Source organism: Vreelandella sp. DA03-1M, from assembly GCF_055725665.1.
On the sequence record NZ_CM146798.1, the window covers coordinates 2,402,618 to 2,458,345 of the forward strand.

58 protein-coding genes, 1 tRNA gene and 2 pseudogenes (2 of these 61 only partly in view) are annotated in these 55,728 nt (G+C 53.4%); 40 read left to right on the forward strand and 21 right to left on the reverse strand.

All coding sequences use genetic code 11. From position 1 onward, the window contains the following. Positions 1–299: the final stretch of an ion channel gene (locus tag ACXUPB_RS11180; RefSeq protein WP_472952423.1), read on the forward strand. The gene continues 763 nt to the left of window position 1, outside the view; the window shows 299 of its 1,062 coding nt (coding positions 764–1,062); the start codon falls outside the window, past its left edge; it ends in the stop codon at positions 297–299. Positions 300–337: 38 nt separating this feature from the next. Here ACXUPB_RS11180 and ACXUPB_RS11185 read toward each other — a convergent pair whose 3' ends face one another. From ACXUPB_RS11185 to ACXUPB_RS11200, 4 genes are all read right to left on the reverse strand, one after another. Continuing rightward, the gene (locus ACXUPB_RS11185) at positions 338–949 is read right to left on the reverse strand and encodes a flavodoxin family protein (RefSeq protein ID WP_472952425.1); all 612 of its coding nucleotides are present in this window, start codon (positions 947–949) and stop codon (positions 338–340) included. 84 nt (positions 950–1,033) lie between these two features. After that, complete coding sequence (locus ACXUPB_RS11190) at positions 1,034–1,231, reverse strand: hypothetical protein (protein ID WP_472952426.1); 198 nt, start codon at positions 1,229–1,231, stop codon at positions 1,034–1,036. 337 nt (positions 1,232–1,568) lie between these two features. Continuing rightward, a complete protein-coding gene (locus ACXUPB_RS11195; protein ID WP_472952428.1) occupies positions 1,569–2,702 on the reverse strand; it encodes an endonuclease/exonuclease/phosphatase family protein in 1,134 nt (377 codons plus the stop codon). A gap of 196 nt (positions 2,703–2,898) precedes the next feature. Continuing rightward, a complete protein-coding gene (locus ACXUPB_RS11200) occupies positions 2,899–3,261 on the reverse strand; it encodes a hypothetical protein (RefSeq protein ID WP_472952430.1) in 363 nt (120 codons plus the stop codon). A gap of 100 nt (positions 3,262–3,361) precedes the next feature. On the opposite strand from ACXUPB_RS11200, the gene ACXUPB_RS11205 reads away from it, so the two are divergent. Genes ACXUPB_RS11205 through ACXUPB_RS11225 form a run of 5 tightly spaced genes read left to right on the forward strand, consistent with a single transcriptional unit; the run spans position 3,362 to position 8,719 of the window. Further along, entirely contained in the window at positions 3,362–4,009 is a 648-nt protein-coding gene (locus ACXUPB_RS11205; protein WP_179915090.1) for a peroxiredoxin, read from the forward strand. A 50-nt stretch (positions 4,010–4,059) separates the two neighbouring features. Beyond that, entirely contained in the window at positions 4,060–4,968 is a 909-nt protein-coding gene (locus ACXUPB_RS11210) for an MBL fold metallo-hydrolase (protein WP_179915089.1), read from the forward strand. A 45-nt stretch (positions 4,969–5,013) separates the two neighbouring features. Beyond that, entirely contained in the window at positions 5,014–5,442 is a 429-nt protein-coding gene (locus ACXUPB_RS11215) for a protein tyrosine phosphatase family protein (RefSeq protein WP_035558083.1), read from the forward strand. A gap of 53 nt (positions 5,443–5,495) precedes the next feature. Next, positions 5,496–7,277: a SulP family inorganic anion transporter gene (locus ACXUPB_RS11220; protein ID WP_472952433.1), complete on the forward strand. Its 1,782-nt coding sequence runs from the start codon at positions 5,496–5,498 to the stop codon at positions 7,275–7,277. Beyond that, positions 7,253–8,719 (forward strand): dihydrolipoyl dehydrogenase, encoded by a 1,467-nt coding sequence (locus tag ACXUPB_RS11225; protein ID WP_472952436.1) that lies wholly within the window; start codon positions 7,253–7,255, stop codon positions 8,717–8,719. Before ACXUPB_RS11220 ends, ACXUPB_RS11225 begins: the two co-directional genes overlap by 25 nt. A gap of 105 nt (positions 8,720–8,824) precedes the next feature. Here the strand turns inward: ACXUPB_RS11225 and ACXUPB_RS11230 are convergent, their stop codons facing one another. Next, positions 8,825–9,157 (reverse strand): LysE family translocator, encoded by a 333-nt coding sequence (locus tag ACXUPB_RS11230; protein ID WP_472952437.1) that lies wholly within the window; start codon positions 9,155–9,157, stop codon positions 8,825–8,827. A gap of 75 nt (positions 9,158–9,232) precedes the next feature. Here ACXUPB_RS11230 and ACXUPB_RS11235 point away from each other — a divergent pair, with 75 nt between their 5' ends. Continuing rightward, a complete protein-coding gene (locus ACXUPB_RS11235; protein ID WP_281662031.1) occupies positions 9,233–10,225 on the forward strand; it encodes an IS30 family transposase in 993 nt (330 codons plus the stop codon). On the opposite strand, the gene ACXUPB_RS11240 is transcribed toward ACXUPB_RS11235, so the two are convergent. Next, positions 10,193–10,540, reverse strand: a complete 348-nt coding sequence (locus tag ACXUPB_RS11240; RefSeq protein WP_472952440.1) for a LysE family translocator — start codon at positions 10,538–10,540, stop codon at positions 10,193–10,195. The genes ACXUPB_RS11235 and ACXUPB_RS11240 overlap by 33 nt on opposite strands. Before the next feature lie 142 nt (positions 10,541–10,682). Here ACXUPB_RS11240 and ACXUPB_RS11245 point away from each other — a divergent pair, with 142 nt between their 5' ends. The 11 genes and pseudogenes from ACXUPB_RS11245 (at position 10,683) to ACXUPB_RS11295 (ending at position 21,412) form a co-directional block, all read left to right on the forward strand. Continuing rightward, the gene (locus ACXUPB_RS11245; protein ID WP_472952442.1) at positions 10,683–11,168 is read left to right on the forward strand and encodes an Lrp/AsnC family transcriptional regulator; all 486 of its coding nucleotides are present in this window, start codon (positions 10,683–10,685) and stop codon (positions 11,166–11,168) included. Between the two features lie 452 nt (positions 11,169–11,620). Then, positions 11,621–12,211 (forward strand): rhodanese-like domain-containing protein, encoded by a 591-nt coding sequence (locus tag ACXUPB_RS11250; protein ID WP_472952444.1) that lies wholly within the window; start codon positions 11,621–11,623, stop codon positions 12,209–12,211. A 70-nt stretch (positions 12,212–12,281) separates the two neighbouring features. Further along, a complete protein-coding gene (locus tag ACXUPB_RS11255; protein WP_472952446.1) occupies positions 12,282–12,725 on the forward strand; it encodes a DsrE family protein in 444 nt (147 codons plus the stop codon). Between the two features lie 73 nt (positions 12,726–12,798). After that, positions 12,799–12,987, forward strand: coding sequence for a YgaP family membrane protein (locus tag ACXUPB_RS11260; protein ID WP_472952449.1), 189 nt, complete (start codon positions 12,799–12,801; stop codon positions 12,985–12,987). A 292-nt stretch (positions 12,988–13,279) separates the two neighbouring features. Continuing rightward, entirely contained in the window at positions 13,280–14,056 is a 777-nt protein-coding gene (dsrO, locus tag ACXUPB_RS11265; RefSeq protein WP_472952451.1) for a sulfate reduction electron transfer complex DsrMKJOP subunit DsrO, read from the forward strand. Then, complete coding sequence (gene nrfD / locus ACXUPB_RS11270) at positions 14,040–15,269, forward strand: NrfD/PsrC family molybdoenzyme membrane anchor subunit (protein WP_035558056.1); 1,230 nt, start codon at positions 14,040–14,042, stop codon at positions 15,267–15,269. Before dsrO ends, nrfD begins: the two co-directional genes overlap by 17 nt. Beyond that, positions 15,262–18,357, forward strand: coding sequence for a molybdopterin dinucleotide binding domain-containing protein (locus ACXUPB_RS11275; RefSeq protein WP_472952454.1), 3,096 nt, complete (start codon positions 15,262–15,264; stop codon positions 18,355–18,357). The genes nrfD and ACXUPB_RS11275 overlap by 8 nt, the downstream gene beginning before the upstream one ends. 234 nt (positions 18,358–18,591) lie before the next feature. Beyond that, on the forward strand, positions 18,592–19,974 hold the full coding sequence (locus tag ACXUPB_RS11280; protein ID WP_339935273.1) for an NAD(P)/FAD-dependent oxidoreductase: 1,383 nt from the start codon (positions 18,592–18,594) through the stop codon (positions 19,972–19,974). A gap of 11 nt (positions 19,975–19,985) precedes the next feature. Continuing rightward, on the forward strand, positions 19,986–20,327 hold the full coding sequence (locus tag ACXUPB_RS11285) for a DUF5368 family protein (RefSeq protein WP_035558047.1): 342 nt from the start codon (positions 19,986–19,988) through the stop codon (positions 20,325–20,327). Between the two features lie 85 nt (positions 20,328–20,412). Continuing rightward, positions 20,413–21,029, forward strand: a pseudogene (locus tag ACXUPB_RS11290) (cytochrome d ubiquinol oxidase subunit II); the annotation flags it as partial. A gap of 35 nt (positions 21,030–21,064) precedes the next feature. Beyond that, on the forward strand, positions 21,065–21,412 hold the full coding sequence (locus tag ACXUPB_RS11295) for a carboxymuconolactone decarboxylase family protein (RefSeq protein WP_179915082.1): 348 nt from the start codon (positions 21,065–21,067) through the stop codon (positions 21,410–21,412). A gap of 44 nt (positions 21,413–21,456) precedes the next feature. Here ACXUPB_RS11295 and ACXUPB_RS11300 read toward each other — a convergent pair whose 3' ends face one another. Then, complete coding sequence (locus tag ACXUPB_RS11300) at positions 21,457–21,939, reverse strand: hypothetical protein (protein WP_472952458.1); 483 nt, start codon at positions 21,937–21,939, stop codon at positions 21,457–21,459. Positions 21,940–22,364: 425 nt separating this feature from the next. Between ACXUPB_RS11300 and tnpA the strand changes: the two genes are divergently transcribed. From tnpA to ACXUPB_RS11330, 6 genes are all read left to right on the forward strand, one after another. Beyond that, positions 22,365–22,682: an IS66 family insertion sequence element accessory protein TnpA gene (gene tnpA / locus ACXUPB_RS11305; RefSeq protein ID WP_035565170.1), complete on the forward strand. Its 318-nt coding sequence runs from the start codon at positions 22,365–22,367 to the stop codon at positions 22,680–22,682. Further along, positions 22,682–23,050, forward strand: coding sequence for an IS66 family insertion sequence element accessory protein TnpB (gene tnpB / locus ACXUPB_RS11310; RefSeq protein WP_035565167.1), 369 nt, complete (start codon positions 22,682–22,684; stop codon positions 23,048–23,050). Before tnpA ends, tnpB begins: the two co-directional genes overlap by 1 nt. A 45-nt stretch (positions 23,051–23,095) precedes the next feature. Beyond that, positions 23,096–24,730: an IS66 family transposase gene (gene tnpC / locus ACXUPB_RS11315; protein ID WP_035565164.1), complete on the forward strand. Its 1,635-nt coding sequence runs from the start codon at positions 23,096–23,098 to the stop codon at positions 24,728–24,730. An 18-nt stretch (positions 24,731–24,748) separates the two neighbouring features. Continuing rightward, positions 24,749–25,093: a hypothetical protein gene (locus tag ACXUPB_RS11320; protein WP_472952461.1), complete on the forward strand. Its 345-nt coding sequence runs from the start codon at positions 24,749–24,751 to the stop codon at positions 25,091–25,093. Between the two features lie 367 nt (positions 25,094–25,460). After that, entirely contained in the window at positions 25,461–26,090 is a 630-nt protein-coding gene (locus ACXUPB_RS11325) for a hypothetical protein (protein ID WP_472952462.1), read from the forward strand. 512 nt (positions 26,091–26,602) lie between these two features. After that, on the forward strand, positions 26,603–26,809 hold the full coding sequence (locus ACXUPB_RS11330; protein WP_472952463.1) for a hypothetical protein: 207 nt from the start codon (positions 26,603–26,605) through the stop codon (positions 26,807–26,809). Between the two features lie 39 nt (positions 26,810–26,848). On the opposite strand, the gene ACXUPB_RS11335 is transcribed toward ACXUPB_RS11330, so the two are convergent. Beyond that, positions 26,849–27,136, reverse strand: coding sequence for a hypothetical protein (locus ACXUPB_RS11335; RefSeq protein ID WP_472952465.1), 288 nt, complete (start codon positions 27,134–27,136; stop codon positions 26,849–26,851). A 124-nt stretch (positions 27,137–27,260) separates the two neighbouring features. On the opposite strand from ACXUPB_RS11335, the gene ACXUPB_RS11340 reads away from it, so the two are divergent. The 3 genes from ACXUPB_RS11340 to ACXUPB_RS11350 are packed head-to-tail and all read left to right on the forward strand — an operon-like array spanning position 27,261 to position 28,488. Beyond that, complete coding sequence (locus tag ACXUPB_RS11340; protein ID WP_472952467.1) at positions 27,261–27,473, forward strand: DUF4224 domain-containing protein; 213 nt, start codon at positions 27,261–27,263, stop codon at positions 27,471–27,473. Further along, positions 27,470–28,018, forward strand: coding sequence for a hypothetical protein (locus ACXUPB_RS11345; RefSeq protein ID WP_472952469.1), 549 nt, complete (start codon positions 27,470–27,472; stop codon positions 28,016–28,018). Before ACXUPB_RS11340 ends, ACXUPB_RS11345 begins: the two co-directional genes overlap by 4 nt. A gap of 47 nt (positions 28,019–28,065) precedes the next feature. Next, positions 28,066–28,488, forward strand: a complete 423-nt coding sequence (locus ACXUPB_RS11350) for a tyrosine-type recombinase/integrase (RefSeq protein WP_472952472.1) — start codon at positions 28,066–28,068, stop codon at positions 28,486–28,488. 133 nt (positions 28,489–28,621) lie between these two features. Here ACXUPB_RS11350 and ACXUPB_RS11355 read toward each other — a convergent pair. Further along, a tRNA-Ser gene (locus tag ACXUPB_RS11355) sits at positions 28,622–28,712 on the reverse strand. Positions 28,713–28,760: 48 nt separating this feature from the next. After that, positions 28,761–30,467 carry a potassium/proton antiporter gene (locus ACXUPB_RS11360; RefSeq protein ID WP_035555732.1) on the reverse strand — a complete coding sequence of 569 codons (1,707 nt, stop codon included), beginning with the start codon at positions 30,465–30,467 and terminating at the stop codon, positions 28,761–28,763. A gap of 152 nt (positions 30,468–30,619) precedes the next feature. Between ACXUPB_RS11360 and ACXUPB_RS11365 the strand changes: the two genes are divergently transcribed. Both ACXUPB_RS11365 and ACXUPB_RS11370 read left to right on the forward strand, forming a co-directional pair. Then, positions 30,620–31,765, forward strand: a complete 1,146-nt coding sequence (locus ACXUPB_RS11365) for an ABC transporter substrate-binding protein (protein ID WP_472952474.1) — start codon at positions 30,620–30,622, stop codon at positions 31,763–31,765. A 54-nt stretch (positions 31,766–31,819) separates the two neighbouring features. Next, complete coding sequence (locus ACXUPB_RS11370) at positions 31,820–33,208, forward strand: exonuclease domain-containing protein (RefSeq protein WP_472952476.1); 1,389 nt, start codon at positions 31,820–31,822, stop codon at positions 33,206–33,208. 7 nt (positions 33,209–33,215) lie between these two features. On the opposite strand, the gene ACXUPB_RS11375 is transcribed toward ACXUPB_RS11370, so the two are convergent. The 3 genes from ACXUPB_RS11375 to ACXUPB_RS11385 form a co-directional block, all read right to left on the reverse strand. Beyond that, positions 33,216–34,019 carry an alpha/beta fold hydrolase gene (locus ACXUPB_RS11375; RefSeq protein ID WP_472952478.1) on the reverse strand — a complete coding sequence of 268 codons (804 nt, stop codon included), beginning with the start codon at positions 34,017–34,019 and terminating at the stop codon, positions 33,216–33,218. A 42-nt stretch (positions 34,020–34,061) separates the two neighbouring features. Further along, on the reverse strand, positions 34,062–34,730 hold the full coding sequence (locus tag ACXUPB_RS11380; RefSeq protein ID WP_472952480.1) for a 7-cyano-7-deazaguanine/7-aminomethyl-7-deazaguanine transporter: 669 nt from the start codon (positions 34,728–34,730) through the stop codon (positions 34,062–34,064). Between the two features lie 205 nt (positions 34,731–34,935). Then, positions 34,936–36,885, reverse strand: a complete 1,950-nt coding sequence (locus tag ACXUPB_RS11385) for a propionyl-CoA synthetase (protein ID WP_472956741.1) — start codon at positions 36,883–36,885, stop codon at positions 34,936–34,938. A 268-nt stretch (positions 36,886–37,153) separates the two neighbouring features. Here ACXUPB_RS11385 and ACXUPB_RS11390 point away from each other — a divergent pair, with 268 nt between their 5' ends. Continuing rightward, positions 37,154–37,474, forward strand: coding sequence for an ArsR/SmtB family transcription factor (locus tag ACXUPB_RS11390; RefSeq protein WP_008956925.1), 321 nt, complete (start codon positions 37,154–37,156; stop codon positions 37,472–37,474). Between the two features lie 89 nt (positions 37,475–37,563). On the opposite strand, the gene sohB is transcribed toward ACXUPB_RS11390, so the two are convergent. Further along, entirely contained in the window at positions 37,564–38,607 is a 1,044-nt protein-coding gene (gene sohB, locus ACXUPB_RS11395) for a protease SohB (protein WP_472952482.1), read from the reverse strand. Between the two features lie 185 nt (positions 38,608–38,792). Here sohB and ACXUPB_RS11400 point away from each other — a divergent pair, with 185 nt between their 5' ends. Beyond that, the gene (locus ACXUPB_RS11400; protein WP_035555706.1) at positions 38,793–39,104 is read left to right on the forward strand and encodes an SCP2 sterol-binding domain-containing protein; all 312 of its coding nucleotides are present in this window, start codon (positions 38,793–38,795) and stop codon (positions 39,102–39,104) included. A 24-nt stretch (positions 39,105–39,128) separates the two neighbouring features. On the opposite strand, the gene nudC is transcribed toward ACXUPB_RS11400, so the two are convergent. From nudC to ACXUPB_RS11420, 4 genes are read right to left on the reverse strand one after another with little or no spacing between them, the layout of a single operon-like run. Then, a complete protein-coding gene (nudC, locus tag ACXUPB_RS11405; protein ID WP_035555702.1) occupies positions 39,129–39,908 on the reverse strand; it encodes an NAD(+) diphosphatase in 780 nt (259 codons plus the stop codon). Next, positions 39,901–40,638 carry a DNA polymerase III subunit epsilon gene (gene dnaQ / locus ACXUPB_RS11410; protein ID WP_472952484.1) on the reverse strand — a complete coding sequence of 246 codons (738 nt, stop codon included), beginning with the start codon at positions 40,636–40,638 and terminating at the stop codon, positions 39,901–39,903. Before dnaQ ends, nudC begins: the two co-directional genes overlap by 8 nt. After that, entirely contained in the window at positions 40,638–41,108 is a 471-nt protein-coding gene (rnhA, locus tag ACXUPB_RS11415; protein ID WP_008956920.1) for a ribonuclease HI, read from the reverse strand. The genes dnaQ and rnhA overlap by 1 nt, the downstream gene beginning before the upstream one ends. Next, positions 41,101–41,919: a class I SAM-dependent methyltransferase gene (locus tag ACXUPB_RS11420; RefSeq protein ID WP_179916370.1), complete on the reverse strand. Its 819-nt coding sequence runs from the start codon at positions 41,917–41,919 to the stop codon at positions 41,101–41,103. Before ACXUPB_RS11420 ends, rnhA begins: the two co-directional genes overlap by 8 nt. Positions 41,920–42,073: 154 nt before the next feature. Between ACXUPB_RS11420 and gloB the strand changes: the two genes are divergently transcribed. From gloB to ACXUPB_RS11450, 6 genes are all read left to right on the forward strand, one after another. Further along, positions 42,074–42,841, forward strand: coding sequence for a hydroxyacylglutathione hydrolase (gene gloB, locus ACXUPB_RS11425; protein WP_035555693.1), 768 nt, complete (start codon positions 42,074–42,076; stop codon positions 42,839–42,841). A 30-nt stretch (positions 42,842–42,871) separates the two neighbouring features. After that, the gene (locus tag ACXUPB_RS11430; RefSeq protein ID WP_179916371.1) at positions 42,872–44,119 is read left to right on the forward strand and encodes a transglycosylase SLT domain-containing protein; all 1,248 of its coding nucleotides are present in this window, start codon (positions 42,872–42,874) and stop codon (positions 44,117–44,119) included. A 43-nt stretch (positions 44,120–44,162) separates the two neighbouring features. After that, a complete protein-coding gene (locus tag ACXUPB_RS11435) occupies positions 44,163–46,091 on the forward strand; it encodes an extracellular solute-binding protein (RefSeq protein ID WP_472952487.1) in 1,929 nt (642 codons plus the stop codon). 77 nt (positions 46,092–46,168) lie between these two features. Continuing rightward, positions 46,169–47,242 carry a microcin C ABC transporter permease YejB gene (locus ACXUPB_RS11440; protein ID WP_101146990.1) on the forward strand — a complete coding sequence of 358 codons (1,074 nt, stop codon included), beginning with the start codon at positions 46,169–46,171 and terminating at the stop codon, positions 47,240–47,242. A gap of 2 nt (positions 47,243–47,244) precedes the next feature. Next, a complete protein-coding gene (locus tag ACXUPB_RS11445) occupies positions 47,245–48,321 on the forward strand; it encodes an ABC transporter permease (RefSeq protein WP_472952490.1) in 1,077 nt (358 codons plus the stop codon). Next, on the forward strand, positions 48,314–49,897 hold the full coding sequence (locus tag ACXUPB_RS11450; RefSeq protein ID WP_335597606.1) for an ABC transporter ATP-binding protein: 1,584 nt from the start codon (positions 48,314–48,316) through the stop codon (positions 49,895–49,897). Before ACXUPB_RS11445 ends, ACXUPB_RS11450 begins: the two co-directional genes overlap by 8 nt. Positions 49,898–50,049: 152 nt before the next feature. Here ACXUPB_RS11450 and ACXUPB_RS11455 read toward each other — a convergent pair whose 3' ends face one another. Continuing rightward, positions 50,050–50,754 (reverse strand): pseudouridine synthase, encoded by a 705-nt coding sequence (locus ACXUPB_RS11455; protein ID WP_335597625.1) that lies wholly within the window; start codon positions 50,752–50,754, stop codon positions 50,050–50,052. A gap of 2 nt (positions 50,755–50,756) precedes the next feature. Then, entirely contained in the window at positions 50,757–51,569 is an 813-nt protein-coding gene (locus ACXUPB_RS11460; protein WP_035555676.1) for an amidohydrolase, read from the reverse strand. Between the two features lie 72 nt (positions 51,570–51,641). On the opposite strand from ACXUPB_RS11460, the gene rarD reads away from it, so the two are divergent. Beyond that, positions 51,642–52,550 (forward strand): EamA family transporter RarD, encoded by a 909-nt coding sequence (gene rarD / locus ACXUPB_RS11465; protein WP_035555674.1) that lies wholly within the window; start codon positions 51,642–51,644, stop codon positions 52,548–52,550. Here rarD and ACXUPB_RS11470 read toward each other — a convergent pair. Continuing rightward, positions 52,547–52,745: pseudogene (locus ACXUPB_RS11470) on the reverse strand (methyl-accepting chemotaxis protein); the annotation flags it as partial. The gene rarD and the pseudogene ACXUPB_RS11470 overlap by 4 nt on opposite strands. Before the next feature lie 355 nt (positions 52,746–53,100). Between ACXUPB_RS11470 and ACXUPB_RS11475 the strand changes: the two are divergent. Further along, entirely contained in the window at positions 53,101–54,801 is a 1,701-nt protein-coding gene (locus ACXUPB_RS11475; protein ID WP_472952493.1) for a SulP family inorganic anion transporter, read from the forward strand. Between the two features lie 224 nt (positions 54,802–55,025). Then, positions 55,026–55,728: the 5' portion of a TAXI family TRAP transporter solute-binding subunit gene (locus ACXUPB_RS11480; protein WP_035579457.1), read on the forward strand. The gene runs 458 nt beyond the window's last position; the window shows 703 of its 1,161 coding nt (coding positions 1–703); it begins with the start codon at positions 55,026–55,028; its stop codon lies off the right edge, out of view.

Consider the following 55,728-nt stretch of genomic DNA (forward strand, 5'->3'; position numbering starts at 1 on the left):
ATGCCGGTATTTCGCGAGTGGTTAATGAGCTACTTGCCGTCGATCGCGGCGCTACGCAGTATCAAACGAAGATAAGTAAACCGCCTGCTGGTGCCACTTTTGGCGACCTTTTTATACAGGCGAAAAAGATCTGCAACGCCACCGTTTTAGGGCTCGCTAGCGGCCAGGACGATAGCGAAGGCAACATGCTCAACCCTGCCACGGACCGTCCATTACAAGATGGCGATATCGTCTACTACATGGCCAATACACGGCTTTCGGAACAACAAATGGGAGGCTTGCTCAGCGAGCCCCGCTAGAGCAATTCCCCCTTCGCTCCGCCTAACGCACACAGGTGTCAGTTATCTTGATTAGGGTATGGGGTTTGCTTCAGTAGCGTTGCGAGATGAACACAGTTACGAGCAAGTCCCGCTGTTGCGGTTTGAACGACCTCTGGCGTCTGCTTCAAATCTTTGAAATCGGTTGACTGCATTGCTTCGCCTACCCAGTAGGTAGAAGCATTCGCTGGAATCGTGAAACCGACATCGTTCAAGCCCTGGAACAGTTCGGCGATAATATGATGCGCGCCATCTTCATTCCCCACCGCCACGACGCCCGCAACACAACCGTATGAGACAAGCCGCCCCTGGTCATCTGTCTCATCCAGGAAAGCATCAAGCCGCTCTAGAACGCGCTGGCAAACACTGGAGTGATGCCCTAACCAAACCGGGCTGCCCAAGATGAATATATCGGCGTCTAGGATTCGCTGACGAAGTTGAGGCCAATCATCCCCCTCTCCTTCATCAGAAGTTACGCCAGGTTTGATGTTAAAATCGACTGCGCGGATCTGCTCGCCGGTGACACCGTGACGTTCAAGCTCTGTTAGCGTCTCCGCTATAAGCCGCTCGCAAGAGGACTCGGCGGGTGAAGGGGTAAGGGTGCAGTTAATTGCGAATGCCGTGAGTGTCATGTGCTACCTCCATGTGAATGACATTTCCATAAGTAACTTTATGGGACGCTCTAGCCATGAGAGGGCCGATGAGCTGGGCAACGGTTACTTCTTATTACGCATAAAAGGAAAAATCTTTGCCATCGTATCAGCCAATACTTGATCCAGCGGTTTATGATCCAAGCTGATAGCCGCCCTTGCCGCCGTGTAGGTTCCTTTATACTCTTGGACAATCTCGCTATCCGTCATCGTTTCCGGTAGCTGCTCTTTGGCTCGGATAGCATCAATGACCTCCTTATCCATGTGGCCTCTCCTTTAAACTGGGCATAATATTCAGTCTAGTACACATAGGAACTTGGTGATGGAGTAAAACGGTTAACAAATTTTAGAGTTCAATATCTTTTTTCTTATTATAATTAATGTCAGTTATTACAGAAAGCCTATATCTTCTTAATGAAAAGATCGTGCTTCATGCTGGCTAAAACAAAAACCAATGTCACTGATGCCTGCGCATGCTTCAATCAAGCGAATTTAAATAAACCTATCTGTAAGTAGAGAGTTATCTACACTATGGCTAAATACTAGGGAGCCTATGATTAACACTATGCCAGATCAAGCAGTTAGCTTAACCATAGCTGCCCTACTCTGAAGCACCCGCGTCATGCTCGGCGGCGTCTTCTTCTCCTTCTTCAACCATTTCCTGGGCCTCTTCCTCTTCTTCTTCTGACGCTTCGGGCGTTTCCTGGTCTTTGCGCCCAACGGCAAGTGTCGTAACGATGCCGAAGTGGTCGGAGCCAATCACTTTGACACGTTCAAGCTCAACCAGATGAAGCCCGTCAGAGACGAACAGATGGTCGATTGGATAGCGCCAAAACGGGTACGCCGAATGGTAAGTACTCAGCAACCGTCGGCCACGACGGGGGTCTTTTAGATCGCTCAAATCGGCAAACAGCCGCGTGGTATGCGACCAGCCCACATCGTTAAAATCGCCGGTGACGATCCAGCGATTATCCGGGTCTTCCTGCACATGATTTGCTATCAGCATCAGTTCCGCATCGCGTTCACGGCTATCCCGTCGTGCCTCGTTATCTTCGCTCTTGATATCTTCTTCAAGGCCGGGGGGTACAGGGTGAGCCCCCACAAACCGCACGGCGCCCATGCCTGGCACATCAAGGGTGGCGAAAACCGACGGTCTGCGCTCAGAAACTAAGTGTTCCACCTGCTCCTCCAAAAGCGGATAACGCGACCAAAGCACCAGTCCCTGGCCTTCATCACGCACCTCTCCCACCCGATAATCGTAATAGTCGTCCAGCGGTGCCAGCCCTTCTTCCCACGCGCTATCAACTTCAATCAACAGTAAGAGATCGGGGTCCTCACGACGCACCATCTCTATCAATTCGGGGTAATGATCGTTTTTGAAAGTAATATTGGCGGTCAGCACTTTTAACGCTGTCCGGTCGTCATCGGACCGCATTTCCGCCGACGGAACCTCGGTGGGCCAAACGGGGGTAAAGGGCAAGATGTGGTAAAGGTGCCACCCAGCAATGGCCAGGATAACGGCTACCCAGGCGGCATGCTCTTTTCGTGGGCGCTTGAGCCACGCATGGATAGCTAACAGAAGAAGCGGAAACACCAACGCGGCGGTTAACTGCAAACGAGGGAAATCCCACAGCCTGACCCACCACTCACCACTGGGTAACAAAGGTAGAAGACATACCACCACCATTAAAAGAACCAGCACTCGGCTGGCCCACAAAAGAAGCTTTAAAAACATGAAACCTCTCAAACGCAGCAACGGCGGCCGTTAATGATTGGCCGCTAATCTCGCATAAATGTAGCCTAATGCGTAGTAATTAATAAGAAAAATCGTGAATTCCGCAACCGGGGTGATGATCACTAATCTGAATTGGTTTGGTAAGCTAATCGTCTTAGCGAATCGCTTCAAAACCGAGTTTATGTCAAGCAGGCAGCTATCGACTGCGGAGAGATTGGCCAACCCGCGTCTCAAGTATTGTTTCTCTCAGCATTGTTGGCCATAGCCGTGCACATAGGAAGGCCGCCTTTCGACCTAAGCGATAAGAGAGCACGCTCGCCAGTAGCTCCGCATTGCGGACTGGGCGCGTTAGATCGGTGTAGGCCAAGCGTTGATACATATTGGAATCGCCACCTGAGGCGTGAACGCGGGCTGCAAGGAAGGCCATGTGCAGGGCAATCGCAATGCCATCACCAGCAAACGACGGGATAACCGCTGCTTGATCCCCCAGCGGGAACAGACCTGGCTGCGAGTCACCGGGGGAGCGGAGATAACCATAAGGAACACCGGAAACTGCCAAGGGCTCCCTATCAGCTCCATAATGCCATACTATTATCTATTGATAACAAAATGATCTATCTTTATTCCTGAAAGAAAAATCCACTTCTCAGGAATTCGACATGTCTAATGAAACCTTCCAACCCGTAATGCCACAAATTAATCGTCCAGCACCGGCTTTTACCGCGAAAACCACTCATGGTGAAAAGTCACTCACTGACTATTTAGGTAAATGGCTGGTTTTATTCGCCCACCCGTCGGACTTTACCCCAGTGTGCACCACGGAATTTTCGGCATTTGCGAATTACGCAGAACAGTTCAAAGAGGTCAACACGGAGTTGTTGGGTCTTTCCATCGATAGCATTCACTCGCACATCGCATGGACACGCAGCATTAAAGATAACTTCGGCGTTGAGATTACCTTTCCGATTATTGCTGATCTCAACATGAAAGTGGCAAATGCCTACGGAATGATTCAGCCAGGTGTCAGCGACACCGCTGCGGTTCGCGCTACTTTTGTGATTGACCCAGAGGGTGTGCTGCGTGCCATGTTGTACTACCCGATGACTAACGGTCGCTCGGTGGAAGAAGTGCTTCGCCTGGTTAAGTCCTTACAAACAAGCGATGAGCATGGGGTGGCGACACCGGAAGCCTGGTTGCCCGGCCAGCCGGTCATCGTTCCACCACCCCACACCTCGCAAGATGCGGAAGCTCGTAAATCAGCAGGCTATGAATACACCGACTGGTACTTCTGCAAAAAGGCACTTTAATGCTGGAAGCTCCTTATCCTGATATACCTCACATCTTAGGAGGACTACGTATGAATACTTTTAAGCTTTCAAAGCACACCGGAACAGGCACGCCCGATGTCGCCGGCTTTTTTGACCCACGTACCTTTAGCATCCAGTACGTGGTGAGCGACCCCGCCACCAAGCAGTGTGCGATTATCGACCCCGTATTGGATTTTGACGAAAAGTCCGGCGCGACCGCGACCCATTGCGCCGATGAACTGCTAGCCTATATCGAAAAAGAGGGACTGTCGGTAGTGTGGATTCTCGATACCCACCCCCACGCCGACCACTTCTCTGCGGCACACTATTTAAAAGAAAAGACAGGTGCTCCCACGGCTATTGGGCAGCATGTCACCAAAGTGCAGACGCTGTGGAAGGAGATCTATCACTGGCCAGAAATGCCTACCGATGGCCGCCAGTGGGACACACTGTTTAGTGAAGGCGCCACCTTTAACATCGGTGAACTGAATGCTCGCGTACTGTACTCGCCCGGCCATACGCTGGCCTCGATTACCTATGTGATTGGCGATACGGCCTTCGTGCACGACACTCTATTCCAGCCAGACTTTGGTACCGCACGGGCAGATTTCCCCGGTGGGGATGCCAAGGTATTGTGGCACTCCATTCAGCAGATTCTATCGCTGCCCGCTAACACACGGCTGTTTACCGGCCACGACTATATGCCCGATGACCGCGAGCCCCAGTGGGAAAGTACGGTCGCTGAGCAGCTTGAACATAACCCGCATTTAGTCAACATGAGTGAAACGGATTACATCTCTCTACGCCACAAGCGCGATAGTGAATTGCCCATGCCCAAACTGATTTTGCACGCTCTACAGGTCAACACGCGTGGTGGAAGACTGCCGGAGCCGGAAGCTAATGGTAAGCGCTACTTAAAAATTCCGCTGGATGCCCTGGAAGGCGCCGCTTGGGATTAATAAACCACTAACTTTCAGAACCTCTACGATAGAAGGAGCATGGCCATGCAAACGCAGCCTTTAGAAACCGATGTCGAGATTACCTCGGCGCTCACGGTAGAAGAGCTTGAGCAAGTAAAAGCAAAAGGCTTCAAGACGGTTATTTGTAACTGCAAGCCTGGAGAAAGCGCTGAGTTTCCGGGTGAAGAGGCCTACCGTCGAAAAGCCACAGAGATTGGCCTTCAGTGGGCGCACATTCCGGTTACTCCCGGTGACTACAGCCAAGCGGATATTGCCGCCTTTGCTGAGGCGCTAAAGCAACTTCCCCGGCCTATTTTGGCTTTCTGCCGCACCGGTAAGCGGGCTACCCATCTATGGGCCTACGCTAAGCGTCAAGCGGAGCAGTGCGATCTGGCTGAACTATTTACCGCTGCAAAAGCAGCAGGCTTCGATTTGGAAGAGCATCGGCGAGGGCTCGAAGATCAACCAACCTAACCGTGCGACGACATTAGTCGTGATGACACTATATCAGCAGGCGAGTACGTCACATGAGCATTGAGCGTTGGGTGCCACTGTTCGGCTGGCTACGCAGCTATAACCGGAAGCTGCTCTCTCGGGATGCTCTAGCCGCGATAATTGTGACGCTAATGCTGGTGCCGCAGGCGCTGGCCTACGCTCTTTTGGCGGGGCTACCGCCGGAAATGGGCCTCTATGCCAGCATGCTGCCACTGGTTCTGTATGCCATTTTTGGTACCAGCGCTAGCTTAGCGGTGGGGCCTGTCGCCGTAGCGGCACTAATGACCGCTTCAGCGCTGAGTAATTTTGCTTCCCCTGGTAGCCCGGAATACATTGGGGCAGCGTTGGTGTTGGCGGCGCTTTCAGGTCTGATATTGATCGCCATGGGTGTGCTGCGGCTAGGCTTTTTAGTTAATTTCTTGAGCCATCCGGTAATTTCGGGATTTATAACGGCTTCGGGCATACTCATTGCGATTAGCCAGCTTCGACATATCCTCGGCGTAGAAGCCTCTGGCCATAACATCATTGACCTTATGGGGGCGCTACTGAGCCAATGGCAGCAGGTCAATATAACGACACTGCTGATCGGACTAGGAGTGTGGAGCTTTCTGCTGGTGTGCCGCAAGCGGTTAAATACGTGGCTGACGGCTATCGGTGTTTCTGCCAGCATTGCCGGGCTCATCGTGAAAGCCGCTCCGATCTCAGCGGTGATTGCCACCACATTGCTGGCCTGGGGGCTAAACCTAGAGCAGCGTGGGGTAGCACTAGTTGGTGCGGTACCCAGCGGTCTACCTGCCCTTGCACTGCCCAACCTGGAACAATCGCTGTGGCTTAGCTTATTACCCGCAGCACTGCTGATTAGCCTGGTGGGCTTTGTGGAATCGGTATCGGTGGCGCAAACACTGGCTGCCAAGCGCCGCCAGCGTATAGATCCTAATCAAGAGTTAATTGCACTAGGCATGGCTAATCTGGGCGCTGGTATCAGCGGCGGTTCGCCGGTGTCTGGCGGGTTTTCCCGCTCGGTAGTCAACTTTGAAGCAGGCGCGGCAACACCGCTGGCCGGAGCATTCACGGCGCTGGGCATTATGCTTTCCACACTACTGCTAACCGACCTACTGGCATTCTTACCCACAGCGACCCTGGCAGCTACCATTATTGTGGCGGTCGGCACGCTAATTGACCTACCGGCGGTGAAACGTACTTGGCAATACTCCCGTAGCGATGGCTTGGCCATGGTGGCCACCCTACTGCTCACTCTGCTGCACAGCGTGGAGCTAGGCATTATAAGCGGCGTAGTGCTCTCGCTTGGGCTGCATCTATACCGTACCAGCCAGCCCCACAGCGCGGTGATTGGCCGCGTGCCGGGCACCGAGCACTTTCGTAACGTCAAGCGCCATCAGGTCGAAACCGATGAGAACGTTGCGATGCTGCGCATCGATGAAAGCCTATACTTCGCCAATGCCCGTTATTTGGAAGACACCGTCATGGCCTTGGCCGCCCGCTCACCCTCGCTTAAGCATATTGTGCTGACTTGCCAAGCAGTTAACGCGATTGATGCGTCTGCGCTCGAAAGCTTAGAGGCGATCAACGCGCGACTAAACGATTCAGGCGCCAAGCTGCACCTAGCGGAAGTAAAAGGGCCAGTGATGGATCGGTTACAACACACTGACTTCTGCCGCGAGCTAACCGGACAGGTGTTTTTTACGACTTTTGATGCTTGGCAGGCACTGGCCCATCCCGCCGAAGCCAACTCACCACTCTTGCCAACACAACGAGAGGAGACAACGTCATGCAACAGCGACACGCCAAGATAGCCATTATTGGTGCAGGTAGCGCCGGCCTTAGCGCGTGGCACGCCGCACGCAAGCATACCGATGAGGTAGTACTGATAGAAGCGGGCACCTATGGCACGACCTGCGCCCGCGTGGGTTGCATGCCCTCTAAGCTACTCATCGCCGCTGCCAATGCAGCACACAACGCGCGCAAAGTGGAGATGTTTGGTATCACTGTCAATCAGGTAGTGATCAATGGCGAAGCTGTGATGGCAAGAGTCAAACATGAGCGCGATCGCTTCGTCAGTAATGTAATGAAATCGATGAAAACGATTCCTGAATCCAACCTGCTGCGTGGCCACGCGCGTTTTATTGATCCACATACATTGGTCATAGATGAGCATACCCGGCTCACCGCTGAGGCCATCATCATTGCCACGGGTTCGCGGCCCACATGGCCAAAACTGCTGGAAGGCGCTGGCAATCGGTTAATCATTAATGATGACGTGTTCAACTGGGAAACGTTGCCTGCATCAGTCGCTGTGATCGGCCCTGGCGTTATTGGCATGGAGCTTGGTCAAGCGCTTAGCCGATTAGGTGTGAAAACTCGCACGTTTGGCGTGGGGGGTGCGATTGGGCCTTTTCAATCTGAAAAACTCCGGCAACTGGCGGACGAGACATTCAATCGCGAGCTGTATCTGGATGCTGATGCCAATCTCGACAAGATTGAACAGACCGATAACGCCGTTGCCATTACGTTTTTCGAACGTGACCGGGGGCAAAAACTCACCGAAACATTCGAGTATGTCCTTGCCGCAACAGGGCGTCGGCCCAACGTGGATCAGCTAGCCATCGAGCAGGCCGGACTCAAGCTGAATAAACACGGCGTACCTGAATTTAATCGCTTTACTTTGCAATGCCTAAGTACACAAAACACACCCAGCCATATTTTTATCGCAGGTGATGCAAATCAGTCGGTACCGCTACTGCACGAAGCCATCACAGAAGGCAAAATCGCAGGTCGAAATGCCGCTCATTTGGATGATGTGCAAGTGGGTCAGCGTAACGTCCCCCTGGCGATTGTATTTACCGAACCCCAGATGGCAATTGTGGGTGAGAGTCGCGCTACGTTAGACACTCGTTATGGCGGCTGTGGCTGCATCGCTGAAGGCGGAGTTTCCTTTGCTGATCAAGGCCGTGCACTGGTCATGGGGGAAAATAAAGGTTATTTCGAGCTATATGCGGAGCACGGCAGCGGACAGTTTTTAGGCGCGGAGCTATTCGGACCCCAGGTTGAGCACATAGCCCATTTGCTTGCCTGGGCACTGGAGCAAAAGCTAACCGTCAGCCAGATGCTCGCTATGCCCTTTTACCATCCGGTACTTGAAGAGGGTTTAAGGTCAGGGTTGCGCGATTTACAGGCAAATCTTCAACAAGGGCCTGCCATTACTGAGCACTGTATGGAGTGTGGCCCAGGCGATTAAGGAAATGACTAAAATAACTAACCTCCCTCCCTAATCAGCCTCATTCATCTAGGCGGCCAAGTCCTGCGTCTGCTTGCGGGGCTTTATTACACTAGGATAGCAATTTTAAGCGGCTAACCGCAGCGCAAAGCCAATAAGCAGCGTTCCAAACACCCATCGCTGAAATATTTGCCGTTTGTGCTGGCTGGCAAACCAGCGTTGCATCTGCGCTCCCAGGCAAGCATATAGCACATCATATAGCAGCCCCACCCCCACTAGCACCGCTCCCAGTAAAGTGAACTGAAGTGCGACGGCGCCTTGCTGGGTATGTATAAATTGGGGCAGTAACACCGAACAAAAAAGCAGCGATTTCGGGTTCAGCAAATTAGTTAGAAGCCCTCGACGCCAAGCTAGATAATAGCTGCCTTTGAGCCTGGATTCATAGAATAAGCGCAGCACTTTGGACTACAAGGTAGAGGCAGGTGGGCCAGCGCCGGTACCCTCTCTGCCTTACCTACCAAAGTGAAGCAGAGCATGGGATACCGACAACTGACCCAGATCCAACGATACCAAATTTTTGCCTATCTTGAGACCGGCATTAGCCAGCGAAAGATAGCTAAGGCCATTGGCGTCCACAGCAGTACCATTAGTCGCGAGATAAAGCGCAACGCTCTGACCAGTGGTTATGCGCCTGAACAGGCTCAATCGGCAAGTGATCAGCGCCGACGCACCGCCTGGAAAGTGACGAAACGGCTGCCCAGCCTGATTCGCTGGGTCACTGACCAATTGATGGACGAATGGAGCCCTCAGCAAATCAGTGGCTTCATGGCCAATGCCAACGGGGTCTGCGTAAGCCATCAGTGGATCTATGCGTTAATCTGGGACGACAAGAAGCACGGGGGAATATTATGGAAACGGCTCCGACTGCCACGCCATCGGCGCTATCAGCGCCAATTGGCTAAGCGGGCGGGGTTAGGCAAAATCCCGCACCGAGTAGGCATTGAGCAGCGCCCTGCCAAGGTTGAAGAACGGCGCTATATCGGACATTGGGAAGGTGATACGGTGCTTAAGGGCCACAAAGAATCTGGACTGGTGACCCTGGTCGAAAGACGCAGTGGCTACCTCTTGGCAGCGCGGCTGCCAACAATCACCGCCACTAGAACGGCTCAGGCGATGACGCGGTTATTGGCACCACGCCGAGGGGCAGTGCACACCATCACTTTGGATAATGGGTCGGAATTCGCTGAGCACCGGAAAGTGGCCAAGGCCGTCTCGGCTAAGACCTATTTCTGCGACCCGTACCGCTCATGCCAGCGTGGTACTAATGAAAACACCAATGGTCTGATTAGGCAGTATTTTCCTAAAGGTACTGACTTCCGCAAAGTGACCAATGCCGAGCTACGAAGTGTCGTCAATAAGCTAAACGATAGACCAAGGAAGCGGCTGGGATACCGAACCCCAGCCCAGGTGTTCTTAGGTGAATACTCAGGAGCACTAGAAACCGCAGGTGCTGCACTTATTAGTTGAATTCAGGAGTGATGCTTGGTGATGATTACTATCAGCGCTATGCCGACTACGGATAAGTTGCACACCTACCCAAACCAGGTAAGCTGCGCCCAAGTAACGAACCACATCAAATAGCCACGGGGCGGCGGTAAATAGCGCCGCTAGACCCAACCCTGCTAATGCCACATGCAGCCCTCGGGCGATGCCTAGCCCTAGCGCTGTGGCTAGCCCATGACCACGCCCCTGAGAGCTACTGGTATGCAACACAAGTAACATATCGGGACCAGGAATTAGGTAAACAATGGCTAATGCACTAATAAAAAGACCAATTTCCATCGCTGCTTCCTTAAGACCACAAATAGTGTCTTCGCAAGCGCTATGGTACCTTTAAAGGGGTGAGCGTTTTCTTGCCATTTTGACTTTAAAAATGATATTTATTGGTATTTTGTGTCAATTGTTAATAGGAAAATGCTTACTCATGCCAATTGGTCAGTTAGACGCTATCGACCGCCGCATTCTTGCATTGCTCCAAGGTGATGCCCGTTTAACGAATGTGGAACTCGCGGAGAAAGTAAACTTGTCGCCATCTCCCTGTTTACGCCGAGTGCGACGCTTGGAAGCTAGCGGTATTATTCGTGGTTACCATGCTGAGCTTGATCGGCGAGGTGTCGGACTTGAGCTAACGGTGTTTGTGGGTATCAAGGTTGAACGTCACCATGAAGAGCAGGCTAATGCCTTCCGTGAGGCAGTAGTCAAACTGCCAGAAGTCGTTACTGCGCACTTAGTCTCTGGGGAGTCTGATTTTTTACTGCAGGTAGTGGTGCCTAGCTTGGCGGCTTATGAGGCGTTTCTAACGGGGACACTGCTTCGCCTACCCGGGGTGAGTGATATTCGCAGTAACTTTGCTATCCAGCCGGTGAAAGAGTACGGCACCTTACCATTAGCTAACAACAATAAGCCCTAGTTGTGAAACTTGTTGATAGTGGCGCGCTCGTTTGATGCAATTTAACGCTAAACCTACGAGTACCCATATAAAAAGGTGATTAGCCAAAGCCTGGCTCTTCCCCGCCACCAGTAGCCGCATAAAGCCAGCCTACAGCGGCGCTTGATTTGGGTACTGTGCGCCAGTAACGCCTTAAGATATCCGAGTTGTCATCTTCCATCTTTGTTTTAAGTCTTCTTCTCCTTCTGAATCCACCAAGGCTAACTGTTTCCTCTGGGGCCTAGACAATGGGGCAATGCTTGTCGTTGTCGTTGAGAAAAAAGACTCCCTCATCGTTACGTCATTTCACGACCTCGAAAAATCATATGGGCTTGATATGGATCAAGCTGCGGCCATATGCCTCGTGTTTTTAAGCGAGAAGAGGTCTATTCTCAAACAATAATAATTAAGTTATTACGTTAGAGGAAATAGTTATGAAAAGTTCTTTAATGCCAATGGCTACCGTCATCGGAATCACGATGGCCTTAGGAGCCACACCCTCTATTGCAGACGAAGTAGAGGCCTACCGGGAAACAACGTTAGGTCTCTATGTCACGGCCATTGAGGCTCATGACCTCATGCAAGATAACGATCGTGCTGTACTTATCGACGTACGCGACCCCATTGAGATCAAGTTTACTGGCTTCGCCGAGCCCACCGATATCCATGTGCCCTGGGTGATAGCCGAGCGCGATAATTTCGATGAAGACGCGAAGACTTGGCCAGTAGTCAAAAACGCTAACTTCGAAGAGCAAGTAAGAGCCAAAATAGAAGCGCTGGGCGTAAACAAAGAAGATCCGATCATTGTCATGTGTCGCTCCGGTGCCACCCGCAGTGCCCCCGCTGCCGATGTGATCGCCGAGATGGGATACAACGAAGTCTATTCCATGACCGACGGTTTCGAGGGTGAAAAGCTCAAGGAGGGTAATTCCCAGGGCGTAAGAGCGCAGGATGGCTGGCGCAATTCGGGTCTTCCGTGGAGCTATGACATCAACCCCGATGTGGCATGGCGCCCTGCCCATTAACAGTCCGATATATGGGTCACTGCTTGAGCAGCAGGGCCAAGATATTGATCAAAACCAACGAGGTGACTACATGACTATTACACATAAGCTCAGCAATACGATCTTGACACTGGCAGTTGCTACTGCTGCTATCGGTTTCTCAAGTCTCTCAATGTCTGACAGCCATGGCAGAAACGGAACTGAAGATCAGGCCTTAGTTATCCTTACTAGCGACTCACTGCAGACCCAAGGCATGGCCATGATTCTATCCAACGCCATGCAGCAGCAAGGCACTCACCTGCATATACTGCTTTGTGATGCTGCTGGTGATTTGGCCGTCGGGGGATACACAAGTGCGGAAGCTATCAACACGCCACCGAGCAACCCGGCAGGCCAAGTCAAGCCGGAAGGCATGCTTAATATGCTTTTAGATAATGGCGCCACCGTGGATGTGTGTGCCATTTACCTGCCCAACAGCGAAAACGAAGAAGACGACCTTCTTGAAGGCGTGGGTGTGGCGGCACCTGGCCCATAGCGGAAATGATGCGCGATCCGTCCATTCCTGTTTACAGTTTTTGAGCACCCAAACTTAAATTAAGGAGTCAATTATGAGTCGCAATGTCGGTGGTATCGATAAAATCTTACGCATCCTGGTTGGGATTGCACTGATCGTACTGGCCCTAACAGGCACTATCGGGGTGTGGGGCTGGATCGGCGTATTGCCGCTAGCCACCGGGCTATTTAACTTCTGCCCAGCTTATAAATTAATAGGCTTCAATACCTGCAAAACTAAATAGTGCCTATTAAGCAAACAAGACCATAGAAATTGCGCTTGCCATGTTTATTAACGCAAGCGCTTTTTTATATATGTGCGCTAAAAATCACCCGCGTCGCCATTCAATTGTTTAATGCTAAATGAAACTACGCATACAGAACAAACACTTAGCCATTTAACATTAAGGGAGCATTAAGGGGGTATACCCTAACCCATTGACACGTATCAATTTTTACCTTTAACAAAAGGCGTAACCTAAGCGTATTCCGACCATTCGCCCATGCGAATGCCGTTTAATTCGCCAAGGAGGCGCTATGGACGCAATACGCCGTTCGCTCTTGGGTCAAATGGCACGTTTAAGCGCCGGCGCTGCGCTGATACCGTTTTCAAGCCTTGCCCAAGCTGGCATCAATCAGCAACCTGCCCGCCGTGAAGGCGATCCCACTAAACGCTACGGCATGCTTGTCGATTTACGCCAGTGCATCGGGTGCCAAGCCTGTACGGTGTCGTGTCATATCGAAAACGCTGCACCACTGGGCCAATTCCGCACCACGGTTTCCCAATATGAAGTACAGCACCAGGAAAGCGGCGAGCTAGCCACCTTTATGCTGCCCCGGCTGTGTAACCACTGTGAAAACCCGCCCTGCATCCCGGCTTGCCCCGTAGAAGCCACTTACCAGCAGCAGGATGGCATTGTGGTGGTCGATAGTGACCGCTGCGTGGGATGTGCCTATTGCGTTAACGCCTGCCCCTACGATGCTCGCTTTATTAACCAACGCACGCAAACCGCCGACAAGTGCACCTTCTGCGCCCATCGTCTAGAAGTCGGTCTATTGCCCGCTTGCGTTGAGAGCTGCGTAGGTGGTGCCCGCGTGATTGGGGACATGCGCGATCCTCAAAGCCAAATCAGCCGCATGATTTACGAACATCGCGATGCATTGATGGTGCTACAACCCGAAAAACACACCCTTCCTCAGGTGTTCTACCTAGGCATGGATGAGCGCTTCACCACGCGTCCTACGGCAGAACCCGTTGCGCTGGAAGTACTCGACCCCCACGGTCAGGAGATGGGCTATGAATTCCACCATTGAGCTACTGGCACCGCGCTATGACATCGCCTGGTACCCGTGGGCGGTGCAGTACTTTTTCATGATTGCGGTTTCCTACGCCAGCCTGTGGCTAGCCGCCCCAGCACTGGTATTCGGCAAAAAAGCCTGGCTGCCTACCGCGCGTCTGGCGCTAATCGCTTGCGTTAGCACTACGCTGGTAGCGCCCGTTGCGCTACTCGCGGATTTGCACCAGCCGCTGCGGTTCTGGCACTTCTACGCTTACGCCAATAGCCACTCGTGGATGTCGATTGGCAGCGTTGTTCTGCCGCTTTATTTGGTTAGCGTGCTTGGCCTTGCTTGGCTGGCATGGCGGCCCGCGCTGCAGGCGCAGCGCAGCGCACCAGGACTCAGCGGCATGCTAGCTACCTGGCTTTCACTGGGCAGTGGCATAACGCCACGAGCACTGGTCGCCGTGGTAGGTCTGGCTGCGCTGGGGCTTTCCAGCGGCATTATGCTTTACACCGGTGCGGAGCTTGCAATCGTAAAAGCCCGCCCGCTTTGGAACACCGTATGGCTACCGCCTATGCTGGCGACCACGGGGTTTATCGCCGCCTCCGGGCTGGTATTAGTGCTGAACCGGGTTAGTGGGCTTTGTTCGCAAACCGCTATACGACAGATGCTGTATGTGCTGCTAGTGACCTGTGCACTAGCAGGCTTGGTTGCAATTAGCTGGTTTTTGGATGGCGTGAATGCCCACGTAGGCTCTGTTGCCGCCGCATTGGAATCCGTGCGTCATAGCGACTCGTGGCGCAATACCGCCCTATGGGGAGGGATTACCGGCTTAGCGCTCTTTGCCGCCGTGTTGTTTTTACTGACTCGCCCTACCCTGCGCCAGAAGCACGCGCGCGGTGTCCTAACCTCTAACCAGCCAGCACTGTTTGCCTGGGCATGGTTGTTAGGCCTCGTAGCCATACACATGGGCTGGATGTTCCGCTGGGTGGTGCTGATGGATGTTCAGCATGTGGCCCGCAACAGCGCAGGCTTTCATCACTACGGCATTCCCGCGGGCTCTTCCGGTATTTTAGGCATTGTTGGCACCTTCGGCCTCTGGCTCGCCGCTATTCTACTGATTGAACTGTTTATTCCCTGGCGGCAGGCCCAACAGGGCGGCCTTATAGCAACGCCCACTCACGCTACCCAAGATGCTTCTACTCATTCTCTCACCGCGAAAAAAGGAGCGTCTAGTCATGTCTAAGTCTGCTCAAGACCCGTCACGCCGCCGTTTTCTAAAAGGCGCTGCCGTCGCCGGTGGTGCAGCCACTTTTGCCGTGGGCTATGCCGACCCTTTGGCAAAAATGGCTAAGGGCATTACCGGTAGCGCGGGTGAAAAACCCAGGCACCATATTCATGGCAACTCGCTGACCCCAGAATATCGAGTCGATTTAGACACTGGCGAACTCACCTTAACCCCCGGCCAGCGAGTCGCCTTCACTATTTGCTACGGCTGTACCACACGGTGCGGCGTGAGAGTTAGGGTCGATGACGCCCTTGGCGAAGTACTGCGGGTATCAGGCAATCCCTACCACCCGCTGTCCACCGACGACCATTTACCCATGCGTACACCGGTGGCGGATGCACTGCGCAGTGTTAGCGCCTATGGCGAACAGGGCCAGACAAACCGCTCCACCGCCTGCGCCCGTGGCAACGCCATGATGAGCCAAATTACCAACCCTTTCCGTGTCGACCACTGTTTAAAACGAGTAGGCAAACGTGGTAGCCGTCAATGGCAGAAAATCTCCTTTGAGCAACTCATTGAAGAAATCTGCGAAGGCGGCGACCTGTTTAACGAAGGCCACGTTGATGGACTGCGCGATATTCGCGATCACGACACCCTGATCGACCCTGATAACCCTGAATATGGCCCCAAGGCCAACCAATTAATGGTGATGGAAGCCACTGACTACGGGCGCTCAGATCTACTCAAGCGCTTTACCCTCAATGCCTTTGCTACCCGCAATTATGGTCACCATGGCGCTTACTGCGGGTTGGCTTTCCGTATGGGATCTGGCGCGGTGATGAACAATATCGTCACCAACGCCCACGTTAAGCCGGATATCCAAAACGCACGTTTTATCATGTATATCGGCTGTGCGCCCAGCCAAGCGGGCAACCCGTTTAAGCGCCAAGGCCGTTTGATTGCCCAAGCCCGTGCAGCCGGTACGTTGGAGTACGTAGTGGTCGACCCAGCGCTCAATGCCGCCACCTCCCACGCAGCCGACAACAACCGCTGGGTGCCTATTCGTCCTGGGACAGACAGCGCTTTTGCCATGGCAATCATTCAGTGGCTACTTGACAACCAGGGCTATGCTAGCAACTTCCTAGCCCTGCCCGGCAAAGCCGCCGCCGATGCAGCGGGCGAAACCACCCACTCCAACGCCACTCATTTGGTAATTGACACTTATGAACACCCGCGCAGAGGTTATTTTCTTCGCGCCAGCGACCTGGGCCTAGCGGAAGCGGGTAGCGATGCTGACTCGCCGGTGGTAGTGGCCAATGGCGAACTCGCGCTAAGCGAAGAGGTGATGACCGCCGAGCTCTTTGCCGAACGTCCGGTTGAGCTTGCCGATGGCACCACCGTGACCGTCAAAAGCAGCCTGACGTTGCTAAGCGAATCTGCCCACGAGTACGACCTAGACACCTACGCAGAACATTGTGGCATTCCAAAGGCGACGATTATTGAATTGGCCAGCCGCTATGCCAGCCATGGCAGGAAAGCCGCGGTTAACTGTCACGGCGGCATGATGTCGGGTAACGGTTTCTATGCCGCGTTTAGCGTGCAAATGCTGAACCTACTGGCGGGCAACTACAACATGAAGGGTGGCAGCGCCGTGGGCGGTGGCACTTACAGCGGTACCGGCGAGGGCCCACGCTACGATTTAGCCAACTTTCCTGGTAAGCGCGCGCCGCAGGGGGTATTTCTATCCCGCTCGCGCTTCCCCTACGAAAAGTCTTCCGAGTATCAGCGCAAAGTCGCCGCAGGCGAAAACCCTTACCCGGCTAGAGCGCCGTGGCGCTCGCTGGCGCCGCCGACGCTCACAGAGCACCTACCCTCGGCACTAGATGGCTATCCTTACCCCATCAAAGCGGTGATTGGCTGTATGGCTAACCCGATTTACGGTCAGGCTGGCCTAAAAGGCGTCATTGTCGATAAGCTGAAAGACCCCAAACGGCTGGGACTCTTTGTTGCCGTGGATGGCTTTATCAATGAAACCAACCGCTACGCCGACTACATTGTGCCTGATTCCGTGATGTACGAGGTCTGGGGCTTTACGGGCGCGTGGAAAGGCACCCTAGGCAAGCTGACCACCGCCTGCTGGCCCGTGGTGGAGCCGCGCCAGCAAAAAACCGCTGAGGGCGAACCGGTGTCTATGGACAGCTTTTTTATCGCTGTGGCCAAACGGCTTGGCCTGCCCGGCTTTGGCGACAACGCAATTCCCGATGCCCAGGGCAATCTGCACCCGCTCAATCGCGCAGAGGATTATTATCTGCGGGCCGCGGCCAATATCGCTTTTCAAGAAGAACCATTGCCAGAAGCCGACGATGCTGATGTTGCCCATGGAGGCATTGCCCCACTGGTGCCTAAAATCGCACGAACGCTAAAAACTGATGAACGCGCTCGAGTCGCCTATCTCTATGCCCGGGGTGGACGCTTTGAAGATGCCAGCGAGCACTTCATCGGTGAAAAATTGAAATACCAGTGGAAGCAAACGCTATGTGTTTACAACGAATCAGTCGGCACCAGCATTGATACCACTAATGGCCTGCCCAATAGCGGCGTCCCCTGCCATAAGCTGCCTCAGATGGCGAACAAGCAACCCATGCGCGAGGTGTTTTCGGAGCAAGAGTGGCCGCTGTTGGCGTTCTCGTTCAAATCCAACCTGATGAACTCTTACGCTATCGGCAGTGAGCGGCTGCGTATGATCAAGCCTTACAACCCGATACAGATGCACCGCCAAGACGCAGAGCGCTTTGGTATCCAGCACGGCGATACCATTCGCATAGAAAGCCCTGGCGGAAGCGTAGTCGGGTTGGCGCTAGTCAGTGAAAGCGTAATACCTGGTGCCTTGGGCATTGAGCACGGCTATGGCCACCGGGATTTAGGCGCAACGCCACATATTATCGACGGTGAATCTCAACCGGATATGCCTTGGATGCGCGCGGGTATCAATATCAACGATCTAGGCTTTAAGGACCCCACGAGGAATGTGGATGGCACTTGGCTTGAGCCCATCAGCGGGGCCAGCGTGCGCCAGGGTTTGCCGGTAAGGGTTAGTCGAGTTTAGCTGAGAATCGTTTTTCAGAGCTGATGGATCATTCGGTGGGAATTACTGCAGAGCTTCCTAACGAATGAGTGATGCAGATCATTGATACATTTTCAAACTTTACTTCTGACTTTTTATAAAGGGCATTTCTGTTAAGTAAGACAAAATGTTTATGGCTTTCTTACGCAAAAAGAAAATAATTGAATAAGAATATTCCCAAAAGACATATACTATCCCACGCTGAAGGAGTCTTTCATGCAAAAATCACCGTTATTAACACGAAGAGAGTTATTGAAAGTTGGCTCTGGGCTGAGTGTGGGTAGCTTACTACCGTTCAGCGGGTTATCTGCTAGCACTCTGCGAACACAAGCACATATCGTGATTGTTGGTGGCGGTGCAGCAGGCATGGCAATGGTGAACCGACTCGCCAGACGCCTACGGGGAGGAACTATCACACTCGTGGAACCTCGCGAAACTCACCACTACCAACCGGGCTGGACAATGGTAGCTTCTGGGATATGGGCGGCAGAAAGAACAACGCGCCTTAATGCACAGTTTCTTCCACGAGGAGTCAAATGGTTGCGTGACTACGCAGACAGCATTGATGCTGACAGCAAGCGTATAACTCTCGTCAGTGGCGAAACGCTGGAATACGATTTCTTAATTGTGGCCTCCGGCATTCAGCTCAATTACCACTTGATCGATGGTATGACACCAGCGTTGGTGGGGCAGCACGGGATTGGCAGTGTGTATGCAGGTATCGAGGGAGCATCACGCACTAACCAGGCCATTCAAACGTGGCTCCAGAGCGGTCATGGAAGAGGAATATTTACCGCGGCCCCAACACCCGTAAAGTGCGCCGGGGCACCGCTAAAAATGACATTCACAACACTAAGTCGTTTAGAAGACACCGGGCGACGTGACGCTTTTGATGTGGACTATATGGCTCCCGGCGCTAGTCTTTTCTCTCAACCCTGGGTCGATGAGTTCGTTAAGCAGCGCTTTGATAGCCAAGGCGTTAACCGACGTCACCACTATCGACTCTCCGCCATTGACCCTCAAGCCAAACAGGCTGAATTTGCTTTTGTAGGGCCTGAAAGCGAGTTCACATCCCACCACCAACTTCGAGAAGCTGAATTCAGACGCGATGACCAGCCAACAGTCATCGCAGACTACGACTTTCTTCATGTCGTGCCTCCCATGAGTGCCCATGATTTTGTCAAACAGAGTGCTCTCATCGCACAAGACGGTCCGTTTAGGGGCGAGTGGTTAGATGTTGATATCCACACGCTGCAGCACAACCGTTACCCCGAGGTATTTGGCATTGGCGATGTGATTGGTGCCCCAATTAATAAAACAGCCGCCAGCGTTAAAGCGCAAGCACCGGTAGTCGAAGAGAACCTACTTGCCGTGATGCAAGGGAATGCGCTTCCTGCAAGCCATAGCGGTTATACCTCGTGCCCCATGATTACCGGCATAGGCAAGGCCATGCTGGTAGAGTTTGGTTACGCCGATAACTTCGCATTTATGCCTTCATTCCCTTTTATTGATCCCACTGAAGAGTCCTGGGCCGTATGGGTAATGAAAGACCGCATGCTTCAACCCGCTTACTATGCTGTGCTTGAAGGCAAAGCATAAGGAGAGCTGACATGTCCATTAACGGTATGCTGACCATATTGATGTACGCCTTAGCACCCTTTAGGTGGCTGCTCATAATGGGATTAATCATTATCATCGCCCTGCACCTGCTCACTTATCGACGCGGCTATAAGATCACTCACCACCGTAGCCGTCTCACCAACCTATTAGCCCTATTAATCGGGCTAACAGCCATACTCTGGATTCCTTGGCTCACTCACTCGACGCTTGGCTATGTAGCAACAGTATTTGACTGGATAGCGCTGCTAGGTGCTGCTGCTGCCACGAGTGTTATGGCATTTATCATCTTGCATCCCTTGAGCTATTTGATTAGCTTTCGGGACAAGGAATGACCTTACCAATGACAGCACGTGAAGGATTAGCGTTTGCTAACCCCAGTCAAACGGCTCATATAAGAGTGATGCACCGTCCCTTCGCGCCTCATGTGCACAGGGAGCTGTTGTAGGTGCCTACATCCAGAGGTTTGCCGTTGAAGATTTTCGCTATGTCGGCGGTGCGCTCGACTGGTTAACGCCTTTCACAGTGCTAACAGGGTTAGGGCTGATGGCAGGCTATGCTCTCCCTGGCTCATTATGAAAACAGAGGGGCATGTACAGCAATGGGCCTATGCGATTACACCAAAGTTGTTGTTAGCAGTACTGGTCGTGTTTGCCATGGTGAGCACCTGGACACCACTTGTTAGCCCTGAGGTATATAGTCGCTGGCTGGAACAGTTCCAGCTTATTTGGGTCTTTCCCCTGCTGACCTTAGTGTGCTCAAGCATGGCTTACCGAACGATGAAGCGCCAAGATGAAGGCCTCGCTTTCGTCATGTCTCTTGGCATCTTCCTGTTTACCTACCTTGGGCTAATTGCAAGTAAGTGGCCCGTGATTGTGCCGCCTAACTACACCATTTGGGATGCCTCTTCTGCACCGGAATCCCAGCTGTTTCTGTTGATAGGCTTTCTGTGTGTTATTCCCATTGTGCTGGCCTACACCGCATGGTTCTACTGGGTGTTTCGCGGTAAGGTCAAAGTGGGAGAAGGCTATCACTGATCTGACTACCCTCAGTTCACTTTAAGGAGAGCGCTATGCATAAAGATTGGCAAAAAACGACCCAAGACCTTTCGGCACTAATGCAGGATATCGGCAAAGACATTCCCGATGTTGCCAAAGGCTTTAACCAAATGGCTAAGGGGGCGAATAAAGACGGTGTCCTTTCACACAAATACAAAGAATTGATGGCGTTAGCAATTGGTATTAGCGTGCGTTGCGATGGGTGCATTGCGTTCCACGCAAAAGCTGTTGCGGAGCTTGGAGCAACACGCGAAGAAGTGATGGAGATGCTAGGCGTTTGTATGTATATGGGCGGTGGGCCAGCTTTCACCTATGCTGCCCAAGCCCTTGAGGCGTTCGATAGTTTCGCCAGTCAAGACTAAGCGGCCTTGTCATGCGTCCCCACCATCACACCCTAGCGATGTGACTAGTCTAAAGATTTACCTACAGTCTGCTCCTTATCATCAGTACTGATGGCTGCTGCTTCAGATATCAAGTGCTTTGCAACTCTCTCAACAGCTGCTGCTGACATGCCATTTGCTTGATACTGGCAAAGATACAAAGCACCAATCGACAAGAATGTCGTACGCTCAGTTGACACATTCAGCTCCTTGGCTGTTTGAGATATTACAGAACTAAATCTTGCAATATCAGCTGATGTTAAATTACCAGGGTTTTCCCTCATCTCCTGCAACATGGCTCCAGAAAGGCTCGCGGATGTGTTTGAACTTAAATTATTCATGCTAAGTGCAGCTTGCATACATGCCTTGGTGCTATCACCAGGAACCACAAGTGCAGCAGATAGATCGTTCTTCCAAGCCATCACCCCAGCTCCGGTTTTAGAAAATTCAGAGTGGGTAGAGCAACCAGAAAGCACGAATGCAAGAGGGAGATACAAAGACTTATTCACAGCATCCTCCTTAGAATAAAGATGTTTTTTTCGAAGAAAGGCGAAATTATTCCTACAATTTTGCCTAAAAACTTACCGTCTCATTAAAATTAGTCGACATTCACCTTAAAACCAAATTTCCCTCACAAGAATCATAGCGACGCCGCTAAAGAAGAGATCGCCGCCGAGTTCGCCAAGCTTGTCACGGGCGGCTGGACAGAGAGTGAGTGCCTGCTGGGCACCTTCCAGCCTTAATAAGCAGCACACAACCACGTAGGGCCTTCAGGCCCTTTTTATTTGGAGGCCACATGGCTCAAAAATTACGCGACATTGCTGTTAAGACTGGTGAATACCAGGATCAACGTAAGCGCCCATAAATCGGCACCTACAGCCACGCCCTGAAATTGCCCACACTGATTTCCTCATAAACACCAGGAGGAATCAGCATGACACACGCCGAACGCAAACGTCTCTGGCAGCAGCATATCGAGGACTGGCAGGCGTCGGGTTTGTCCGGCATGGCCTACTGCCAGCAGCAATCACTGACTTATTGCCGCTTTGTTTACTGGCGCAAAAAGCTGGCCGAACCGGAGACAGCGGTTCCGGAGCAACCCGTGTCGTCGCCTGGGTTTGCCAAGGTATCGGCAGTGCCTGGTCCGGAGTCGTCAGAAGGATTAACGGTGTCATTGCCCGGCGGCGTCTCGATCACCGGCCTGCACGCTGGCAATGTGGAGTTGCTCGGTGCCGTGCTGAGGCAACTGTAATGCGCCACCGCTATCTGCGCCCCTCCTGGGACCTGCCGGAGATATACCTGTATCGACAGCCTGTCGATTTCCGCAAGCAGGCCAATGGGCTGGCGCTGATTGTCGAGCAGGAGCTGGGGCACAGCCCGTTCTCCGGCGCGCTTTATGCGTTCACCAACCGGCAGCGCAACAAGATTAAGTGTCTGATGTGGGAAGACAACGGCTTTGTGCTTTACTACAAGTCTCTGGCCGAGGAAAAATTTAAATGGCCGGGCCCGTCGGATGAGCTGATGCCGCTGAACGGCGAGCAGATCAACTGGTTGCTGGACGGCTACGACATCACCCTGCTGCAGGGCCATAAAACCCTGCATTATGAGAGCGTTGGGTAGCACTTTTTAAGTGTGTCAGGGCGTTGTTTTTGCTATCATTTCGCCATGAAAACAATGCCTGATAACACGCCCAAAACACCCGATTTCAGCGGTCTCTCGCCCGCTGAAATGGCGGCGGTTATCAACGATTTGCAGGAACAACTGGCCGCGAAAGAAGCGGCTCTGCAGAGTCAGTTGCAGCAGCATGATGAGGCCCTCCGGCGTCGCGACAATTACATCGCCATTCTCGAAGAGCTGCTGCGTCACAAGAAGATCCAGCAGTTCGCCGCAAGCAGTGAAAAACAGCCCAACCAGATCGTGTTGTTCGATGAAGCCGAGCTGGAAGTGGCGATTGACGAACTACGCGACGAACTCCCTGACGATGTGGAAGAAGCCGATGCGCCGCCTCGCTCCCGCAAGCGCCGCCAACGCGGCTTCTCCGACACGCTTTTGCGTGAGCGTATTGAGCTGACCCTCAGCGACGACGAGAAAGCCGGCGCCAGCAAGACCTTCTTCACCAAAGTGAAAGAAGAGCTGGAGTATATCCCGGCCCAACTGAAAGTCCTGGAGTACTGGCAGGAAAAGGCGGTGTTCGAACAAGACGGCCAAGAGCATGTCATTGCGGCCGCCCGGTCCAAGCACCCACTGGGCAAGTGCATTGCCACACCGTCACTACTGGCTTACCTGATCACCTCCAAGTACGCCGATGGCCTGCCACTGTACCGGCAGGAGCAGATGTTCAAGCGCCTGGGTCATGACCTGAGCCGCACCAGCATGGCCCACTGGATCATCCGCCTGAACGACGTGTTCAAACCGCTGATGACCCTGATACGTGAAACCCAGAACGGCAGTGACTACCTGCAGGCCGATGAAACCCGGATCCAGGTGCTCAAGGAGGATGGCAAAAAAGCCCAATCGGACAAGTGGATGTGGGTGACCCGGGGTGGTCCACCGGGAAAACCCTCGGTGCTGTTCGAGTATGATCCATCACGAGGTGGCAAGGTGCCGGTGCGCCTGCTGGATGACTTCCAGGGCATCCTGCAAGCCGATGGCTATTCCGGCTATGGACAAGTCTGCCGTGAAAACGGCCTGACCCGCATCGGTTGTTGGGACCATGCCCGACGCAAGTTCGTGGAAGCCTCCCGGGCCGCGCCAGCCAAGGGCAAAAAAGGCCAGCCATCGAAAGCCGATGTGGCCCTCAGCCACATCCGCAAACTGTACGCCGTCGAGAAAGCCGCGAACGAACTGAGCGACGCCGAGCGCTATCGCGTGCGCCAGGAAAAAAGCCTGCCGCTGCTGAATGCCTTCAAGGCCTGGCTGGATAAAAACACCAGCAAAGTACTGAAGGGCTCGCTCACCCGCAAGGCGATGGATTACACCCTGAACCAGTGGGATACCCTGGTGGGCTACTGTGAACGTGGCGACCTGAAAATCAGCAACGCGGGTGCCGAGAATGCCATCCGCCCGTTCGCTCTGGGAAGAAAAGCCTGGCTGTTCGCCGATACCTCGCAGGGCGCGAAAGCCAGCGCCACCTGTTACTCGCTGATCGAAACGGCCAAGGCCAACGGACTGGAGCCGTCGGCTTACATCCATCATGTGCTGACGCACATCGCCGATGCAGTTACCCTCGAACAACTCGAAACGCTCTTACCCTGGAATGCAGAGCTGCCAGCTTTAAAAAATGTGGCTCAATACGGTTAGGGCAAGTGGGTCGGTTTAATGGCGCTTACGGATCAACAATCAGGGCAAACAAAAGGTCGCTGGCAGAATGTCGGTGCCTTGATGAAGAACGACGACGGTAGCGAGTTCATTATCCTACACCGTTGGTTTAACCCTGCAGGGCTACCCAATCCAGACAACCGCGACAGCGTGGCTATGTCTTGTTTCAAACCGAACCGGCAGCAAGGTAATGGTCAGGCACCTGCTAATAATGGCGGTTACCAACAACCACACCAGAACCAGCGTCGATCCCAAGGACAGCCACCGCAACAAGGGCAGCAGCTCCCCTACGGCGCGCCTAACCCTGCTCAATATGACGACTTCGACGACGACATTCCTTTTTAAATAACTCAGCGCGCCTAACCGTTTGCACGTCGGTTCGGGAGGCGCGCGATTTATCTGTACCAATAAGCCAGTGCAGCGGAGATATGCCGCCCTCCTTGGCTCTACCCCGCAAATGCTGGCATGGGGTCAGCGCTTGCGTGCCGAGTTGACTGTTAATCAGTAGGCATAGGCAAAGCCGGTTGCCCCACGAGACGGGGCACTTTTCTTCTTGCAGAAAGTCAAAAACTATGGAAACCTATGTTTAGGCGTTCGGTAGGCGCCTGCTCTCCACTAAAGCGAACCTCTATCGTGAACGAACTAAAAAGCAATCTAATATTTCTAGGATTGTGTGAGTGGAGCATCAATTCAATGCTTTGGAGTACTCTAAATGAGTTCAAATACTGTTAGCACAGCAGAGTTTTTTAGCAGAGTTCTTACTTGTAAAGAATTTGCTAGAAACGAAAAAAACGATTTTCCTACTCTCAAATATAGCCAAATTCTAGATGTCGCCGCTGAGCAATTTTTTGGCTACAAAAAATTTCATCTCATCAAAGCTGAATACCGGAAAAAAATTGACGGCGCAGCGCTCGTGTCGGAAAGTGGTACAGCGAAATGCCCAATCTGTGACTTAACTTTTTCTCCTCAAGATCAATCTGATGTTAGTGAGCATCGGAAAATTCACGAGCGATTTGATAAATATTACCTTGCTACTAGCTACGCACCTGCGGGTTACGCGGAGCGTGAGTCATTAAAAGCAAACGCCCATAAACTTCTTAAGAACGAAGATACCGATACTGAAATTGCTCATTGGGAGATAATTTTTAGATCTTGGTTTGACAGATCTTTGAGTAGTGCAATTAGAGGAGGTTTTGGGCTAAAACACCCTGAGTATCAAGAATATTGCTCGATGGTAGTTAGTGACCTTTCGCCAAAACCTGCATGCATTAACCGGCTAATAGAGAAATTTGGCACTCAACCTGGCGTAATACCTGCGGGCCAAACCTTCTGGTCTCCATAGCACTAAGTTAGCGAATATATACTTTTCATAGGCCACCTTTCGAGGTGGCTTTTTTATGGGCGCTCGTTCTGAATCCCTCTTTAAACCGCAGCCAGCGCTACGCTAAGTGATAGGTGACTTTTACAAGGAAAAGATCAAAAGATCTTCGTCACAGGTTGAAAGCATCGGGCAATCATACTCGGAACGAGCCTCTTTTATTCTCTCTCGTGTCCGATCCACATCAAATGATGCCTTTCGCAGCATGCGAAAAAGGCTTCCGGATATGCCAAATGGTCCGCAACTGGAACACCTATAGGAAGTGAAGTCCCCAGTGGCAGGCATAGATTCGGCGTTATCGCTACATATCGGGCATTCCATGGGCTTCTCCTAAAAATGACTTATTAGGCATGTCACCATGGCATGCGGATCATATCAACCGGAAATTAACAGCCGCCCACAACGAGGCTGCTTTTTAGTGCCGAGAAGGAAAGTATGCATACGACCCTCAGCGAGCTAACCGAGGCAGAGGAGCAATGACCTACTACCCCAAAGACATGATGTGCATGGCCTGCCGACACGCCTTTGCCGATTGTGGCCACCTACCCTTCTCTACTATGCCGCCGATGAGCAAGAGCAAGCGCCGCGTCATCGTGAGCTGCACGGAGTTTGAGCATGCTAACCGACCTACCCAACGCAAAGCGGATAGCAGCGCTAGTGAGAAAGCGGCGGCTCATACCTGATACGCCCCACTGACGTTTGTCGACCCGGCTTTTTAAAGACTATTGTCTTGGCTTAGATGCAACCACCGTATGTACTGAGTCGCCACAAGAGTAAATAACCCTTTTTGGAGAAGGCTGACGCTGGATTAAAAGGTGATTATGATATGCGCTGGCATTCTTGTTCAAGAAGGAAGCAATTATCTCATCGCCTGTAAGCTCGGCATACCGTGCTGTTAAACAGCACATCATCTGATCAAGTCTATTAGTTCCTATCGATCCCATTTTGATGGTCTTTGAAAATAACACTTTTGTCCCATCGTAAACCGTTATTTCGTAGTCAATAGCCATCAGCTAATCCCGCTTTAATTTCTATATAGCTTAACCAATATTCCGCCGTTGAGCGGTTTTTTTTACGCCCGCAGGCCCTGCTCGGGCCTCGCGGTCCACCTATGGAGACGTCACCATAGCCCTGTTGTTAACGTCGGAAGAGCTCGAAAACCTGACTGGCCGCAAGCGTTGCAAAGAACAATGCGCGGCGCTTGATGCCATGGGGGTCCGATGGAAAGTAAATGCTAGAGGTGCGCTGATTGTTGGCCGTCGGCATGTTGAACAAGTGCTATGCGGCGAGGCTGCCAACCAAGCACCAGAAACCAAGCGACCTAAATTTGAGGCCTTACAAGCATGAGTCAAGACAACCCAGGCATTCCCCGGGTGTATTGGAAAAGCGGCGCCTGGCGCTATAAGTGCAACGCCCGCCAGAAGGCACTGGTGGGCAAAAGCTGGATACGGCTCGGGGAGACAGCCAAAGAAGCCGAAGCCGCCTATGATCAATGGCACGAGCGGTTATTCCCTAAGGCAGGCATGGGCCGAATCTTTGACCGCTACGAAGCCGAGATCATTCCCGCCAAGCCATCAGAGGCAACGCGGGAATCAAACCTGCAGGAGCTAAAGAAGCTGCGCGCCGTGTTTGCAGAGTACGAGCCCGGCGATATAACGGTGCACGACGTTTATCGTTATATGGATGCCCGCGGCGTGCAGTCCAAGACTCAGGCCAATCATGAGCTGTCCACGCTCAAGCATATCTTTCGTTACGCCCAGCGCTGGGAAATTGTCGAGCACAACCCTGCGGATCCAGTGCCCAAGCTCAAGCTCATGCCTCGCGACCGCTACATTACCCATTCAGAGTTCACGCGCTTTCTGAAATACACATCGCCCTGGGTGAGACGGTAGCCCTATTTAAGTACAAAACGGGATTGCGGCAGAGGGATATCCTTAAATTGCCCCTGGATCGGCTAACACCGGATGGCATTACATTGCGAAGCAGCAAAACAGGGAAGATGGCCATCATTCCCTGGGACGATGAGCTCATTCAGTTGGTGAAAGAGATTAAAGCCGACAACCTGGCTCAAGGGAAGCAAGGCCCTACCCTATTCAGCAACCGGTACGGCAGGCCTTATAACAAGGATTCGTTTCATAGCCGCTGGCAATACGGCATGCGTAAGGCAATTCATGAAGGCAGGATTGAGCGATTCACCGAGCACGACCTGCGAGCGAAGCATGCCACCGATGCTGACGATCAAGGTTTTGATGCCACCACCAACCTGCAGCACAGTGATCGGAGAACCACGCAGTCTTATCTGCGCGCCAAAAAGGTCTTGCGGGTTAGCACACTGGGTGCTGAAGAGTTCATTTCAGATTAGACATTCGTCTATTGTGCACTGGTCTACGCCGAGCAGTATAACGGCAGGTGTTCCCCTCGTTATATTTTCGCCCTTTTTCGACGCCCTGAAATAAAAAAAGGAACCAGCTAAATAGCTGATTCCCTTGAATAAGTGGCGGAGGGACAGGGATTCGAACCCTGGGTAGGTTATTCACCTACGCCGGTTTTCAAGACCGGTGCATTCAACCGCTCTGCCATCCCTCCGGCTTATGGGTGCGTATAATAACAGCTTTCCCTTGGAAGTCAACGCCTTTAGTACAAACGTAACCCGACACGGGTAATCTTGCCGCCTTCCATATCGCTGACTACCCAATGAATACCGTGCCAATCTACATCATCCCCGACGACCGGGTGCCCACCCACGCGTAGGGCAATAAACTCAGCCAGGGTCATGTTTTGCTCACCGGGGCTTAGTGTTAGGCCATAGGCCTGAGCGATATCCTGCATTTGTGCGCTGCCATCCAGGGTAAAGGTGCCGAAGAAGGCACGTTCCTGCTTGAGTTTGGCATCGCCATTGAATAGCCGGTTAAGGGAGTACAGGTCTTCTGAGCGGCCGATAACGCAAATCACGTCCCCAAGTTTTAAGCGCGTGCTGCCCTTGGGGTGAAGCATGGTGTGGTTGCGGAACAGCGCCGAAATCAGCGCCCCGGATGGGAAGCGGAGAAGCCGGATAGGCACGTCCTCCAAATCCTGGTTCTCTACGCCGTAAACAAATAGCTCAAAATCGTTTTCTGGCAAAATGCCCAGCGGGCCGCGTCGGTTAGGCACGGTGCCTACCGGTACTTCCACCTTCAACCACTTGGCCATCAGCGTCAGCGAGCCGCCTTGAATTAGCAGCGACATCAATACCACGGCAAACGCGACGTTAAAGTAGAGTGAAGCGTTTTCAACCCCACCAATCACCGGGAAGATAGCCAGTACGATGGGCACCGCCCCTCTTAAACCGACCCAGGCAATAAAGAAGGTTTCCCGCCAGCGGAATTTAAAGAACGGTTTGATAGTGATCAGCACGGCCAAGGGGCGCGCAACAAAGATAAGCGCCAGCGCCACCAAGCCGGCAGGTAGTGCCACGTCCCACAGTTCACTCGGCGTCACCAGCAGGCCAAGCACCAGGAACAGGCCAATCTGGCTAAGCCATGCGAGGCCATCGTGAACAGGGAGGATAAAGTTGAGATGGCGACCCGGCTGATTACCAATCATCAAACCGGCCAAGTAGATAGCCAGGAAGCCGCTGCCACCCAGCACACTGGTTAGGCCAAACACACTGAAGCCAAGCGCTAATGCCAACATCGCATATAGGCCGGGTGCCAAGTCTAGCCAGCGCAGCAGTTTAGCGCTCAGCCAGCCGCCACCCAGGCCGACAATCAAGCCAATGCCGAACTGGGCAATAAAAAACAGCAGCGTTTCGGTGGGGCCACCAATATCGCCAACTAACAGCTCTACCAGCATCAAGGTTAGGAAAATCGCCATCGGGTCGTTTGTACCCGATTCAATTTCAAGCGTGGCGCCTACCCGCTCGTTAAGATTGACCCCGCGGCCACTGAGCATGGAGAACACCGCGGCGGCATCGGTGGAACCCACGATAGCGCCAACCAGCAGGCCCTGCACGATGGTGAGATCAAAAATCCACATCGCGATCACGCCAACAATAGCGCTGGTGATAAAGACCCCAAAGGTCGCGAGAGAGAGCGCGGGCTTAAAACCTACCCGGAAGGTTTTGAGGCGAGTACGTAGACCACCGTCTAACAAAATCATGGCGAGCGCGAGATGGCCGATTGCAAAAGCCATGGAGTAGTCATCGAACACAACGCCTAGCACGCCTTCTTCACCTGCTAGCATACCTAGCCCAAGGAAGATCAGCAGTAGTGGCACACCCATCATTGACGATAAGCGGCTGGCCAAGATACTGAGCGCCATCAGCGAGCCGCCTACCAAAAAGAACATATAAATTGCGTCCATGACTCTCCGTCTCTACATCAATACAGCGCTATTATTACATGTAACCGTTGAATTTACTGTGTCTTCTCCGCGCGCCCTTGTGGTTAAAGGGCTAGTCAGAAGCTTTCCCGGGCGGCTACACTTCGCCGTTACAACATTTGGAGTTACTGACTATGTTGCGCTGCCTGTCACGCTATTGGCACCCTACCCTGCTGAGCCTCATCTTTACGTTATTATTTTTTAATTCAGCTAGTTACGCAAATGAAGAGAATGAAGTAAGCAGTCATGAAACCGCCCCCCTAACGTTGGATACCGACGTTGAGGTGCCGGATGGCTTATGGCGACCCGTTGAAAGGGAAAGTGAAAGTGATACCGAAGCAGCGCCCACTATGGCACTTTCCCCAGCCCCGCCTCTTGAGCCACCGCCGGTTAAACACCTGACGCTGATGCTGGATTGGTACCTAAGCCCACAGCACGCTGCCTTGGTGATTGCGAAAGAACGAGGTCTGTATATTAACCAAGGGCTTGAGGTAGAGATTCAGTCACCGGCCGACCCTTCCATCGCCATCAAACTGCTAACCGCAGGCGAGGTTGATCTAGCGTTAACGCGCCAGCCGCTGCTTCATCTACAAGCCCATAACGGTGCGCCGATTATCCGGATTGCGACACTGATTGAAACGTCGCTTACGGCGGTCATTGTGACGGGGGAAGAACAAGCGGAAACTGAAAATACCTTGGCAGGGTTACATTACGGTTATACCACTGGCGAAGGCCGCGACCTGAGTATTCCTCGGTTACTACCCCGCTCAGTTCAGCAAACCGATGATTTCGCAGCACCGGTCAACCTACACTTCGACCCAATTCGAGCAATGCGAGAAGGCCAAATCGACGCGGTCTCGGATGGTTTTTATCACTACCTTCCTCAGCAGCTAGCAACGGAAGGGATTAACACCCACATCATTCGTTTCGATGAGCTGGATATTCCCCGTAGTGACGGCTTAGTAGTGCTGGCCAATAGCGATACCCTTGCCCGCCGCGCCGATACGTGGTCTCGCTTTGTGCTTGCCCTTGAGCAGGCGAGTCACTGGATCGTCGACAATCCTGATGCTGCCTGGGAGCTGCTCATTAGTACCCACCCGGTGCTCGATAATGATATTAATGCTGGGGCCTGGGAGGACATCCTGCGACGCATGGCGCTTAACCCAGCAGCACTAGATAGCCGACGGTATGCCGCCTTTGAAACTTTCTTGCAGCAAACGGGCATTACCAGCGAGGTATTGCCGGTATCGCGTTTAGCGGTAGATCCGCACACGTTATAATCACATACCGCTTATCATCCCATACCTATAGCTCTCTCACTACGTTGGCGACGCATGAGCGAAACAGCATTAATCTTTGTCGATGTCGAGACCACCGGCACCCGGGCAACCCGCGACCGAATTACCGAAATCGCTGCCCTGAAAGTCGTTAACGGTGAGCTGGTCGATCGCTGGTCGAGCTTGATATACCCAGAATGCAAAGTGCCCGCGCAAATCACTCAGCTCACAGGGATTCGTGACGATATGCTGAGGGAGGCGCCACGGTTTACCCACATCGCCGAATCACTGCGTGAGTGGCTGGGCGACGGGCAATTGGTTGCTCACAATGCGCGCTTTGACTACAGCTTTTTGCGCAATGAGTTTAAGCGCGCGGGGCAGGATTTTCGCGCCTCGTTGATATGCACGCTGCGTTTATCGCGGCGGATAGCGCCCCAGGAGCGTCAGCACAATCTGAAAGCGCTACTTAACCGCTACGGCATTTCACCTATCCGCCACCACCGAGCTGGTGATGATGTGGATGCCCTGTGGGCACTCTGGCAAACGTGGCAAGTTGAGCACAGTGAAGAAGCATGGCAGAACCTTCTGGGTGATGAGCGCCGCCACCGAACACTGCCCGCCCATTTAGACAGCGCTCAGCTTGAAGGGCTGCCCGCCTGCCCTGGTGTGTATCTCTTTTACGGTCACAATCGGCTGCCCTTGTATGTGGGCAAAAGCGTCAATTTACGCAGCCGCGTACTAGGCCACTTTCAGCGTGATCACCAGGACGATAAAGAGATGCGCCTAGCTCAGCAGGTGCAACATATCGAATGGGAGGAAACCGCTGGCGATTTAGGCGCCCAGTTGCGTGAGGCGCAACTGGTGAAAACGTTAATGCCGATTATGAACCGGCAGCTACGCAAGCAGCGCAAGCTGACCACCTGGCACTGGGAGACAGAAGCCAACCACCCGGAACTGCTTAGCGGAAGTGCCATGAGCCTGCCAATCAGTGGCGCACTGTACGGTTTGTTCCGCAATGCACGAGAGGCTAAGAACACATTAAGAGCTGTTGCTGAAGAGCAAAAGCTCTGCCCGCGAGTACTGGGGCTTGAAAAAGGTAAGGGCCGCTGTTTTGCCAATCAGGTGGGGAAGTGCCTCGGCGCTTGTAATGGCCAGGAGTCGATTGCACAGCACACTCAGCGAACCAAGGCGGCGCTCATGCAGCTACAGGTTAATGTGTGGCCCTGGCCAGGCAGTATTGCCATTGAAGAGCAAGCAGCGGATAGCACAGCGCCTGCTTGGCACGTGGTTCGCCAATGGTGCTACCTGGGCAGTGCGGCAAGCCTTAAAAAGGCCAAAACCCTAGCCGATGCGTCCGCAAGCTTTGATGTAGATAGCTACCGTATATTGAACCGCTTTTTGCGTTCCCCGGAACAACATGGCCTAACGGTCATCCCGCTCGGTTAAGACTGCCCTATTGAGCGTCAATGAACGCCATGACGGCTTGCTGAAACGCTTCTGGCTGGTCAGCATGTAGCCAGTGGCCGGCGTTTTTGAGCGTTACCACGCGGGCACGGGGCAGCACGTCGCGCAATGTAGGTAGCATATCGTCTGCCACATAGTGGGAATCGCCACCGCGCAACACCAGCGCTGGGCCTTCGTAGGGCTGCTCGCCATCCGGCACGCCAATAATGTCACTATAGCCCTGCTTGATATGATCCAACCCAACGCGTAGCGCCATCACGTTGTCCTCATTGCGCATCAGGTTGGTGGCTAAAAACAAGCGTGTCGGCCGGGAATCGACATGTTCGCCCAGCAGGTTATCGGCTTCACGGCGATTTTTGGGCTGCCCTTGCCGCACGTTGTCCAGCGCAGCAAACACATCATCGTGACCGTGCTCGTAAGCCACCGGAGCGATATCGGCCACGATTAATGATGCCACTCGCCCAGGCGCCAAGCGTGCCAAACTGATCGCCACCTTGCCGCCCATGGAGTGGCCAAGCACATGCGCGCGCTCAATCGAGAGCTTATCCATTAGCGCAAGCACATCATCCACCATAGTGGCGTAACGCATTCCCTCGGCATGGGGGGAGCGGCCGTGGTTACGTAGATCAAGCGCAATCACTCGGCGGCTACGCTGCCATACCTTTAAGTGCGAACGCCAGTTATCAGCACTCCCCAACAAGCCATGTATCACGACTAGCGGCGTGGCATCCGCGGCGGCTTTGTCGGCGGGCATATCGATAAAGTGCAAATCAACAGTGGCAACGTTCATCATGCTTGCTCCTAAGCCTTGGCGATTATGGTGGACTTTATACGATTAGGCCGTACGGGTTGCTGTGTCCATTTGACCTGTCCAGACCACCAAGCGGCGCGTAAGCCAGGCCAGCAACAAACCATACAGCGGCAGGAAGAACAGCAGACTAATGGCAAGTTTGATCGTATAGTCCACGGCGGCAATTTCCATCCAATTGGCGGCCATAAACGGGTCTGGACTGTTATAGAACGCTGCCGAGAAGAACGCAAAGGTATCCGCTAGATTACCCAGCACCGTCGAACAAACAGGCGCCACCCACCAGGCCCACTGGCGCAAGCGGTCAAACACCTGAACATCCAGTAATTGTCCAATCACATACGCCAAGAAGCTGGCGAGGGCGATACGGGCGACAAATAGATTCCACTCCGAAAGAGCCTCAATCCCGGCAAAGCTGCCGCGGGGAAATACCACGGATACCACATAGGAGACCAACAGCGCGGGAAGCATAACGCGCAGAATAATCGATCGAGCCGGCCCTTTACCAAACAGGCGAACCGTTAGGTCAGTGGCTAGAAAGATAAACGGGAAGCTAAACGCGCCCCAGGTGGTATGAAAGCCAAACAGCGTAAACGGTAGCTGAACAAGATAGTTACTGGCGGCAATAATGCCAATATGAAAAGCCACCATCACCAGTAGGCAACGGCGGTGCTGAGTCTCACTCAATGCAAACATGCGGGTCGACCTTTTTTTAATAGATAAGAGGGGTTAGGGAACCCTCGGGTAGTAAGCGCATAGCTACATCAACGTTGATAAAGCTGGCGCTGTTCTGGGGAGCGCATTATACGGCTTCTACATGATATTAAAAGCCAAGGGATGGACACTGCCGCCCCTTGGCAATCTAAATGCCCTCATACTTTGCAAATAAAAAGTAGCCGCATCAATCCAGCGGTTTGGCTTTGTCCGCAGATCCTACCGAGCGTTCGCGCATGGCGGCGTGAACATCGGCTAGGCTGGTGGGGTCATCAATGGTCGAGGGAATACCAAACTCTTTGCCGTCGGCAATCGTACGCAGCAGTTTGCGCAGAATTTTACCCGAGCGGGTTTTGGGTAAGCGCTCGACCACTAATACCTGCTTGAAGCAGGCAATAGGGCCAATATGCTCGCGAACCCGCGCAATTAGCTCGGCCTCCAGTGTCGCTTCATCGCCATTAAAACCATCTTTAGGAATCACCAGGCCAATCGGCAGTTGCCCTTTAAGATCGTCATGAATCCCAATTACCGCGCACTCTGCAACTGCAGGATGAGCACCGACCACCTCTTCCATTTCGCCGGTCGAGAGTCTGTGCCCTGCCACGTTAATGACGTCATCGGTGCGGCCCATAATGAACAGATAGCCCTGCTCATCAAAATAACCGCCATCACCGGTTAAATAGTAGCCGGGAAATGCAGCCATATAGGCACTATGAAAGCGCTTCTCGTCGCGCCATACGCCGGTCAAACAACCAGGCGGCATAGGCTGTTTAATCACCACACTGCCCTGCTCCATGGGTTTGGCTTGCTCGCCATCGCGATTGAGCACTTTCACATTGAAGCCAGGAACGGGGAACGTTGCGGATCCTGCCTTGGTGGGCACGGCCTCTATGCCGGGCAAGTTAGCGGCAATGGGCCAGCCGGTTTCAGTTTGCCACCAGTGGTCAATGACCGGCACGTCCAAAAGGTCATCCAGCCAGTGAAACGTGGGTGGATCGAGGCGTTCACCGGCCACGTAAAGATGCTTTAGGCTGCTGATATCGTAGTTCTGTAGCAGTTTGGCATCGGGATCCTCTTTCTTAATCGCGCGAAACGCCGTCGGCGCGGTGAAGAAGCTCTTCACCCGGTACTCCTCGATTAACCGCCAGAAGCTGCCCGCATCGGGGGTTTTTACCGGCTTGCCCTCGTATACCACCGTGGTGCAACCAAGTAGCAAGGGGGCGTAAACAATGTAGGAGTGCCCGACGACCCAGCCCACATCTGAAGCGGTAAAGAACACTTCACCGGGCTCCATGGCGTAGATCGCGTGCATCGAATAAGCCAGCGCCACCGCGTAGCCACCGGTATCGCGCATAACGCCTTTGGGTTTTCCGGTGGTGCCTGAAGTATAGAGGATATACAGCGGGTCGGTTCCCTTCACCGGCACGCACTCAGCAAATGGCGCCTTCGCAACCAGCTCTTCCCAGTCGTAGTCGCCCTCCTCCAATTCAGCTCGGTGCGCTTCCCGCTGATAAACGACACAGGCATCCGGCTTATGGGCGCTTAATTCAACGGCTTGGTCTACCATTGGCTTATAGGGCAATACCTTGCCCAGCTCGATACCGCAGGAAGCGGCAACCACCACTTTAGGCTCGGCGTCTTCAATCCGTGCCGCCAGTTCATGGGGGGCGAAGCCACCAAATACCACCGAGTGTATGGCACCAAGCCGGGCGCAGGCGTACATAGCCACCAGCGCTTCGGGGATCATTGGCATGTAAATCACCACCCGATCCCCCTTCTCCACCCCTAACTGCGTCAACGCCCCCGCAAAGTAAGCCACTTTGTCGCGCATATCCCGGTAGCTAATGGTGAGTTTGGCTTGGGCGGCGGGCGAGTCCCAGAAAATCGCTGCCTGGTCACCGCGGCCATTTTCAACGTGGTAATCAAGTGCGGCGAAGCAAAGGTTCATTTCACCATCGCTAAACCATCGCGCATGCTGCTGCTCATCGTAACTGAGGATGGTTTGAGGCGGCGTATACCAAGGAATTCGTTTGGCCTGCTCGGCCCAGAACGCTTCTGGATGCTCTATCGACTGCTGGAAGGTATGTTGGTAGCGGCTCATGATGTCTCTGTCTTTATTGTAATGAGGATACGAGATGATTGTTGACACTTTATAAAGTAAATCGCCCGCTCACCCTCATACTATGGGCTAAAAAGCGACTAAAGTAGCAGCCTCCTCAGCAGCATTGTCGACAAGAAAGCGACCTCCGGCCTACCATTGATTAATCGTTAAACAGCGACTTGGACAAAACTCGCTAAATTAAAGATCATTAAACAACTTGATCCTCGCGACGCGACGATGCCACTACAACGTATAACAATGCTCATAAAAACGCTGAAGTAACAGTGTAGGCAAGGAGATCATTATGTCTGCTTCTACAAGCGCCGCTACACGCCTGCTTGAACATAACTGTCGCGCTATTGAGGCAGGGACTAACCTGCTAAAAGCGCTGGCCAATGAAAAACGCCTGCAAATACTCTGCCTACTTGCCGAAAAAGAGCTGTCAGTGACGCAGATTAATCAACAACTTGCATTAAGCCAGTCGGCGCTTTCACAACACTTAGCCATTTTGAGACGTGATGAACTCGTCGATACCCGGCGGGAGTCACAAACCATCTATTATTCGCTGAGCAGTGAGAGCGCCAAGGCAGTGATTGCTACCCTGGCACACCACTACGCAGCATAAAGCTCTTTATAGTTTTCAACATCGCTAAAAATCATACAAAATAACCGTAGCTGTTAACCTTAGCTATTAACCATAGCCCAGAACGATGCTCAGCGCCGCTGCCAACCAGCGGCGTCGATCAAGCCAAGCGCTTTGAGGGCTGCTTTTTCAACGCCTTCCGACACTGCCAAACCAAGTTTACGAGTCACTGTTTTAGGGGGCTCAAGCTTGACTGTAAAGACACGCGCCTCGGCCATGCGCTCAACCAGATAAGCTTCGCTGGTGCCCACACTGTCAACAAGCAGCTGGGGCAAGGCCTCGCTACCGTACCAAATCTCACCTGTCGCAATCGTTTCAATGTCCATGCTGGGACGCCGCTCAGCCACATAGCTTTTGAATAAGTGGTGAGTATTCTCTAAATCTTCGAGGAACTTTGCTTTTCCCTCTTCGGTATTTTCACCCAACACGGTCAAGGTACGTTTGTATTTACCGGCGGTTAGGAGCTCCACGTCAATATCGTGGCGTTTTAGCAAGCGATGAATATTGGGCACTTGCGCCACCACCCCAATAGAGCCGATCACAGCGAAGGGGGCTGCCTTGATATGCTGGGCGGTACAGGCCATCAGGTAGCCACCGCTCGCTGCCACCTTATCAATACATACGGTTGTGGTGAGCCCTGCCGTACGCAAGCGGTCTAACTGTGCGGCTGCCAACCCATAAGCGTGTACCAGGCCACCGGCGGATTCGAGCCGAATCACCACCTCGTCATTTTCGGCGGCGACATCAATAATAGCGGATACTTCCTGACCAAAGCGCTCAGTTTGCGATGCCTTCAGGTCACCGTGAAAATCGAGCACCCAAACCCGTGGTTCATGGGTAATATCATGGTTAGCTTTTTGCGCTTTATGGCGTTTTTTATCTTCGTTGCGAAACGTCTTTAGCAGCTTTTTACGGGCACCTGGTAACGTGGCCGTCAACCGCAGACGACGACCGCGACGGCGGCGTTGCTCATTCAGCGGCTCAATGTGAAGTTTTAAGTCGCTCTCTTTGTCTTGTTTCGTTCGCGCCATCAAAAATAAACCAATGCCTATCAGCAACATAACGATGGTGGTTTGCACGACAAACGTACCTACTTCCGCTATCCATTCATTCATCGACGTTCTCCATTGGTCAGCTTGAGTCTTTTAGGATGGGCGCTCTGCCCCGATAAGATGTTGCGGGTTTGACCACGACGCTTGATTGAAACGCGTGTATGAAATAATCTCACTCGCCATCACGATTGTTTCTTTGGGCTATTATCGCTAGCCTGGGTCTGATTTACCTAATTGAGAGAAATGTTATGTCTAACAACACCCTTGAGAAGTTGAAAGCGCGCTTTAATCCTGAAGCGGCAAAGGGCATGAACGAAGTGTTCCAGTTCCACTTCTCAGACGCGGGTAGCTACTACTTAAATATCCAAGATGGCACGCTGGATGTACAAGAGGGTGAACACGATGATCCTTCCGTTAGCTTAAGCCTAACGACTGACACGCTAAAAGGCATCATGAGTGGCGATATCAATGGCATGACGGCATTCATGACCGGCAAGCTAAAAGCAACCGGCAATGTCATGCTGGCCACCAAGCTGACCAGCCTATTCCCTAGCGAGTAATGACATATCGGCACGCGGCGCCGTCTAGCGCCAGCGTGCCAAATGAGTTTCGATTAGTTCGCGTGAAATTGAGTAAGGTGGCGGTAGCGATGGTAGCTGGCGAGGTGAAAACCATGCAGCATCGCTGATCTCTACCCCGTCAATGCGAATACGCCGGGTTGTCGCTTCAGCAAAGTAGCCAAACATCAGCGAATGGGGAAACGGCCAAGCCTGGCTCTGGTGGTAACGCAGTTGGTCAATATGCACGCCCACTTCCTCAAACACCTCCCGGTGAACGGCCTCTTCGGCGGACTCACCCGGCTCAATAAATCCGGCCAAGGTTGAATAACGGCCTGGCGGAAAACGCGGGCTACGCGCCAGCAGCATCGCCTCACCACTAGTCACCAGCGTAATAATGCAGGGCGAAATACGCGGATAATTGCGGTGCCCGCAGGCATCGCAATGCATTGCAAATTCCGCGGTAAGCTTGGTAGCTGGCGCACCACAGCGCCCACAGAAACGGTGATTCTCCAACCAGGCACCCACCTGCAACGCCGTTGAAAGTAGGCTGAACCAGCCGGTAGAAAGCTCGCTCATCCACTGTCGACCATCGATCCAGCTACTTTCCGCTTGGGACTCAACCAACAGTGCGACCGGCTCATCATCCCAATAACACAGCGGCTGCATCTGTTCTGTCCAGGGCTGAAAGGGTTGTAGCGGCGTCAGCTCATCACTACCGCTTAGCGGTGCAGGCGCCAGCATACTGCGCGACAGGCGAATAACCCGCCCGGCCTGTTCATGATGGGGGATTTCTCGCCTAAGCATCGCTTGCCATACCTTCAAACCAATTCAATTGATGCGCTTCACACTTGGCTTTATGGGCCATCTGCTCCTCGTCGGTTGGGCGCACAACGCGCAACTGACCTGGAGTAAGCGTCATACGTTGAATCGACAGACCTTCACTGGAGGTATCCGCCTGCTCCTGTTCTGCTGCGGAGGCCGCGTCTAACGTCAGCGCGGTTTGCCCGCCGGTCATCGCCAAATAAACTTCAGCGAGAATTTCAGAGTCTAATAGCGCGCCGTGCAGTACGCGGTGGCCATTATCGATATCGTAACGTTTGCACAATGCATCCAGGCTATTACGCTGGCCGGGGTGCATGGCTCGGGCCATCGTCAGGGTATCTAATACCGCGCAATGATCGCGCACCGGCCCCAATGCGGGAGCTTTACGCTGCTGATTAAGCATACCCAGTTCGTGGTCGATAAAACCCACATCGAAGGGGGCGTTATGAATCACCAGCTCGGCGCCTTCGATAAAGGCCCAAAACTCGTCGGCTATTTTCGCGAAAACCGGCTCACTGGCGACTCTAGCGTCATCAATCCCGTGAACGGCAACGACTTCTGCGTCGATATGGCGTTCAGGGTTGATATATTGATGGTAGGTGCGGCCAGTAAAACGACGGTTGACCATCTCAATCGCGCCAATTTCTACTAAGCGATGACCATCTTTAGGGTCGATACCCGTGGTTTCAGTATCTAGGATCACCTGGCGCATCATGCTCTCCTCTTGTGATGCTCATCAATGGCTTCATTGGCTAACGCGTCGGCACGCTCATTGCCGGGATGACCGCTATGCCCTTTCACCCAGTGCCATTCTATTGTGTGTCGCTGGGTCTCTTCGTGCAGGGTTTTCCACAACTCAGCATTTTTGACTGGTTGCTTGGCGGCGGTTTTCCAGCCGCGCTTTAACCAGTTATGAATCCACTGGGTTATGCCCTGTCGAACATATTGTGAGTCGGTCCATAGCGCGACTTCACAGGGAGTGTTTAGCGTTCGCAGGGCCATAATCGCAGCCATCAACTCCATACGGTTATTAGTGGTATCTGATTCATAGCCTTTCAAGGTTTTCTCATGCTGGCCGCTCGCCAGCACCACACCCCATCCGCCGGGGCCTGGGTTGCCCCGACAAGCCCCATCGGTATACACCGTTACCCGAGGCAGTTGCCCGGCAGCCTCTTTAGTCAATTTCTTGATCCTTTGATTGATGCGTCTGAGCTTGTGTTGGGAGCTCTTGATAGGATTGATAGTGAGCCGATGAACCTGAGCGGGTAACGCCTAATGAAGCGGGAGACGTAGGCGCTTTTAAACCAAACTTCAGGCGTTGCACTGGCGCTTGGCGTTGACGCCTGCGGGCTTGAATCATATAGCTCTCGCCTAGCGGTAGGTTATGCCTACGCCCCAGCGACTCCCAATATTCACCGCATTTAGCACTCGTCCGTCCACGAAAACAGCAATAGTCTACGCGCTCTACCTCGAAGTCGACAAACGCCAACCAGTCGCGTAGGCGGTTAACAGAGCGCCAAGTGCCATCCCAGGGGAACTGCTGTTGGCGTTTTCGCCATTGGCGGGCAAGGCCTCCGACACCGATCGGATTAAAGCCAAACAGTACCAGTATCCCATTGTCGGCGGTGACCCGCGCGGCTTCCTGAAGCGCGAAATGGGCGTCGGTTAAATACTCCAGCCAGTGATGAATAACCATGACATCTAAGCAGCGATCCGGCAGCGCTAACTGATCCGGCGGGCATATCAAGGTGTTCTCGTTCTCAGCCATTGGCCTTGTGGGTGACCAGCGAATGGAATGAGGAATCGCCGACATGGTCATTAAAGCTGGCCCCATACTCAATTCCAAACTGTGGCCACCCACGCGCGATTCCACCACGGGACCTAAACAGGCACGTTGTGTTTCCCATAGCGAACGCCCGGCCTCTGATTGCCAATACGGTTGGCAATTTATTAAGCGCTTGGCGAGTGTCGTGGCCGTTGTCGAATTTGACATGAACAGCGCTTCCCTCCACAGTAACGGCTTTTCAACGCCTTGGTTACACCGATTTAGCGCCACTTTTTAATTAAGTTAAGAAGCGCAATGTTTTGCGTGTTTACGCATGTTGGTTACTGAATTCTGTATTTTCGCAATTTAAAGGATCTCGCCGATGATGAGCGTGACACCGATCCCAGCTCTAAGCGACAACTATATTTGGCTATTAAGACAAGATAACAGCCAAAGCGTTTGCGTGGTGGATCCAGGTGAAGCGGCCCCTGTGATCGAGTTTCTTGAGCGTGAGTCGTTAACGCTAAAATCCATCCTTATTACGCATCACCACCATGATCATACGGGTGGTTTAGCGGAATTAATTAAACGCTACTCGCCTCACGTTATCGGCCCAGCCAACCCCAACATTGAAGGGATTGACGAGACCGTTGGCGACGGCGATGAAGTCCGCATTATGGGCCGTTTATTCGACGTAATAGCGACACCGGGCCATACGCTGGATCATATCAGCTACTTCACAGCGGGCATCCCTGCTCTTCTTTTTTGCGGTGACACTCTTTTTTGCGCTGGTTGTGGCCGTTTATTTGAAGGCACCCCAGAGCAAATGTTTGCCGCGTTGAACAAATTTGCGGAACTACCTGAAGATACACTGGTCTTTGCAGCCCATGAGTATACGCAAGCGAACCTGACGTTTGCTCGTGCTGCGGACCCTGAAAACGAAGACGTTAAACACGCCTTGCAGGAGTGTGAAAAGGCGCGGGCATTGGATCGCCCCACCTTACCCAGCACGATAGGACGCGAGCTGAAAATTAATCCCTACCTGCGCGTGGGCACAGATAGCGTGCGCCAAGCAGCAGGCACCCAGGGTGTTAATGATACTGATCTCGCTACGTTTACCACTCTGCGCGAGTGGAAGAACCGTTTTTAAGAACGCTATCGAAACCAAACGAATGCAACTATGACCTATCGAACGATTCGCCAGCGCTTGATGCTGAGCGCTGGCAGTACCGTAATTATGGGCCTAATGTTAGCCGCTGCGGCAAGCTCACAAGCCTCTGCTCCAGCCTACGAAACCACCGCAAGTGCGGCAACAGCCTTACCTCAAGGTGTTACCAGCACGTCACCAACCGATACAAAGCCCTACCCTACGCCTTTCCAAACCCATTTTTGGGAGGCGCTAGAGCTTGAACCCCAGAATGCCTGGACGACCCTGCGTAAAAGCTTCCAGTGGCAAGAGAAAACATTGCCAGTAGAAGCTCAAGCTCGAGTGGATGAATGGATTGAGCACTACCGTTCAAGCCCTGAAAACATTGTCACAATCACCGAACGCGCCACTCCCTGGCTTGCCTGGATTACTCAGCAAGTCAGTGAGCGCGGCCTACCTGGTGAAATCGCGTTAATTCCGTTTGTCGAAAGCTCTTTCGACCCAGGTGCACGAAGCCACCGCGGGGCGGCAGGTCTTTGGCAATTTATGCCCCGCACCGGCGACGCATTGGGGTTAGTACGTAATGGTAATTACGATGGCCGTCTGGATGTTCTGACCTCTACCGAGGCCGCGCTGGACTACCTGGAAATGCAGGCCGACCAGTGGTACGAGGGTGACCTCATGCTCTCTCTGGCCGCTTATAACGCAGGCGCTGGCACCGTCAATCGCGCCCAGCGTCAGGTACAGGGCCAAGGGTTAAGTGGTGACTATTGGGACCTATCCCTGCCCTACGAAACCATGCAGTACGTTCCCAAGTTGAAGGCGATCGCCACAATCATTAACGATCCTGAAAAATACGGTGTGAGCTTACCTGAGATTCACATCGACCCTGCCTTCGCAAAAGTTCAGTTGGCCCACGCAGTGAGTCTGTCTGAAGCCTCGCAAATGCTGGATGTCAGCAAAATGGCACTGGCTGAGCTGAATCCGGGTTTACTGAATGGCAGCATCGATCCACGCAGCGCGCAGACACTGCTGGTACCTGAAGAAGTGGATAAACAAGTGCTGGCTCAATTATCACAGGGTAATAGTCAGGCACAGGGCAATAGCCAAGCGCTTGCGCAAAATAACAGCGCAGATACACACCGCGTTGAAAGGGGCGATAGCCTCTCAGCGATTGCGGCCCGCTATAATATTGATCAACAAGACCTGATACGCTGGAATTCGATTGACCGCCCCAGCGCTTTACAACCGGGGCAGTTACTGACACTTTCAGGGCGTTGAATCCGGGTTTACTAGTTGGCTTTGTTCACATGGGATGTCACCAATGCCGCGAGGTCTGTTTTTTGCGAAAGCATTTCTACTTATCAGTGGCTTGCTAATAAATGTATCGATACTCGCGTCAGAAGCAGCGACCACTAGCGATTCTTCCCACAGCACTGTCGGCAACAACGTGGTGGGCGATTTAAATACGGATGCCAACAACGTGGTGCCGGTTGAAACAGTCCACGGGGTATCGCTTTACGATAGCCCAGAGCTACCGGCAGATTTCCCCTACTTCCCCCATGTAAACCCACAAGCCCCCAAAGGCGGCACTATTACCCATACCGCCGTTGGGGGCAGCTTCGATTCAACGAATCCGTTTATTATTCGCGGCACACCGGCCACTGGCGTTTCGCAAATTTATGACACCTTGATGGCCAGCAACCCCAATGAGCCCTTTAGCCTGTATGGTTTATTGGCTGAAGGCGTGCGCCTGGACCCCGACCGGGAATGGATTGAGTTTGACCTTCGCCCTGAAGCACGCTTTCAGGACGGCGAACCCGTCACCGCCTACGATGTGGTGTTCTCACTTAACCTGCTCAGAGAAGAAGGCAATCCGTTTTATGCCAGCTATTATGCGGGTGTGAGCGAAGTGATCGCCCTCAACGAACATCAAGTGCGCTTTACCTTCAGCGATACCAATTCCCGAGAAATGCCGCTAATCGTTGCTCAACTGCCTATCCTCCCCCGCCACTACTGGGAGCCACGCGAGTTCACATCGCCTACCCTGGCGGCTCACCCCGGCTCCGGCCCCTACCTCATCAGTGAAGTTGACCCAGGCAGGCGAATTGTTTACCAGCGCGATGAGGATTATTGGGGAAAAAACTTGCCGGTTAATGTTGGCCGCTACAACATTGACCGCATCGTTTATGACTACTATCGCGACCGCGATATCGCCTGGGAAGCGTTCAAAGCAGGCCTAACAGATTTTCGTACGGATGCCCGCGCGGCCACCTGGGCGATTGGCTACGACTTTCCTGCCTATGAAGAGGGCTTGGTGAAGCGGCTGACGGTACCTGACGTCAACCCTTCCATGATGCAGGCCTTTGTGTTCAACCTGCGCAAAGAGAAGTTTCAAGACCCACGGGTACGCGAAGCGTTAAGCCTTACCTTCGATTTTCCGTGGCTCAACACCAATATTTTCTACGACACCTACCGGCGTACCGAAAGCTTTTTTCAAAATTCGGAGATGGAAGCTACCGGGCTACCTTCGGAAGAAGAGCTGGCGCTGCTCGAACCGTTTAGGGAAGAGTTAATCGCTTCCCATGGGTCTGACCGCCTGTTCACCGAGCCGCTGCCCATTGATCAACCCCTCAATCTGCGTGAGCGTCTACGCAAGGCACTGGCGCTTTTGCGCGACGCGGGCTATCGCGTTGAAGAGGGAGTACTGGTCAACCAAGCCACCGGCCAGCCACTCAGCCTTGAAGTGCTGCTCTACGATTCGGGTCTTGAGCGAGTGGTTCAACCCATGCTGCGTAACATGGCCCGCCTAGGAGTGCAGACCTCGCTGCGCATCGTTGATATCAATCAATATTTAAACCGGCAGCGCAATTACGACTATGACATAGTGATTAGCCATTTCCCCCAGTCGAACAACCCGGGTAATGAGCAGCGTGACTTCTGGACCAGCGCCGCCGCCGAGGCGCCGCAAAGCCGCAACCGGATGGCGCTCGCCCACCCAGCGGTCGATGCGCTGGTGGAAGCGATCATTAGTGCCGATGGTCGTGAGGAACTGGATACCGCCACGCGGGCGCTGGATCGGGTGCTGCGCTGGGGGTTTTACGTCATTCCTCACTACCACTCCGGCGAAACCCGCATTGCGATCTGGGACAAGTTTGGCTATCCCGAGCCCTTTCCGGAGTATGCGATGGATCTGGATGCATGGTGGGTGGATATCGAGCGTGAAGCAGAACTGCAGCGCCAGCGCCGCTGAGACTGTCTTAATTACAGCGACTTATTCGCAACGGCTTATCCTCAACGGTTTCATCGTTATAAACCTCGGAGTGCTCTGTGGCCCGCTACACCCTACGCCGACTGCTGCTAATGATTCCGACCCTTTTTGGGATCATGCTACTCAATTTTATTATTGTTCAGGCGGCGCCGGGCGGGCCGATTGATCAGATGCTGGCACGTTTTGAGGGCGCAGACGCCATGGCCAGCACCCGCTTGGATATGGGCGGTGCCGATGTGCAGGTAAGTGACGATTCTCGTGGCGCTCGGGGCATCGACCCACGCTTTATCGAACAGCTAGAACAGCAGTTTGGTTTTGATAAACCCGCCCACGAGCGCTTTATTGGCATGATGGCGGATTACCTCACGCTCGATTTCGGCACCAGTTTTTTCCGCGACCGCCCAGTGACCGAACTGATGATTGAGCGGTTGCCGGTGTCCATTTCGCTGGGGCTATGGACCACGCTGCTGGTCTACCTGATCTCGATCCCCTTAGGTATCAAAAAAGCGCTACGCCACGGTTCCCGTTTCGATGTCTGGTCGTCGGGGTTAGTGATTGTCGGCTACGCCATTCCGGGCTTTTTGTTTGCGATACTGCTGATCGTGCTCTTTGCTGGCGGCACCTACTGGGACCTGTTTCCTCTGCGTGGTCTAACCTCGCCCAACTTCGACCAGCTTTCGGCCTGGGGGAAGGTCAAGGACTACTTCTGGCATATCACGCTGCCGGTAATTGCGGCTTCGATTGGCAGCTTTGCTACCCTGACCATGCTGACCAAAAACAGCTTTCTGGATGAAATTCACAAGCAGTATGTGATTACCGCTCGCGCCAAGGGCGCCGATGAGCGGCGGGTGCTCTATGGCCATGTTTTCCGTAATGCCATGCTGATTATTATCGCCGGTCTACCTGCCGCCATGATCGGAATTTTCTTTACCGGTGCGTTATTGATAGAAGTGATCTTCTCCCTGGATGGCCTCGGCCTGCTCGGTTTTGAGGCGGTGATGCAGCGGGATTACCCGGTTATTTTCGGTACGCTGTTTTTGTATACCGTGATCGGTCTGATCCTTAAGCTGATTTCCGATTTGACCTACGTGTGGGTTGACCCACGTATCGACTTTTCGACCCGGGAGTCATGATCATGGCCTCTCTTTCTTCTTATTTTTCGCCCATTACCCGCCGCCGGCTGGCGGCCTTTAAATCCAACCGGCGTGCCCGCGTATCGCTTTGGCTGTTTACGGCGCTGTTTGTGTTTAGTCTGTTTGCCGAGCTGATCGCCAACGACAAGCCCATCGTCATGCAATACGACGGCCAATGGTACGTGCCGCTGCTGGTGGATTACCCTGAAACCGAGTTCGACGGGTTTCTTCCCACGCGTACCGATTATCTGGATCCGTTTATTCAGCAACAGATTAAAGAGCACGGCTGGGCGCTGTGGCCAGCCATCCCATATTCCTACCAAACCCTGGACATGAACATGACCCGCCCTTCCCCGGCACCGCCGGATAGCCGCCACTGGCTGGGCACCGATGATCAGGGCCGTGATGTATTAGCACGTGTCATTTATGGCTTTCGCCTCTCGGTTGCTTTTGCACTGGTGCTCACTGCAGGCTCGCTGGTGATCGGCGTTGTGGTTGGTGGTGTGCAGGGCTACTTTGGCGGCAAGATTGATTTGATCGGTCAGCGAGTGACTGAAATATGGTCGGGCCTTCCGGTGCTGTTCCTGCTCATCATTTTAGCCAGCTTTGTTCAGCCGGGGTTCTGGTGGTTGCTGGGGATCATGCTGCTCTTCTCATGGCTTGGCCTGGTCGATATCGTGCGCGCCGAGTTTCTGCGTGCGCGTAATCTGGAGTACGTGCGTGCCGCCAAGGCGATGGGATTGCCCTCGCGCCTGATCATGTGGCGCCACGTGCTGCCCAATGCCATGGTCGCGACGCTAACCTTCATTCCGTTTCTGTTTACCGGTGCCATCGGCACCCTGACCGCGCTGGATTTCCTCGGTTTCGGCCTGCCTCCCGGCGCGCCCTCGCTGGGCGAACTGGCAGCGCAGGGCAAGAACAACTTACATGCCCCCTGGCTGGGCATCACGGCGTTCATGACGCTGGCAATCATGCTTTCGCTATTAGTGTTCATTGGCGAAGGCTTGCGCGACGCCTTCGACCCCCGTCACGTACAACAGCGCCAAGTAGGCCCTGCCCAGGAGACACAAAATGCCTAACTCGCTCCTGCGCATCGAGAATCTCAACATTGCCTTCGATGATACGCCCGTGGTGCATGCGCTATCGCTCACCCTCAATGCGGGTGAAACCCTGGCAATCGTCGGTGAATCGGGGTCAGGCAAATCAGTCTCTGCGCTCGGGATGATTAACCTTTTACCCAGCAATGCCACCGTCAAGGGGGAGCGTTGGCTGGGTGACACCGATCTGTCGACATTGACCCAGGACCAGTGGAACACCGTGCGCGGTAATCGTGTCGGATTTATTTTCCAGGAGCCGATGACGTCGCTTAACCCGCTCCATCGAGTTGGCAAGCAGATCGGCGAAGCATTGCGTTTGCATCAAGGCTTGCGCGGCCAGGCGGCTCGCCAACGCTGCAAAGCGCTACTCGAACAAGTGAAACTGCCGCGCCCGGAAGAGTTACTGAATGCTTGGCCTCATCAGCTTTCGGGCGGACAGCGCCAGCGGGTGATGATTGCCATGGCAATTGCCAATAACCCCTCACTGCTGATTGCCGATGAGCCCACCACCGCCCTGGACGTGACGGTGCAGCAGGAGATACTTGCCCTGCTGCGTGAACTGCGCGACCACCACGCCATGGGCATGCTGTTTATCAGTCATGACTTGAACTTGGTGCGCCGTCACGCAGATCGCATCTGCGTCATGCATCAGGGGCGGATACAGGAAATCGGACCGGTTGAGCAGGTCTTTCAACACCCGCAAAGTGATTACACCAAAGCGCTGCTCGCCGCTGAGCCGGAAGGTAGGCCCCAAGCCATTGAGCAAACAGCGCCGCTATTAACGGCTCGCCAGTTAAGCGTGAGCTTTAAGCGCCCAAAGACCGGCTTATTTAAGCGCCAGCCCCCCGCTTTTGTGGCGGTACACCCGACGGATTTCCAAATAGCACCGGGCGAAACCCTGGGCATTGTGGGTGAGTCCGGCTCGGGTAAAACCACGCTGGCGTCAGCAGTCATGCGGCTGGTCACTAGCCAAGGTGATGTTACCCTTGGCACCGATAAACTAAGCTCTCTGTCTGGGGATGGTTTGCGGCGCCAGCGCCACCGTTTTCAGATGGTGTTTCAGGACCCCTATGGCGCCCTTTCGCCTCGCATGCCGGTGTTTGATATTGTCAGTGAGGGGCTGCGCTTTCATTACCCACACCTGACTGACAAAGAAGTTTCCCAGCGGGTTAACCAAACCCTTCACGAAGTGGGTTTGCCCGAGAGCTGTGCTGCGCGCTACCCCCATGAGTTTTCCGGTGGTCAACGCCAGCGCATTGCCGTAGCAAGAGCGATTATCTTAGAACCAGAATTACTGGTGCTGGATGAGCCAACCTCTGCGTTAGACCGTACCGTGCAGAAGCAGCTAGTCACCCTATTGCGCGATCTGCAGGCACGCCGTCAGCTAAGCTATTTATTTATTAGCCACGATTTAGCCGTCGTGCGCGCCATGGCACACCGCATTATGGTGTTCAAGGATGGCGAAGTGGTCGAACAAGGCCCCTGCCTAGAGGTGCTTTCAGCGCCACAGCATGCTTATACCCAAGCGCTAATTGCCGCTGCGCATCTGACTCATTAGTTCTGACTTACCAGCTTTTATTTACTAACTTTATTGAGCCACGATACTTAATATTGCTGTCGGCAGCCATAAAGATAACGGTATAAAAATTCAGATAAAATAAAGCCGCTTACCCTGCTGGGAAGCGGCTAATGGAGATATTAACCAAGGACTCAGAAGAGCGCGACTTCGTCGGCGGTTAATTCTCGCCATTCGCCGGGCGCCAGGTTGGCATCCAAAGCTAAGTCACCGATAGAGCTGCGATGCAGTGAGTTCACGTGATTACCCAAGGCAGCAAACATACGTTTCACCTGATGATAGCGCCCTTCAGTAATAGTGAGTTCTGCCTGGGTGGGCGACAGCAGCCGAAGTGTTGCGGGCTGCGTCGGCGTCTCCTCCCCATCCAGCATCAGGCCATCGGCGACTTGGCCAATCGCCCACTCCGCCGCGGCGCCTTCCATAGGCTCGGCTAGCTCGGCGATATACATCTTGGCGCAGCGATGGCGCGGAGATGTGACGCGGTGAGACCACTGACCATCATCGGTTAATAGCAGCAAGCCAGTGGTATCCACATCTAACCGCCCTACCGGCTGTAACCGATCCGCTTTGGGTAGATCAATTAGATCGATTGCTCTTTGGTAGAGACCGCGGCGAGCGTTACATTCAACGTCGACGGGCTTGTGCAGCATAATGTAGCGAACGCCTACCAGCGCTAGCCGCTCGCCGTTGAGTACCACCACATCGTTATCGGTATCGATTTGGGTCGCTGACTGTTTGATCGGCTCACCGTTCAGGGTCACTTCGCCATTTTTGAGTGCCCGCTTGGCGAGGCTGCGGGTTAACGGTGAGGTTTCACTCAAAAAGCGATCAAGGCGCATCATTAACCGACTCCTGGCAGCAGCTTAAAATGGTCGGCATCTTGCCAGGCAGGAAATTTTTCACGAAAAGCATCAAGGGCAGTTTTATCCAGCGTGCCCGTTTCTATAAACGGGGTATGGGCAGGTTTATCAATTAACGCTTCGCCTTTGAAGTCGACCAATAAGGAGTCGCCGCTATAGGCAAGTCCTTTGGCATCCTCTCCAACGCGATTAACGCCAATTACATAGCTTAGGTTTTCTACCGCGCGGGCCTGTAGCAGCGTACGCCAAGGGTGGCGACGCGGTGCTGGCCAATTGGCGATACACAGCAGCGCATCATACTCGAAATGCTCACCTTCTGCTGGCTGCTGGCGCATCCAGACCGGAAAGCGCAGATCGTAGCAAACGCTCAGCAACAACTTAAAGCCATTAAGCTCTACCACTTTACGCTCACTGCCCATGCCGTAGCGCTCATGCTCACCGGCCATACGGAATAAGTGGCGCTTATCGTAGTGGGTTAAGTCGCCCTTAGGCGTTGCCCATATCAAGCGGTTATAAAACTCGCCATCCTCTTCGATCGCCACGCTGCCGGTCATCACGCAGTTACGGGCCTGCGCCTGAGTCTGCAACCAAGTCACACTTTGGCTTTCGGCCATCGGCTGAGCCATTTCACGGGAATTCATGGTAAAGCCGGTGGCAAACATTTCAGGCAAAACAATAAGGTCGGTATCACGGCTATCCAGCCCACCGAGTAACTTCTCAAGATGAGCGTGGTTGGCTTGTGGGTCTTCCCAGCGCAGATCGCACTGCACCAAGCTGGATCTAAGTTTAGTCATTAAACACCTCCGTTCCGCCAGAGTTATTGCAATGTTTATGCTAGATTAGCATCTTTAAATAATGAGGCTGCTATGCTTCCTACTCCAACACGCGATCCAGCTGCCGTCAAAGGCGTTATGTTTGGCCTAACGGCCTATACGATGTGGGGCTGTTTTCCGCTATTTTTTGCCCTGTTTGAGGGCGTCCCCGCCTTTGAAATATTGATTCATCGGATCATTTGGGCGTGTCTGTTTTTGATCGGTTTGATTACCCTATTACGCCGCTGGCCGCCCGTTGTTGCAGCGCTGGGCGAACCTAAGCGACTAGGCCGTGTGTTGGCCTGCGCGCTATTAATAGCGTTTAACTGGGGTATCTATATTTATGCGGTGGAGTCGAAGCAGGTGTTACAGGCGAGTTTGGGCTACTTCTTAACACCACTAGTGAACGTCGCGCTAGGCATGTTGGTACTGCGGGAAGTGATGGCCAAGCTGCAGCTGGTCGCCTTGGGTTTGGCCAGCGTTGCTATTGCCACGCAGTTTGTCATGCTGGGTGAGCTGCCCTGGATTAGTTTACTGCTGGCGTTAAGCTTCGGTAGTTACGGCCTGTTTCGTAAGCAAGTGCCGCTAGACGGCCTATCAGGGCTGTTTGTGGAAACCCTGTTGCTATTTCCCCTCGCCTTGATCGCCTTGACCTGGTTAAGCTGGAACGACACCTCACATTTTTTACAAAATACTTCAACCACCAGCTTACTGGTCGCCAGTGGGGCTTTAACTGCGCTGCCGTTAATGGCCTTTGCAGGCGCAGCCCGCCGATTGCGTTTGGCGACCCTGGGCTTTTTGATGTACATCAACCCGAGTATTCAATTCCTGATCGCGTTAACCGTTTTCGGTGAGCCCCTTGGGCTTATCCAGTTGGTGACCTTTGTGCTTATCTGGAGCGGGCTTGCGCTCTATTCCTGGTCAGCGTGGCAGTCACGCTCGCGCTACGCGGCGGCTAGTTAAGCAAGTGGTGATGAGTCGGTGTCTGCGGCGCCTTTCAGCGTAGGCGTCGATGCTGTATCCCGTTCCGGCTGATAACCCACTCGGAAGCCACCCCAATGCTTGCTCCTGCACATACACTGGCACTGAAAGGTCGTGCATGATTTCTTCGCTGTCCCGCTTGTAGGTCTGCAGCAACAGCGGCTTTTTAGCACCGCCCCCCAATGCGGCACATATCAGAGCGACATAAATCCAAACGCCGCCTTGAGTGGCAAGACCAACCGACAACGCCACCATCAGCACTGGAACTAGCAATAGCAGTACACTCATGAGCAGCACCCATTTATTGATGTTGTTGAGTATCAAACAGTCTTAGTAAGAAGGTTTAAATGTCCTTTATGCCTATGCTTAACGGGTTATGCTAATGAAAGAAGTAGCACTTTGGGTGAAGACGCAAAGTATTAAGCGCTTCGTCATCATGGAGTTACCGCCGTGCAAATGAACATAAGCACTGCAATGAAATGGAATATCCCTTACTCTCTTTGTTCTGCCACTCCGATAACACCTGGAACCCATGCTAAAGCGCTATTTGCCGATCCTGACGTGGCTCCCCCACTACCATAAACGCCTATTGGGGGCCGATCTTTTGGCGGGCTTGATCGTCACGGTGATGGTCATTCCCCAGTCGCTGGCCTATTCGCTGCTAGCCGGACTGCCTGCCGTGGTAGGCCTCTACGCCAGCATCCTGCCACAACTGGTCTATACCCTGTTTGGCACCAGCAAAACCCTTGCCGTCGGGCCGGTCGCCATCATCGCTTTGATGACCGGTGCCGCACTCTCCTCCGTGGCGGTCACAGGCACAGAGACTTATTTACAGGCAGCGCTCATCCTGTCCCTGCTTTCCGGTGGCATGCTGGTCGTGATGGGGCTGCTGAAAATGGGCTTTTTCAGCAATTTTCTCAGTCACCCGGTTATTTCCGGCTTCTTAACGGCGTCGGGCATATTGATCGCCGCTAGCCAGCTGGGCAGCTTGCTGGGGGTTGAGAGTAGTGGCTTTACCCTGGTGGAACGCCTTGTCACCCTGGTGCCTAATTTAGCCACTTTCAACTTACCCACCTTACTGATCGGCAGTGGAACGCTGCTGTTTTTGATCGTTATGCGACGCCATGGTAAAGCCGCCCTGCACTCAATGGGCTTGCCACGCACCCTGGCAGACTTGATTGCCAAAGCAGGGCCGGTCTTTGCCGTCGTGATTACCACCCTGGTTACCTGGTACTGGCAGTTGGGCGATAAAGGCGTCAGCGTTGTGGGACAAATTCCAGGCGGGTTACCCGCACTGAGCTTCCCTTTGGGAGACTACTCACTGTGGCGGGCTCTTGTGATCCCCGCGCTGCTGATTAGCCTGGTCGGCTTTGTGGAGTCGGTTTCCATGGGCCAGATGTTGGCCGCGAAGCGGCGCCAGCGTATCTCTCCCAATCAGGAGCTTGTGGGCCTTGGTGCCAGCAATTTAGCCGCCGGGCTTTCCAGCGGCATGCCGGTCACTGGGGGATTATCCCGCACGGTCATCAACTACGATGCAGGCGCACAAACGCCTGCGGCAGGTGCCTTTGCGGCGCTAGGTATTGCGCTGGTCACTATGTCATTCACCGGCTGGCTCTACTACCTGCCCATCGCGACCCTGGCCGCAACGATCACCGTTTCGATTTTGACGCTTGTGGACATCCCCATGCTGCGGCAAACCTGGCGCTACTCCCGCAGCGACTTTGCCGCCATGGCGGTGACGATTTTGCTGACACTATGCGAAGGCGTTGAGGCGGGCATCATCAGCGGGGTAACGCTCTCTATTGCGCTATTTTTGTACCGCACCAGCCGCCCTCATAGCGCCTTGGTAGGCCGCGTCCCCGGCACCGAACACTTTAGAAATACTACCCGCCACGATGTCGAGACGGTCAATACCGTTGCCCTGCTGCGCATTGATGAGAGCCTCTATTTTGCCAATGCCCGCTATTTGGAAGACACCGTCTATAACCTGGTAGCGAGCCACCCCGAGCTTGAGCACGTTGTATTGATCTGTTCGGCGGTTAACCTGATTGATGCCTCGGCGCTAGAAAGCCTGGATGCCATCAACGCCCGCTTAAAAGACTCCGATGTAAAACTACATCTATCCGAGGTCAAAGGCCCGGTGATGGATCAGCTAAAGAAGAGTGACTTTCTGGATGCGCTTACCGGGCGGGTGTTTTTAAGCACCTACGCCGCTTGGCGTGAATTTTCTTAACTGCATTGCTCTCGCTACTGCTCTGAAAAACCAGGCTTTTGCCTGGTTTTTTTATGCCTGTTGTTTACCAACGGGCACCGCTGCTGACAACAGCATTGACAGCCACCCAGCGGCTTCTCTACTATCAGCCGACCACTTAGCAAAATCAAGTACCGCATAGCAAAACACTATGTAGCCAAACGTAACTAAAACCTTAAGCACAACCACAATAAAGGAGCATCCCAATGCATCCATTTGCTCACCGCCTACTCATCGCCGCCTTACCTTTATCGCTACTCGGCGCAGCAGTCAGCCACGCCAGTGACATTGAACTCCCCGGTACCATGGCCTGGACGGCCTACGGCACTAACTCAAGCGGCTATGCCCAAGCCGTCGCCATCGGCAATATGCTGCAGAACAAATACGATTCATCAGTGCGTATCCTGCCGGGGGACAACGATGTTTCACGAATGACGCCGCTTAAGCAGGGCCGCGTTGACCTTTGCGCCTGCGGGATCGCCAGCTACTACGGCGCTGAAGGGGTAATGATGTTTGCCGACCGCGACTGGGGTCCTCAGCCACTACGCGTCATTACCACTTCCACTGCCTCTTTTGGTCTTTCCCTTGCGGTTGCGGGCGACCTGGACGTTGAAACGCCCGCTGACCTGGCCGGCAAGCGCATCGCCTATATCCGCGGTGACGATGCGCTCAATAAAGGCACCGAAGCTTACCTTGCCTTTGGTGGCTTGACCTGGGATGACGTAGAGCGGGTTGATTACCCCGGCTACGGGCGCTCGTTCGACGGCATTATCGCTGGCGATGTGGATGCCTCCTTTACCACCACGGTGACCCCGCCAGCCCAGCAGCTGGCCAGTAGTCCGCGCGGCATTAGCTGGCCAGTGCTAGACCCCAACGACGAAGCAGGCTGGGAGCGCATGGCCGCCGTTG

Bases quoted from the DNA above. Each gene is read 5' to 3' on its own strand.
- ACXUPB_RS11210 (WP_179915089.1), top strand. From the start codon at position 4,060: ATGAATACTTTTAAGCTTTCAAAGCACACCGGAACAGGCACGCCCGAT.
- tnpC (WP_035565164.1), top strand. From the start codon at position 23,096: ATGAAAACAATGCCTGATAACACGCCCAAAACACCCGATTTCAGCGGT.
- rarD (WP_035555674.1), top strand. From the start codon at position 51,642: ATGCTTCCTACTCCAACACGCGATCCAGCTGCCGTCAAAGGCGTTATG.
- tnpB (WP_035565167.1), top strand. From the start codon at position 22,682: ATGCGCCACCGCTATCTGCGCCCCTCCTGGGACCTGCCGGAGATATAC.
- gloB (WP_035555693.1), top strand. From the start codon at position 42,074: ATGATGAGCGTGACACCGATCCCAGCTCTAAGCGACAACTATATTTGG.
- ACXUPB_RS11335 (WP_472952465.1), bottom strand. From the start codon at position 27,136: ATGGCTATTGACTACGAAATAACGGTTTACGATGGGACAAAAGTGTTA.
- ACXUPB_RS11430 (WP_179916371.1), top strand. From the start codon at position 42,872: ATGACCTATCGAACGATTCGCCAGCGCTTGATGCTGAGCGCTGGCAGT.
- tnpA (WP_035565170.1), top strand. From the start codon at position 22,365: ATGACACACGCCGAACGCAAACGTCTCTGGCAGCAGCATATCGAGGAC.
- ACXUPB_RS11260 (WP_472952449.1), top strand. From the start codon at position 12,799: ATGAGTCGCAATGTCGGTGGTATCGATAAAATCTTACGCATCCTGGTT.
- ACXUPB_RS11400 (WP_035555706.1), top strand. From the start codon at position 38,793: ATGTCTAACAACACCCTTGAGAAGTTGAAAGCGCGCTTTAATCCTGAA.
- ACXUPB_RS11185 (WP_472952425.1), bottom strand. From the start codon at position 949: ATGACACTCACGGCATTCGCAATTAACTGCACCCTTACCCCTTCACCC.
- ACXUPB_RS11435 (WP_472952487.1), top strand. From the start codon at position 44,163: ATGCCGCGAGGTCTGTTTTTTGCGAAAGCATTTCTACTTATCAGTGGC.
- ACXUPB_RS11460 (WP_035555676.1), bottom strand. From the start codon at position 51,569: ATGACTAAACTTAGATCCAGCTTGGTGCAGTGCGATCTGCGCTGGGAA.
- ACXUPB_RS11320 (WP_472952461.1), top strand. From the start codon at position 24,749: ATGGCGCTTACGGATCAACAATCAGGGCAAACAAAAGGTCGCTGGCAG.
- ACXUPB_RS11325 (WP_472952462.1), top strand. From the start codon at position 25,461: ATGAGTTCAAATACTGTTAGCACAGCAGAGTTTTTTAGCAGAGTTCTT.
- ACXUPB_RS11295 (WP_179915082.1), top strand. From the start codon at position 21,065: ATGCATAAAGATTGGCAAAAAACGACCCAAGACCTTTCGGCACTAATG.
- nudC (WP_035555702.1), bottom strand. From the start codon at position 39,908: ATGCTTAGGCGAGAAATCCCCCATCATGAACAGGCCGGGCGGGTTATT.
- ACXUPB_RS11245 (WP_472952442.1), top strand. From the start codon at position 10,683: ATGCCAATTGGTCAGTTAGACGCTATCGACCGCCGCATTCTTGCATTG.
- ACXUPB_RS11250 (WP_472952444.1), top strand. From the start codon at position 11,621: ATGAAAAGTTCTTTAATGCCAATGGCTACCGTCATCGGAATCACGATG.
- ACXUPB_RS11475 (WP_472952493.1), top strand. From the start codon at position 53,101: ATGCTAAAGCGCTATTTGCCGATCCTGACGTGGCTCCCCCACTACCAT.
- sohB (WP_472952482.1), bottom strand. From the start codon at position 38,607: ATGAATGAATGGATAGCGGAAGTAGGTACGTTTGTCGTGCAAACCACC.
- ACXUPB_RS11345 (WP_472952469.1), top strand. From the start codon at position 27,470: ATGAGTCAAGACAACCCAGGCATTCCCCGGGTGTATTGGAAAAGCGGC.
- ACXUPB_RS11190 (WP_472952426.1), bottom strand. From the start codon at position 1,231: ATGGATAAGGAGGTCATTGATGCTATCCGAGCCAAAGAGCAGCTACCG.
- ACXUPB_RS11455 (WP_335597625.1), bottom strand. From the start codon at position 50,754: ATGCGCCTTGATCGCTTTTTGAGTGAAACCTCACCGTTAACCCGCAGC.
- ACXUPB_RS11420 (WP_179916370.1), bottom strand. From the start codon at position 41,919: ATGTCAAATTCGACAACGGCCACGACACTCGCCAAGCGCTTAATAAAT.
- ACXUPB_RS11195 (WP_472952428.1), bottom strand. From the start codon at position 2,702: ATGTTTTTAAAGCTTCTTTTGTGGGCCAGCCGAGTGCTGGTTCTTTTA.
- nrfD (WP_035558056.1), top strand. From the start codon at position 14,040: ATGAATTCCACCATTGAGCTACTGGCACCGCGCTATGACATCGCCTGG.
- ACXUPB_RS11205 (WP_179915090.1), top strand. From the start codon at position 3,362: ATGTCTAATGAAACCTTCCAACCCGTAATGCCACAAATTAATCGTCCA.
- ACXUPB_RS11370 (WP_472952476.1), top strand. From the start codon at position 31,820: ATGAGCGAAACAGCATTAATCTTTGTCGATGTCGAGACCACCGGCACC.
- ACXUPB_RS11255 (WP_472952446.1), top strand. From the start codon at position 12,282: ATGACTATTACACATAAGCTCAGCAATACGATCTTGACACTGGCAGTT.
- ACXUPB_RS11285 (WP_035558047.1), top strand. From the start codon at position 19,986: ATGTCCATTAACGGTATGCTGACCATATTGATGTACGCCTTAGCACCC.
- dsrO (WP_472952451.1), top strand. From the start codon at position 13,280: ATGGACGCAATACGCCGTTCGCTCTTGGGTCAAATGGCACGTTTAAGC.
- ACXUPB_RS11375 (WP_472952478.1), bottom strand. From the start codon at position 34,019: ATGATGAACGTTGCCACTGTTGATTTGCACTTTATCGATATGCCCGCC.
- ACXUPB_RS11365 (WP_472952474.1), top strand. From the start codon at position 30,620: ATGTTGCGCTGCCTGTCACGCTATTGGCACCCTACCCTGCTGAGCCTC.
- ACXUPB_RS11240 (WP_472952440.1), bottom strand. From the start codon at position 10,540: ATGGAAATTGGTCTTTTTATTAGTGCATTAGCCATTGTTTACCTAATT.
- ACXUPB_RS11330 (WP_472952463.1), top strand. From the start codon at position 26,603: ATGACCTACTACCCCAAAGACATGATGTGCATGGCCTGCCGACACGCC.
- ACXUPB_RS11380 (WP_472952480.1), bottom strand. From the start codon at position 34,730: ATGTTTGCATTGAGTGAGACTCAGCACCGCCGTTGCCTACTGGTGATG.
- ACXUPB_RS11390 (WP_008956925.1), top strand. From the start codon at position 37,154: ATGTCTGCTTCTACAAGCGCCGCTACACGCCTGCTTGAACATAACTGT.
- ACXUPB_RS11275 (WP_472952454.1), top strand. From the start codon at position 15,262: ATGTCTAAGTCTGCTCAAGACCCGTCACGCCGCCGTTTTCTAAAAGGC.
- ACXUPB_RS11450 (WP_335597606.1), top strand. From the start codon at position 48,314: ATGCCTAACTCGCTCCTGCGCATCGAGAATCTCAACATTGCCTTCGAT.
- ACXUPB_RS11445 (WP_472952490.1), top strand. From the start codon at position 47,245: ATGGCCTCTCTTTCTTCTTATTTTTCGCCCATTACCCGCCGCCGGCTG.
- ACXUPB_RS11360 (WP_035555732.1), bottom strand. From the start codon at position 30,467: ATGGACGCAATTTATATGTTCTTTTTGGTAGGCGGCTCGCTGATGGCG.
- ACXUPB_RS11235 (WP_281662031.1), top strand. From the start codon at position 9,233: ATGGGATACCGACAACTGACCCAGATCCAACGATACCAAATTTTTGCC.
- ACXUPB_RS11225 (WP_472952436.1), top strand. From the start codon at position 7,253: ATGCAACAGCGACACGCCAAGATAGCCATTATTGGTGCAGGTAGCGCC.
- ACXUPB_RS11220 (WP_472952433.1), top strand. From the start codon at position 5,496: ATGAGCATTGAGCGTTGGGTGCCACTGTTCGGCTGGCTACGCAGCTAT.
- dnaQ (WP_472952484.1), bottom strand. From the start codon at position 40,638: ATGCGCCAGGTGATCCTAGATACTGAAACCACGGGTATCGACCCTAAA.
- ACXUPB_RS11280 (WP_339935273.1), top strand. From the start codon at position 18,592: ATGCAAAAATCACCGTTATTAACACGAAGAGAGTTATTGAAAGTTGGC.
- ACXUPB_RS11215 (WP_035558083.1), top strand. From the start codon at position 5,014: ATGCAAACGCAGCCTTTAGAAACCGATGTCGAGATTACCTCGGCGCTC.